The 57,671-nt window shown below is 49.7% G+C and carries 33 protein-coding genes (1 of these 33 running past the window's edge); 12 read left to right on the top strand and 21 right to left on the bottom strand.

Annotation, left to right across the window (positions count from 1 at the left end):
* The 5 genes from MJZ26_05865 to MJZ26_05845 all read right to left on the bottom strand — a co-directional run.
* Positions 1 to 6,481: the 5' portion of a hypothetical protein gene (locus tag MJZ26_05865; GenBank protein MCQ2105300.1), read on the bottom strand. Its footprint begins 1,979 nt before the window's first position; the window shows 6,481 of its 8,460 coding nt (coding positions 1-6,481); the start codon lies at positions 6,479 to 6,481; its stop codon lies beyond the left edge, outside the window.
* A 1-nt stretch (position 6,482) separates the two neighbouring features.
* The gene (locus MJZ26_05860) at positions 6,483 to 7,778 is read right to left on the bottom strand and encodes a prepilin-type N-terminal cleavage/methylation domain-containing protein (protein ID MCQ2105299.1); all 1,296 of its coding nucleotides are present in this window, start codon (positions 7,776 to 7,778) and stop codon (positions 6,483 to 6,485) included.
* Positions 7,775 to 8,242, bottom strand: coding sequence for a type II secretion system protein (locus MJZ26_05855; protein MCQ2105298.1), 468 nt, complete (start codon positions 8,240 to 8,242; stop codon positions 7,775 to 7,777). The genes MJZ26_05860 and MJZ26_05855 overlap by 4 nt, the downstream gene beginning before the upstream one ends.
* Positions 8,239 to 8,730 carry a hypothetical protein gene (locus MJZ26_05850; GenBank protein ID MCQ2105297.1) on the bottom strand — a complete coding sequence of 164 codons (492 nt, stop codon included), beginning with the start codon at positions 8,728 to 8,730 and terminating at the stop codon, positions 8,239 to 8,241. The genes MJZ26_05855 and MJZ26_05850 overlap by 4 nt, the downstream gene beginning before the upstream one ends.
* 1,104 nt (positions 8,731 to 9,834) lie before the next feature.
* Positions 9,835 to 12,027, bottom strand: a complete 2,193-nt coding sequence (locus tag MJZ26_05845) for an NADP-dependent isocitrate dehydrogenase (GenBank protein MCQ2105296.1) — start codon at positions 12,025 to 12,027, stop codon at positions 9,835 to 9,837.
* A 335-nt stretch (positions 12,028 to 12,362) separates the two neighbouring features.
* On the opposite strand from MJZ26_05845, the gene pelA reads away from it, so the two are divergent.
* The 3 genes from pelA to MJZ26_05830 all read left to right on the top strand — a co-directional run bounded on the left by pelA (position 12,363) and on the right by MJZ26_05830 (position 17,455).
* Positions 12,363 to 14,282 (top strand): pectate lyase, encoded by a 1,920-nt coding sequence (gene pelA, locus MJZ26_05840; protein ID MCQ2105295.1) that lies wholly within the window; start codon positions 12,363 to 12,365, stop codon positions 14,280 to 14,282.
* An 11-nt stretch (positions 14,283 to 14,293) separates the two neighbouring features.
* A complete protein-coding gene (locus MJZ26_05835; protein MCQ2105294.1) occupies positions 14,294 to 16,441 on the top strand; it encodes a pectinesterase family protein in 2,148 nt (715 codons plus the stop codon).
* Between the two features lie 147 nt (positions 16,442 to 16,588).
* Positions 16,589 to 17,455, top strand: a complete 867-nt coding sequence (locus MJZ26_05830; GenBank protein MCQ2105293.1) for a hypothetical protein — start codon at positions 16,589 to 16,591, stop codon at positions 17,453 to 17,455.
* Between the two features lie 106 nt (positions 17,456 to 17,561).
* Here MJZ26_05830 and MJZ26_05825 read toward each other — a convergent pair whose 3' ends face one another.
* The 11 genes from MJZ26_05825 to MJZ26_05775 form a co-directional block, all read right to left on the bottom strand.
* Positions 17,562 to 18,818 carry a hypothetical protein gene (locus MJZ26_05825; GenBank protein ID MCQ2105292.1) on the bottom strand — a complete coding sequence of 419 codons (1,257 nt, stop codon included), beginning with the start codon at positions 18,816 to 18,818 and terminating at the stop codon, positions 17,562 to 17,564.
* Positions 18,819 to 18,883: 65 nt separating this feature from the next.
* Positions 18,884 to 19,678: an ABC transporter ATP-binding protein gene (locus MJZ26_05820; protein MCQ2105291.1), complete on the bottom strand. Its 795-nt coding sequence runs from the start codon at positions 19,676 to 19,678 to the stop codon at positions 18,884 to 18,886.
* Positions 19,679 to 19,685: 7 nt separating this feature from the next.
* Positions 19,686 to 20,468, bottom strand: a complete 783-nt coding sequence (locus tag MJZ26_05815; GenBank protein ID MCQ2105290.1) for an ABC transporter permease — start codon at positions 20,466 to 20,468, stop codon at positions 19,686 to 19,688.
* Between the two features lie 13 nt (positions 20,469 to 20,481).
* Positions 20,482 to 21,894, bottom strand: coding sequence for a replicative DNA helicase (gene dnaB / locus MJZ26_05810; protein ID MCQ2105289.1), 1,413 nt, complete (start codon positions 21,892 to 21,894; stop codon positions 20,482 to 20,484).
* 83 nt (positions 21,895 to 21,977) lie between these two features.
* Positions 21,978 to 22,907 (bottom strand): hypothetical protein, encoded by a 930-nt coding sequence (locus tag MJZ26_05805; GenBank protein MCQ2105288.1) that lies wholly within the window; start codon positions 22,905 to 22,907, stop codon positions 21,978 to 21,980.
* A gap of 9 nt (positions 22,908 to 22,916) precedes the next feature.
* Positions 22,917 to 24,200, bottom strand: coding sequence for a bifunctional phosphopantothenoylcysteine decarboxylase/phosphopantothenate--cysteine ligase CoaBC (gene coaBC / locus MJZ26_05800; protein ID MCQ2105287.1), 1,284 nt, complete (start codon positions 24,198 to 24,200; stop codon positions 22,917 to 22,919).
* 19 nt (positions 24,201 to 24,219) lie between these two features.
* Positions 24,220 to 25,281 carry an acyltransferase family protein gene (locus tag MJZ26_05795; protein ID MCQ2105286.1) on the bottom strand — a complete coding sequence of 354 codons (1,062 nt, stop codon included), beginning with the start codon at positions 25,279 to 25,281 and terminating at the stop codon, positions 24,220 to 24,222.
* A gap of 209 nt (positions 25,282 to 25,490) precedes the next feature.
* Positions 25,491 to 27,239, bottom strand: a complete 1,749-nt coding sequence (rpsA, locus tag MJZ26_05790; protein ID MCQ2105285.1) for a 30S ribosomal protein S1 — start codon at positions 27,237 to 27,239, stop codon at positions 25,491 to 25,493.
* A gap of 37 nt (positions 27,240 to 27,276) precedes the next feature.
* Positions 27,277 to 27,945, bottom strand: a complete 669-nt coding sequence (gene cmk / locus MJZ26_05785) for a (d)CMP kinase (protein ID MCQ2105284.1) — start codon at positions 27,943 to 27,945, stop codon at positions 27,277 to 27,279.
* A gap of 68 nt (positions 27,946 to 28,013) precedes the next feature.
* Positions 28,014 to 28,445, bottom strand: coding sequence for a hypothetical protein (locus tag MJZ26_05780; GenBank protein MCQ2105283.1), 432 nt, complete (start codon positions 28,443 to 28,445; stop codon positions 28,014 to 28,016).
* Between the two features lie 119 nt (positions 28,446 to 28,564).
* Positions 28,565 to 29,176, bottom strand: coding sequence for a hypothetical protein (locus MJZ26_05775; GenBank protein ID MCQ2105282.1), 612 nt, complete (start codon positions 29,174 to 29,176; stop codon positions 28,565 to 28,567).
* A 162-nt stretch (positions 29,177 to 29,338) separates the two neighbouring features.
* Here MJZ26_05775 and MJZ26_05770 point away from each other — a divergent pair, with 162 nt between their 5' ends.
* From MJZ26_05770 to MJZ26_05760, 3 genes are all read left to right on the top strand, one after another.
* Positions 29,339 to 30,508, top strand: a complete 1,170-nt coding sequence (locus MJZ26_05770) for a TraB/GumN family protein (GenBank protein ID MCQ2105281.1) — start codon at positions 29,339 to 29,341, stop codon at positions 30,506 to 30,508.
* A 302-nt stretch (positions 30,509 to 30,810) separates the two neighbouring features.
* Positions 30,811 to 32,643: a pectate lyase gene (locus tag MJZ26_05765; protein ID MCQ2105280.1), complete on the top strand. Its 1,833-nt coding sequence runs from the start codon at positions 30,811 to 30,813 to the stop codon at positions 32,641 to 32,643.
* Positions 32,644 to 32,735: 92 nt separating this feature from the next.
* Positions 32,736 to 33,287: a pseudouridine synthase gene (locus tag MJZ26_05760; GenBank protein ID MCQ2105279.1), complete on the top strand. Its 552-nt coding sequence runs from the start codon at positions 32,736 to 32,738 to the stop codon at positions 33,285 to 33,287.
* A 170-nt stretch (positions 33,288 to 33,457) separates the two neighbouring features.
* Here the strand turns inward: MJZ26_05760 and MJZ26_05755 are convergent, their stop codons facing one another.
* Positions 33,458 to 35,095, bottom strand: coding sequence for a fumarate hydratase (locus MJZ26_05755; protein ID MCQ2105278.1), 1,638 nt, complete (start codon positions 35,093 to 35,095; stop codon positions 33,458 to 33,460).
* 412 nt (positions 35,096 to 35,507) lie between these two features.
* On the opposite strand from MJZ26_05755, the gene MJZ26_05750 reads away from it, so the two are divergent.
* On the top strand, positions 35,508 to 36,167 hold the full coding sequence (locus tag MJZ26_05750; GenBank protein ID MCQ2105277.1) for a hypothetical protein: 660 nt from the start codon (positions 35,508 to 35,510) through the stop codon (positions 36,165 to 36,167).
* Between the two features lie 338 nt (positions 36,168 to 36,505).
* On the opposite strand, the gene MJZ26_05745 is transcribed toward MJZ26_05750, so the two are convergent.
* Positions 36,506 to 37,663 carry a hypothetical protein gene (locus MJZ26_05745; GenBank protein MCQ2105276.1) on the bottom strand — a complete coding sequence of 386 codons (1,158 nt, stop codon included), beginning with the start codon at positions 37,661 to 37,663 and terminating at the stop codon, positions 36,506 to 36,508.
* A 160-nt stretch (positions 37,664 to 37,823) separates the two neighbouring features.
* On the opposite strand from MJZ26_05745, the gene MJZ26_05740 reads away from it, so the two are divergent.
* The 5 genes from MJZ26_05740 to MJZ26_05720 all read left to right on the top strand — a co-directional run bounded on the left by MJZ26_05740 (position 37,824) and on the right by MJZ26_05720 (position 54,646).
* Positions 37,824 to 44,489 carry a glycoside hydrolase family 9 protein gene (locus tag MJZ26_05740; protein ID MCQ2105275.1) on the top strand — a complete coding sequence of 2,222 codons (6,666 nt, stop codon included), beginning with the start codon at positions 37,824 to 37,826 and terminating at the stop codon, positions 44,487 to 44,489.
* A gap of 117 nt (positions 44,490 to 44,606) precedes the next feature.
* On the top strand, positions 44,607 to 50,462 hold the full coding sequence (locus MJZ26_05735; protein ID MCQ2105274.1) for a glycoside hydrolase family 9 protein: 5,856 nt from the start codon (positions 44,607 to 44,609) through the stop codon (positions 50,460 to 50,462).
* A gap of 100 nt (positions 50,463 to 50,562) precedes the next feature.
* Complete coding sequence (locus MJZ26_05730) at positions 50,563 to 52,806, top strand: ATP-binding protein (protein MCQ2105273.1); 2,244 nt, start codon at positions 50,563 to 50,565, stop codon at positions 52,804 to 52,806.
* Entirely contained in the window at positions 52,806 to 53,180 is a 375-nt protein-coding gene (locus tag MJZ26_05725) for a response regulator (GenBank protein MCQ2105272.1), read from the top strand. The genes MJZ26_05730 and MJZ26_05725 overlap by 1 nt, the downstream gene beginning before the upstream one ends.
* A complete protein-coding gene (locus tag MJZ26_05720) occupies positions 53,180 to 54,646 on the top strand; it encodes a sigma-54 dependent transcriptional regulator (GenBank protein MCQ2105271.1) in 1,467 nt (488 codons plus the stop codon). Before MJZ26_05725 ends, MJZ26_05720 begins: the two co-directional genes overlap by 1 nt.
* On the opposite strand, the gene MJZ26_05715 is transcribed toward MJZ26_05720, so the two are convergent.
* The 3 genes from MJZ26_05715 to MJZ26_05705 form a co-directional block, all read right to left on the bottom strand.
* Complete coding sequence (locus MJZ26_05715; protein ID MCQ2105270.1) at positions 54,643 to 55,590, bottom strand: class I SAM-dependent methyltransferase; 948 nt, start codon at positions 55,588 to 55,590, stop codon at positions 54,643 to 54,645. The genes MJZ26_05720 and MJZ26_05715 overlap by 4 nt on opposite strands.
* A gap of 1 nt (position 55,591) precedes the next feature.
* Positions 55,592 to 56,035: a transcriptional regulator NrdR gene (gene nrdR, locus MJZ26_05710; protein ID MCQ2105269.1), complete on the bottom strand. Its 444-nt coding sequence runs from the start codon at positions 56,033 to 56,035 to the stop codon at positions 55,592 to 55,594.
* Positions 56,036 to 56,136: 101 nt separating this feature from the next.
* The coding region (locus MJZ26_05705; GenBank protein MCQ2105268.1) for a transketolase at positions 56,137 to 57,671 on the bottom strand (1,535 nt) is incomplete at its 5' end.

Genomic DNA, 57,671 nt, shown 5'->3' with positions numbered 1-57,671 from the left:
CTACATGAACGAAGGCTGCTGTTCCAGTTTCCGAAATATCGCCGTTAAAGGACTCTGCACGAATATCCGTTTCACCAGCACCGGCTTCGTTTCGATTAACAAGCCTAAAGAAGATTTTCGACACGCGTTCAACATCGAAATCAGGGGTGACACCCTTATACCATTCAGAAGTCATGCTTCCCGTAGAGTATCTACGGAATACATTTTGTCCATTGGCATCCAGCCACCAGGCAAGACCTTCCTGGCAACAGTTGTAATGTTTCCCATCAACTTCCACATCACTGCAATGAGCCGGATCAAAAGACTGGTTTGGTCTACTAATGGAATAACATTCTGCGGGGATTCCATAAGCACCTGGTACGGTTCCGACAGTTATAGGCTGATAACCGCCATAACCATCATCCCCACCCACATACAGAGCTCTATTTTCTTCGGTTGCCTTACCGTAATTGGTTTCAATATTCATAACGGGGCTGTTATTCCCCAAATTATCTTGCAGCCAATACTGCACGGTATCCATATTCCAGCTTTGAATAAAATCAAAACTAAGATCTGCATCACGGAGGTTCAGGTAGGGAGTCCCAAGTTTACTTCTTAGCTTTAGATACAAGGTATCAACACCAGACTCGTTAGGCAAACCCTTTTGAGAAGGATCAGGATTATGCCAGGCACCTTCCACATTAAAGCCAAGTTTTAGAAGTTTCGGGAAATTCGTTCCAGCCAAATTAACATTTCTTTGCAGTCTCGGATAGTTATAAGTCACCCCGTCTAGTTCCTTGACCCCAAGAGTTGTTGTAGTGCTATAATAGGAGGCATCCTTTAAGTACCAGTTCTTGGCATATTCACAGCTACCTTCGCCACATGTAATGGTCATATTGAGGTCACTAATGTTTGTCGCAGTGCTGGCTTCATCAACTGATGTGTTTGGCGAAACACTCACAGACACCTTGTTATCCGCAAAAGCGTATGTTCTGTCAATGGAGGATATCCTTGATTCATTCAGATCGATATAATCAAAGTTATCGCTTTTTGACGCAACTTCTCTTTGAAGGAATATGTTGTATGTTTCCGTACAAGAATTTTCAATTGACGGATCATAGGTAGAGAAAGCATTGCAAGCTCCCGTGACATGTTCCTCTGTACGGGTTGCGCCATCAATGCCATCACGGACAACACGACAATTTGCAGAAACCGCAAGTTCACCATAAGAATAGTTACGGACTTCACTAAGGGTTCCATACCAGGGATTTCCATTCAAAGTAAACGAATAATCACAATCACACTCGGCACCATCGGGGCAGTAGTCATACACATAGTACACAGGCATTTTGGTCTTATTTACTGGGGCCACATTATTTTCAAATCCACAGTAGATCTGAGGACGCATATTCAACTTTGTATCGCAGTTACCGCCAGAACGCCATTCAATATTATAAACCTGCTCATAGGGATCATGCATAGAGAATCCAACATAAACTGCAGAATCCTGAGCGCCATTCACATTGTGCTTAAATTTGTACATGGGGGTTTCTTCTTCCTTGTATCCCAAGGATTTTTTAAACCCGAAGAGTTCGGGGTCGTTTAGGTTAAATGACGCCCTGGAATACACCATGTAAGAGCTGATACCAACGCCAGCAACATTGGAAATGTCTGAAGAATAAGCCAGAGTGACAAATGCCGTATCTTCATCTAAGTCAACCTTAAGTTCAAGGACTCGATCTTTCAATTCAGAGAATGGAATATTCGTAACAACAGGGGCTACTGCACAGTGCCCTAAATTGTCAGTACCACCATCAATGTTCCAAAAATCCTTAAAACCTTTTCCCGGATTTGAATTCGAGTAATCGTTGTATGGTTTTTTTCCTGTTTCACGGAATCGAGAGGCTAGGTTTACAGCAGACCCCCAACCGCGGCTATATTCACCGCTTGTCGGAGGATCGTAGGGACTATAGGCTGGGCATGTTTCATTTGTACAATAACATACGAGAATATGGCTACCACGGGTTTCGTTTGCGGAAACACCCTGGTTCTTATACTTTTCAATTTGGTCACCAGCAATTACTGTAGCGTGGTAGAAGGATGTGGCAGACGGGTTAGACCTAAATATAAATGTATTGCCACTACCCCAAGAATACGATGCTGTATTCGTCATAATCTTAAAAATTTTGCTATAGGTACCATTGTACCCAGCCGCAGCTTTGCGCATAACAACATCAGGAGTCGTTGTATTATGACCAGTTGTCATATATCCCTGGTCTCTGTTGACAAAAGGAGCCGTATTCCATTGGGAGCCTATATCTTGACCGATAATCGGTCCCGATTTCACATTCTGGGACATATGTACTCCCAAGACTCGCATCCAGGGAGAATAGGGATCGTCAGGGCGGTAATAGCCGCCCCTAACTCTAGGCATGTCTAATGGAGCAGGTCCCTTACATTCATCAATAATACAGTGTTTTGGATCCGTTTCCGGATCACAGTCTCTAATTGCCGGGTCGGAGGCGTTCTTTCCAACAGCACAAGCATAATGTTTGTTTGAAGCTTTTGGAGAAGGATATTCTCTTTCTCCGGGGTCCCAATAGCTCCAGTAATCCTTATTCTGATCTTCCTTATAAGCAGCAGTTTCATTCTCGGGAATATCCTTGTTCCCCGTAACAGAACAGATGGTAGGATAGAATCGAAATTTTGCATCGGGAACACCAGTTTCCTTATTACCCGTATACCGATAATTCTTTGTAGTCACACACTGGTCTATGCAATAAGCAGTTGACCCATCCAGCTGTGGACCTCTTGCATAATCGTGAACAGTAGCCTCTACGGCATTGAACGTTCCAGACCCATCTAAATTTTTTAAATAACCATTAATTGAACCTTTATCAACCCACCCGCCTTTACCATTCTTTAACCAAAGTTCTTCTCCACCTGCGTAAGCCACCGGGGTCACATCATAACTACAGTAACTGTGTAGATGCTTGAAATCTTCAGTAAAGCAATAACCTGTTCTCGTGAAATTTGCCCTGACCTTAGTATCTTCCTTCATGACTACCACAAGTTCTCTCTTGATTCCCTTATGGTAGTACCATTTAGTCTTGGTACAGGTAGCGTTACTGTTGCAATATACACTATAGTGGCTGAAGTTTGTGGAAGAAGCTAACAGATGGTAGGTACCGCCTGCATAAGTGGTAAATTTACATTGGCCAGCTCCTCCTGTACGGCAGACGCCAAGTTCCTTGCCATATTCATCGATAACAGCAACTTCATATTCCGTGTCATCTACATTGGTCCGACTTTCCTTATGCCAAGTATTCACTGTATCTGTAGTCACACGACCCTTAATGCCGCTAACATCAATGGTCAAGGTCAAGGGGCGAGCTTTAAGACTTGCGTAAACATAAGTCATAATTTTTCCGCCAGCAACTTGAGGATGATTCGTCTGAACAACTTCGCACAGATCCTCGTCATAACCAGCTGCAGTCATGTTGTCAACGGTCTCGCCAGCATTGCAAAGCCACGGGCCAATGGAGGGACTTTGGCGTTTCTTACAACCACCAGGATTACTTTCTATGGTGCGAGCACTCCATACCTCTTCTCCAATCATGCCTCCATCTATATCTTTACAATCAGGTATTTTATTCAAAGAATCCTTGACTTGAGCGTCCAAGGTCATATCCTGAGAAATTTCTTCTCTTTGCACATTAGGCTCAGGACCTGAGAAAATATAAAGCAAATTGCTAGGAGAACCTACAAAAACAAGGTCTTCTGCATTGTCGTCGACCATCTGGAACTGGACGAATCCCGTCACGTTTTCGCAGTCATTCATGGTCATGGTAAACAAATCAGGAATACTTGTAGCCTTGGGAACATTAAATTCATAGGTTGTGGTATAACCTTCTGCCCCCTTGGAGGACAAGTAGGAACTATTTGCGGAAATACCAATACCACTTCCTGTTGTATTGTACACAAGAACCTTTAGCTTTCCCTCATTTCCACTGTTAGCAATATTTACCGCAATTTGTTTCGTTTCGCCACCTTCAGAACATTCAAATTCATCTGAGGCAGAAGGGAAAGAAACCACGGTACTTGAAGATTCGTCAACGACCCAAACCCAGAAATAAGAAGATAACTGAACTCCGTCAACATATTCCTTATATAAGCAAGTATGCAAACCAGTTTTGGTAAAGGGGTCTGATTTTCCGATGGAGGCTCCAGCTTCCACTTTATTTCCTACATAGCAACTGACATCACCCGCGAAGGTTCCCTCATCCGAGGGATTTTTTGCACCGCCCAAGTACAATACGGAATACTGGTAAGATCCATTTTCGTAAAGTTTCTTGTCCTTGGCCAGGTAAATCAAGCGAGGCATTACGATTAAGGACGGATTCAGTTCGCTGTATTCAAAAGACTCCGTATTCGCATACTGAGATGCAAGATTTATTTTTACACGAGGGCCATAGGAAATCCACTGGTTGTCATAACCATCTGATGCTCCAGAGCTTTCTTCACCAGAGCCACTGCCAGGAGTAGATGAACCCGTTGACGGAGTACACACTTCACCATAAGCGCAGATGATACCAGCATCAATCATGTCCTGCATTAGTTCAGGGTCAAAATTGAGTTTTCCACCACCATCCATTTGACTGATTTTAGCGCAATTGCCATCACCTACTGCGGCATAGAACGATCCGTTCCAATCCTTTGATGTTGTTAACTTTTTGACACTCTTTTCCAAATAGAAGAAGTAGTTCCAAGGACCTGTGCTTCCCCCCTGCCAAATTTCAGAAGTACTACCTTCCTTCATATAGACAAATACATAGCTGTCATCCGTAGTTTCGGGCATATAAATATTGTAATTTACCTGAGTCTCAAAAAGGAAAATAAACTTTCCCTTTAGCTTGCCTTTGACACTTCCCAGTATTTTGGCAGCTCCGTCTTCGCTTCCCCCAGCAAAGCGGACAACCATATATTCATTATAAAGGTTAGCCCTGTTGCTGTCGGCGTCATTTAATTGATTTGTGTAGCAGGAACTCATTGCAGAAGCATCGAATTCAGTAGTGCTGGAATTTAGCACATTCTGGGTGCACTTCGCCTTATTTGCAAAAGATTTGAATTGATCATAACCAGCTGACAGCAAGTCGTCGATCTTATACTTGCTTCCATCGCATCCCCCAGCCTTTTTCTCCCATTTAGAATCACAGTATTCCTTGACAGATTCTGCACATTCAAACGGAGCCGTTGCAGGAATGGATTTGGTTACATTTCCATCGCTAGAGAATTTTGTCTGCCCAGAGACATTTCCTTCGTAATCATACAGTGTATATGTTGTTGGACAGTTACTAAGTCTATATTTTTGACGATCAGAATTTTTACATACATTTGCCGTGGCAACATATACGTCTTTACCAGGTCCTCCAAGATAGCGGCTGCCCGCTCTTTTATCAGCTTCATCACTCCAATCTTCAAAAGGCTGAAGGGCGTTCGTACCCGAAGGTATATACACGTTACCCACAGCCATAAACTTCTTGCTCGTGCTTGTTCCAAAATCAATTTTTCCTCTATTGGTTAAGCAAAGATTTCCGCCTACAACAAAATTGTGACTTTGCAAATTCAGTCCCATAGTTCCATTCAACGTCATGTTCTTGGCAATTGTATCAGACTTTGCACCTACACTATAAGAGCAACTGGAACCTCCAGGCCATGACCAACAAGATTTTTCAAAAACATCCCCTTCGAAATAGGCATTTCCCCTTGCTGAAATATCCATGTTAACAGACTTTCCACCCACATAGATATCATTGACAATAGAACCGTTCTGGGTATTCATGTCCCCGCCAATACAGGCTGTTTTCCCGATTTCAATTTTATTACCACTTAATGAGACATTTCCTGTAACAATGAAATCCTCATCAAGTTCGCCAGGGTTTCCGCTCCAGTTTCCATTGATTAACATGGCGGTTCCCTTATGTTCGCCCTGGAAAGTGGTGGAACCTCCAAAATAGGAGTAATTATATGGCACAGACGCCTTAGAAATCTTAACAGGGACTTTCACCTTATACAAACCGTTTACTCCAAGAATCGCCACTTGGGAATAAACTGAATTATGTCGTCCCTTGCCCACAGAGACAATCTTCAACTTTACATCCGATGCATTGCTTGCGTCAACATTCGTCAAGTATACAGAATACCCCTGCTGCATTTTTGATGTTAACGGAGTCAGCATAGAATCTAGGAGAATGGGTGTTTTTTCTCGTTCAAACTGTGTGACTAAAGCTGCAGTTTCTTGCCCATTATAGGCAAGCCAGGACCTTGCCGCATTTATACCAGCTTGAGACGCCTGATAAGCCTCATTCTGCTTGAGTTGAGAAGCGCTTGCCCGGTTCTGGGCCTGAATCCATTTAAAAACGGCCGTAGCAGCAATTGTTGCTACCAACATAAACAAAAGAACTGTGATAAGGGCAACGCCTTTATTTTTCTGCAATTTCATACTAACCTTCCGTTCCGTTGTTTGGTGTCAGAATGATATTTTCAACATGAGAAACTTCTTTATTCACAGACACATCCATTACTAGTTTAAATGCCTTCACTTCGTTTTTGTTTTCTGAAGACGAAGCTCCATAAGCCGCAGTCCCTACACTCTGGTTGAATACATACTCGGAAGCATTTCGTTTAAATATCGTTATATTTGAAATAGAAAAGTTTCCTTTGTAGACCTCTGGTGAGTACAACGCAATTGTTATGGCAAGGCAGGCGTTATCCACTCTTGTGGGCACACTAAACTCAGCATATCGAGCCGCTTCAGCTCCCGAAATAGACTGCGTAGGATAAGTCATAAAATCATTAATGCCAGGAATCAAAGTTCCTTCTGGAGTTCTAAATCCAATGCCAATATGATCTACTCCTGCTTGGAAATCACACATGTAATTTGGGGAACTCGTTCTGCAACTAGAGGAAATATTCATGGAAACGGCATACGTAGAGAACGCGTCAAAAGTAAATGTCTTACAGCTATTCCATGCATCAGTGCTCAACGTTGGACTACCGCCTTCAAGCAAATAAAGTTGAGAAGCAATTCTTGTCCCACTATTGCCATCGTTAGTCTGTAACCCTCTTACATCAACAGATGTCTCCTCCGCATTCGGAGTTAGAACGGGCATCAGATAGTAAGTTGAACTAGTACTAACCGTACGAGGCGCAAGGGTAAAACCAGTCCCCAGAGCAAACACATCTTCTCTTCCAGATTCTCCATCTTCTAGACGAACTCCAGGCCACAGTTTAAACGATCGTACCTTGTTCGACATCAAGACCGGATCCGAATCGCTAGAATGGCACTCTGCAGGATCCGCGCTAGACGGCCAAAGAGTCTTACAACCTCTATATAACCCCTTGTTTGGAACAAACATCCAACTTACTCGCTGTACATATTGTGCACTGCCAGACTCATCATAGACAATTTTGTTGAAGACAATCGTATCACGATCCTTACTCAAGGAAAATGATGATTTATCCGTTTCCGAAGCGGCGTCAATGTATGCGGCAGACTGAACGACGGCCCCATCCGTTTCAAAGGATGTCTTTGCCCCCATCTGATTCAAGTCCTCTCGAAGAATTCCAGCAACATCCTGAGCCTCAGCGTGTCCTTTCAGCATACCTTCGGTACGAATGCGGAATTTCGTGCTGTTAGAAAAAGCTTCGCCAGCAATTACAACAATAATGCCAATCAAGCCCATATAGACCAACAGTTCTATCAGGGTAAAACCGTTCTTTGAAGTTTTACTACTCATCGTAATACCCCCGATACATTTATGGACTGGGTAGTTCCCTTAAATTGCCAGGCTACGTTGACATCAATTTTCTTGGCAAATACATTGTCAATTGTTTCAAATTTTGATGACTCAGTACTGTGGAACAAATCGTCTCCACTCACTTTGACTGTAACATCATAATCCACTTTTATTGTGTAGGGCACCAAACCTGGCTGACCCTCCCATGACCTTGAACGCTGCAACTTTATTTCGTTGTCGTCACCAACACCCCTTAGGCTGCTAATTCCAATTGCTGAAAGCGAATCCATCACGTCCCTTGCAACATCAACGGCTCCGTCACGAGAACGAATTCGCAACAGAGCAAGACGATTGCTTTCCTGCAACTGCAAAAGCGCAGTAAGCAAGAACCCCAGGACAAGGGATGCAATCAGGATTTCTGTAATCCCAATACCACGTTTATTTCCAAACACCAGCTTGCTCATAGTTCACTCCAACCAATGCTGCTTTCATCTGCACCAAAGCCCCAAAACGAAACAACAGCACGTTCAGAGGGAGATTTAGCAACAGCCGCATACAAGTCTGTCGAACCGTACTGAATTAAATAGAATCCCTCTCCAGAGCACTCCGTAGAGGACGAGCACACTCCACGGAAGGGGCTATAACCGATGCGATGCTTAACAATAGCTTCTGCAGAATTCGAGGAAAGAACGGTAACTGCATTATTGGGAGATTTTCCTGATGAAACAAATTTCAAGGCAGCCTCTAAGGTAATCTTGTCTATAACGCCACCCTGCACATCGCATCCTGTACCAGCATCATCGGCTTTGTATGCAGCCAGTGTTTTTCCATCAACAATCTTTAAGCACATTGCCTTGTTTTGTTGTGTAGACAAAGCTCCAATGCTATTTATGAAAGCAGCTACGTTTCTTGCGGCATCCTTAGTTCTTGCGTTGATTACAGCTTGATTCAAGCCGGCATACCCCATAGACGACAAAACGCCTATGATGATCACAACCACTAGGACTTCAATAAGCGTATAACCTTTTTTGTACAGCCTTTTCAAGATTTCTCTCCACGCAACAAAGGGACCTCCGACATCGGAAGCCTTCACATTCATTGTCAATATAACTAAAACGGCATGCCGTCTTAGCCATACCTCACTCTATAATATATATATAAACGGGTCAAAACGTAAACGGCAGTTTACATTTCACAATCAACTACTGCACATTTGTTTATTTCAAATTTTAAAAACGGATTCCCATCTGGATAGACAGAGCGAAACCGGTGGTTCTTCATATACGAGCGTTGCCTTACAATACTAGCGGTGTGCAAGGGCACGCACAATAATCTGTCACCTGCATAATTTTGCGCATAATATTCAGTTTGGCGGTCCAAGTACATCAAATATCATTTTTAGACCGCCATTTTCACAGAAGTGTGGCGGTCCATTTGATTAAAAGCATTCTCTTGGACCGTCTTTTGGTTCGTTTTGCTATCTGAAATCCAAAAAAACGGTCTTAATCAAGGCAAAATGGCGGTCCAAATCTAAATTATAAGGATATTAGACCGCCTCTTTGCCAAATCGCTAAAAAAGCGGCGGTCCAAACCTCAATAAACAGTTATCATGACCGCCAGAAGGCTTTTACGGAACTACCGGCGTTGCCGGTAGTTTTCTGATATACAGAAAAGGCGCGGCCCGTAGACAGCGCCTTTTCTTTGAAGTTTCTAGACCTTAGTCTTCGAAGGTATACTTCTTGGACCTGAGGTTTTCATCGCTTGCGTCAGAGGTAATGACCTTGCCGTTAACGATAGCGTAGGGCAGCACGTAGTAACCTCCGCAGGAAACAGCCAGATTTCTGTAGAGTCCCTCCCCCGCGGCAATTACGTCGTCAAGGTGGCAGGAAACAACATGGCACCTTCCGTAACAAAGGTGAACATCAAGTAAGCTGAACCGCTTTGATTCAGAAAAAGACCTCGCGAGGTAACCCGCAAGGCCTTTTAAGATTTGATTTTCACCGGAGTTTCTCCGAACAAAGTTCGGATAAAACTGCAGCGCAGAAACAACCGCTACTTAAATAGCGTCAATGATCTTGTTGAATGCATCCACCGGGCGCATCCACTTCTTGAGGAGATCTGCCTTGGGGAAGTAGTAACCACCGATGTCTACCGGCTGGCCCTGAGCAGCGGTAAGGGCACCGACGATTTCCTTTTCACCAGCGGCAAGAGCTGCGGCAACGGGCTTGAACTTTGCAGCCAGTTCAGTGTCGGCAGTCTGTGCGGCAAGGGCTTCGGCCCAGTACATGGCCAGGTAGAAATGGGAACCGCGGTTATCCAGGTCGCCGATCTTGCGGGCCGGAGTACGGTTGTTTTCAAGAATGCGACCGTTGGCTTCGTCCAATGTATCTGCCAGAACCTTGGCCTTCTTGTTGCCGGTAGTAGAGGCAATCTGTTCAAAGGACGGCACCAGAGCGAAGTATTCGCCCAGGGAATCCCAGCGCAGGTAGTTTTCAGCGAGGAACTGCTGAACGTGCTTGGGAGCGGAGCCACCTGCACCTGTTTCGAACATGCCGCCACCTGCCATGAGAGGCACGATGGAGTACATCTTGGCGGAAGTACCCACTTCCAAGATCGGGAACAAGTCAGTGAGATAGTCACGCATCACGTTACCGGTAACGCTGATGGTATCGAGGCCAGCCTTGGCGCGGGTCAGGGATTCGGTAATGGCGGACTTGGGATCCATAATCTTGATGTCGAGACCGGTGAGGTCGTGATCCTTCAGGTAGAGTTCCACCTTCTTCTGGATTTCGCGGTCATGACCACGTTCAGGATCCAGCCAGAAAATAGCGGGAGTGTTAGAAACGCGGGCGCGGTTTACAGCCAGCTTGACCCAGTCCTTGATGGGAGCGTCCTTGGCCTGGCACATACGGAAGATGTCGCCAGATTCAACATCCTGGGAAAGAAGAACTTCGCCCTTGCTGTTCACGGCACGGATGACGCCCTTGCCCTTTGCAATGAAGGTCTTGTCGTGGGAGCCGTATTCTTCAGCACCCTGAGCCATAAGGCCAACGTTAGAGGTAGAACCCATGGTGGTGGGGTCGAACGCACCGTTCTTCTTATGGAAATCGATGGTAGCTTCGTAGATGCCAGCGTAGCTGCGGTCCGGAATGCAAGCCTTCACTTCCTGGAGCTTGCCTTCCTTGTTCCACATGCAGCCGGAGTTACGGATCATGGCCGGCATGGAGGCGTCGATAATCACGTCGCTGGGGACGTTCAGGTTGGTGATACCCTTGTCGGAATCCACCATGGCGATAGCCGGGCCGTTAGCCAGGGCAGCGTCGATGGCAGCCTTGACTTCAGCTCCCTTCGGGTTGCCTTCCAGGCGCTTGAGCAGGTCGCCCAGACCGTTATTTTCGTTAACGCCGATTTCCTTGAACAGGTCGGCATACTTGGTGAATACATCCTTGAAGAACACGCGGACAAAGGCACCGAACATGACGGGGTCGGAAACCTTCATCATGGTAGCCTTCAGGTGCACAGAGAAGAGTACGCCCTTTGCCTTGGCGTCAGCCATCTGTTCGGCGATGAACTTTTCGAGAGCAGCCATACGCATAACGGTTGCATCCAGGATTTCGCCAGCGAGAGTGGGCTTTGCAGCACGAAGTTCAGTGACGGAACCGTCGGCAGCAACAAATTCAATCTTGAAGGAGTCTGCTTCAGAAATTGTAATAGACTTTTCATTTCCGTAAAAGTCATCCGCAGTCATGTAAGAAACGTGGGTCTTGCTGTCGGCAGACCAGGCACCCATCTTGTGGGGATTCTTCTTGGCGTAGTTCTTAACAGCCTTGGGAGCGCGACGGTCAGAGTTACCCTGACGGAGCACCGGGTTCACAGCAGAGCCCTTCACCTTGTCGTACTTGGCGCGAATTTCCTTTTCTTCTTCAGTAGAAGGTTCATCGGGATATTCCGGAACATCGAAGCCGTTCTTCTGGAGTTCTGCAATGGCAGCCTTTAGCTGCGGGAGGGATGCCGAAATATTGGGAAGCTTGATGATATTGGCGCTTGCGTCCAATGCCAGCTTGCCCAAGAAACCAAGATCGTCTTCAGCCATGCCAAAAACAGCGAGAATTCGGCCTGCCAGGGAGATATTCTTGGTATCCACATCGATGTCGGCAGTCTTTGCGAAAGCCTTGACAATGGGAAGAAGGGATTGGGTTGCGAGGAACGGGGCCTCGTCGGTAATGGTGTAGTAGATCTTCGGATTCATAAAGCACCTATGTTAAAATTTCACTATCCAAAGTTAGCAAAAAGCGAGCCAATCTCAATTCCTATAATAAAAATGACATTCTCGTTATTACGATTTTCTTCAACCTACATAATTTGAAACACTTTTTACATTTTTCGCTACATATGGATAAATTGACAAGGGGAAATGCTGTTTTTATTGAAAAAATGGGGATTTTACAGTTTAGATTTAGATTGGGGAGACTGTTGTCTATAGACAACTTTTCCTTGGAGTGAAAGCGCCCTTTTAGACTTTTTTGCATAGATTATAATTTGGAAGAGTTTATAATGGTGTATGGTGAAAAAAGGATGTATGTTATGAAGATGAACAAGTTGCTGGCATTAGCAAGTCTCGCTACAGTTTCCGCAACGACTGCGTTTGGCGCTACTTACGAGCCGCCATCCACTGCGGTTTCAAAAATCAATAGTTACCGCGGTTATTCTGAACTAACGAAAGCCGCAGGCTCCATGGATTTGGACCAGTACGCCTACAACATGACCACCTGGCAGATCAGCAATGGCGGTTTTTATAAGGCTATGGCCAGCAAGTATGTGAATCCTTATACTAGTGGCAACAAGTCCGAATGGCGTTCTGCCAGCGGCGGCGACTTGGCCACCATCGATAATGATGCCACCGTGCAGGAAATGCGACTGTTGGCAGTGCGCTACAAGGAAACGACCAACAGCACCTATAAAACAGCATTCAAGAATAGCTTCAACAAGGCTGTAAATTTCCTTTTGACCATGCAGCGTTCCACGGGTGGCCTGCCCCAGGTTTGGCCTAAGCGAGGTAACTACAGCGATCATATTACGCTGAACGACAACGCCATGATTCGCGCCATGGTGACCATGATGGATATCGCCAACAAGACGTCACCCTTCGATAGCGACATTATCGACGACGCCACCCGCGCCAAAATGAGCGGTGCCATGGACAAGGCCATCAATTATCTGCTGAAGGCTCAGATCGTGAACAACGGCGTTCCCACCGTATGGTGCGCCCAGCACGACACCGCCAATTACGCACCCCGCCCGGCACGCGCCTACGAACTGGAAAGCAAGTCCGGCAGCGAATCCGCAGGCGTCGTCTGGTTCCTGATGAACTGGCCTAATCAGACTCCCGAAATTCAGCTGGCAGTCAAGAGTGCCATCAACTGGTACAAGAAAACCAAGGTTACCGGACTTTACTTTAACAAGAGCGCAGGAACATTCGACAAGAGAGATGGTAGCGTTCTGTGGTATCGTTTTTACGAAGTGAACAACGACAACTACTTCTTCTGCGACCGCGATGGAGCCAGCACCAAGACACAGGACTTTACCAAGATTTCCGAGGAACGTCGCACCGGTTACCAGTGGGCTGGCGAATACGGTACTGCTCTGATTAACACAGAAGCAGCCTACCTGGCCGCCATCGAAAAACTAGACGATGATTACGTTCCGCCTCCTCCCCCGCCGCCTCCTGTAGCCATGTGCGGAAGCGATAGCTGTTCCTTCGTCATTGACGGTGCAAATTCCGTGGACATCAAAGGCATAAAGGCTGAAACGACAAACACCGGATTTATCGGCGACGGATACGCCAACGTCGATAACGCCGTGGGAAGCTACGTAACTTATGGCGTTACTGCCACAGAAGCTGGCAAGTACACCCTTTACGTTCGCTACGCCAACGGCGGCAGCGCTGCACGAGGTTTCAGCATTTCTGCTGGCGAAAAAGTTCTGGTGGAATCTGCCAGCATGGACGCCACTGGTGGCTGGACCACCTGGAAAACCGCAGCGGTTGAAGTGGAACTTCCCAAGGGTTACAGCGAACTGACCTTCACCAGCCTCACCAAGGACGGCATGGCAAATATCGATGCTATCGGCTGGATGAGTTCTTCATTGAAAGCTGGTAAAATTGACTTGCCTCAGGAATCCGAAAGTAGTTCAAGCAAGGTTGACGAACCCTCTAGTTCAAATTCTTCCATAGAATCTTCTGAGTCCAGTGATCCTACCGCTATTTCTGTAGCAGTTTCCCAAACCATGAAAATTTCCGTCATCGGAAACACCTTATTCCTAGGATCAATTCCAGGTGGAGATTTCCAGATTGTCATCCACGACATCCAGGGCAACATGATCAAGAACTTCCTTTCAAGGGAAACCTCTGTCAACCTGAATCAACTGAATGCAGGACGTTACTTGATTACAGTAAGACAGGGAAACAGAATTCTTGCAAGAACTTCAGCTAGAATTTCCAAATAGGGGTGACGAAAATGAACAAGACTCGTTTACTGATTTCCGCCTTTCTTGCTGCAGGTTTTGTTACAGACGCCTTTGGCATTACCAAGAAAAAGTTTGACTTTGTAGTTGGCGTTGATGGTGACTTCAAGGCGGCAGTCGCTGCCGCCGCCGCGGCAAAGCCTACGGAAAACAACCGCTTTGTCATGTTCTTCCCTGATGGAGAATACGACATTACGAAACTTACCGGAGACACCCACGGCAAGAGCACTTTTTCCACCTCCTTCGTTTCCCTGATTGGACAGACCCGCGATAAGGCCATCATTGCCAACAAGACGGATACCGAAGGCATCAGCCTTACGGCAACGCTGTACTTCCCTAACAACAACGGGATGTACATGCAGGATCTGACCATTCAGAACAAGAGTTCCTACGCCACGTCTTCTGCGGCTCGCCAGGTGACCATCCAGCATAAGGGAGACAAGTACATCTTTAAGAACGTGCGTTTGCTCAGCGGGCAGGACACATACTACACCAACGGAACAGGCCGCGTTTACTGGGAAGGCGGCGAAATTCAGGGAACCGTGGACTTTATCTGTGGCGATGGCGACGTATGGTTTGAAGGCACCAACCTGGTCATGACCCGTAATGGAGGCTACATTACCGCAGCCAAGACTTCTACTAGCTGGGGCTACGTCTTTAACAATTCAAAGATCAACGTTTCTAACGGGAGCTACAACGGAACATTCTATTTAGGGCGTTCCTGGGGGCACGCAAAAACCGTATTCCTGAACACCACCATGTACGCCCAGCCCAAGGCAGAAGGCTGGGGCCCGGATATGAATTCCGGCCCGGATGTTTTCGGTGAATACAACAGTAAAAATGGCAATGGCGGCGCAATTGACGTCAGTAGGCGTAAGACCTCTTTTGATGGAGGCAAGGATGCCTCCACGGCGAAGTCCCTAAAGACGGTATGGAACGCAAGTGATGCCAGCAAGTATACCTTAGCCAACGTTCTTGGCGGTTCCGACAAGTGGGAACCGAACAAACTAACAGTTCAGATGGGCGCGCCCAAAATTTCTCAGGATGGAGCAGACATTGTCTGGGCAGACGATGAAAACGCATTGAACTGGGTTGTTTTTGTAAACGGCAAATACCACGCCAACGTTATCCAGAACAGCATTGATGTGGGTAATCTCGCCCCCGGTTCCAAAGTTACCGTACGTGCCGCCAATTCCATGGGTGGCCTAGGCGCCACTTCCAATGAAATTGCCGTCGTAGAAAGCAACGTTACATACTACAACGTGAAAATCAATAACGCTATGGGCGGTTCCATCGTAACCAGCTTGAGCGGCAACAAGGTGGCCGAAGGCAAGACAGTCTCCTTTACAGCCAAGGCTAACGACGGCTGGAAATTCTCGGGTTGGACAGGCGCCAGCGCCTCAGCCATAGACGCTTCTAACGCTACTGCAGAAATCAAGGCAACAGGCGACATCGAACTTACCGCCAACTTCACAGGAGCAGGCACAGGCGTATTCCAGGCAGAAGACGGCGCCATTGAAAACGCCGTCTACGAAAGTTCCAACGCAGGCTTTGCAGGATCCGGCTACGTCAACTTCGGCGCTGGCGCAGCCTCCTTCGTCAACATCCCGGTATACGTTGACGCCGCCGGCGAGTACACCATGGAAATGTTCTACGCCAACGGCAGCTCCGCAGCAAGATCCCTAGCGTTCAAGTGCCTCGGTAACGAAGCCGGCGAAGGAGCCGGCGACGCAACGGAAAAATCCTTCGACAAGACAGGCGCCTGGACCACCTATCCGTCAATGGAAGCAACAATCACGCTCCCCCGCGGCAAGAGCTACATCCAGTTCGCCACCGTAGGCGGTAACGACGGTCCCAACCTGGACCAGATCAAGCTCACCCCCCTGAATGTGGAAAAAATCGAGAATCCCGGAGATACTTCAGACGAGCCCATCATTACAGATCCTGAAAATCCAGGCGACAGCGTGACAACTATTCTAGCCCAAAAGAAACTTGCAACCTCTACCGGCATGAACGTGCAATTCTTTAACCTGCAGGGCAAGCTGATGTCTACTACGCAAGGCAAGCTTCCCGCTGGAATCTACCTAATGAAAGTTTCTGCCCCGGGATACAAGAAGCAAAGTGTCGTAAGGATCAAGTAATCCAAGGTTACATTCGCTATAACGTTTCCTAAGCGTCAACATCTTTTCAAGGTCGCGGGATAAATATCCTGCGACTTTTTGTATATTTCGTTTCGTATGTTAGGAATTGTCCAAAAGAAAGGTGACGACAACAATCTGTGCGGGCGCATGATTGCCTACGCTAGGATTTTACCCGCCCCCGAGGGAGATAGCAGTATCACCCCCTTTGAAGACATGATCAAGAACGGTCTCCTGACCCTGGAAGGCGACTTCCGCAGTTTTTCACCTAAGGTGCCTAGCCGCAAGGCCATGAACGACGCCGTCGACGACAAGTTGAACAACCTGCTAGAAACCATGCAGGAAGATGGTGTTGAACTTCCCGAGAATCTGGATGTGGACGCCATGCGCGAACGCCTTCATGAACTGTCCAACATGGAAGTCATTCCCATTCCAGCAAGAATCGGAAACTTCACTAACGAAGAAGACATCCTGAACGAGGACGCCGACATCTACTACATTGGCGAGTTCATTGGGGCAAACCAGGCTCACTACTGCCTAACGACTTTGCCCATCTATTACCAGGCCATGTACCGCGAACAGTCCAAGCGCAAGGAAATGGACGTTCTCAACGAAATGCTTTCCCAGTTCGAGGCCGGCGATTTCGTAGACAACGATGACTTGCAGAACGACAGCGAGCTATTCCCCGAAGGATTGACCTTGAACACCTTCATGGGCGATCTCGGAAACCTGCTTAACACTAGAGTGATCCCCTTCCTTCTGGCCTTGGAGTCCAACGCCGAATACAAGGTTCAAATCAAGCGATTCTACGACTTCATGAAGGGCTACCCCGCCCAGGAAGACGTTAAGCTTATCGACCTTTCCCTGCAGGAGCTCCGCGAAAAAAGGGATTCTGCAGATGCCCGCAAACTCCTGGAACTTGGCTGCAAAAAGATCAACGCCCTTTACAACGAAGATCCCCACCTCGCCCAGGAAATCGGACAGGAAATAGCCAAGTTCACCAACAGGAACAACTAAGCGATTTTCTTTAGAGAATATTTCTAACGATTCTCTTGACTTTAGAACAAAAAAGACCGACTCCTTCGAGCCGGTCTTTTTGAATCTTATTCGCAATGACTATGAACTAGTTCCAGCTAGCTTCGCAGGTAGCGGCGGCAGAAAGTTCAAGATCAAGGGTCGTATTACACCAACTAACGTCGATGCCTTCGAAATTCAAGTAATAACTACCAGTAAAGGTCTTACCCTTAGCAGTAGCAGTCAGAGGGCCGTTTGCGTTGCACGAAATACGACATGCAGTCAAGCTGCTTCCACCAGATACAACCACTGCATACGTGCCAGCAGCCTCAAACACAACCTTATCCTGACTTGCCTTGATTTCATATTCAGCACCTTCAGTAACCTTCACAGGTGCACAAGTCACGTCAATAACAGTGTTATCGCTATTACCCACCTTCAACTTGGGAGCATATGCCGGAGTTGCTGCAGTAAAAGTCTTCGAGAAAGAAGCTTCTCCTGCAGTACCATCCCAGTTATATGTCAGCGGTTCGGAGGCTGTTTTACAACCTGTTACTGTCCACACAGCACTGGGCTCTGAAGTAAAATCATGAGTTGGTGCAGCAGGAGCGCATTCACAACCGGTAATCGGGTCGCCGTTCACCTGCAGCGGAGTGCAAGTAATGGTTTCGACACTGGTACCGACAGCCACAGTCACCTTGGCGCCGTAAGAACCAGAGTTTGCGTAGGAAACCGGAGTAGAGTTAAGCTTACCAGTAGCAGCTTCGCTAGGAGTAGAAGCGCCTTCGAATTCCCATGTAAAGTTACCCTTCATCAACTGGGTAACAGACACGCCTGCCGGATTAGTGGCATTCAGCTTGAAAGCCCAACCGGTAGAACCACCCTTTTCAATGGTAGCGGTTGCAGGAGCACAAGAGCCCAGACCAGTAACAGTCTGTGACGGAGTGCCTTCGGAGCCACTGGAAGTCGGATCAACAATAATCGGGCCTACAGAAGAAGAAGACACGTTGTTGTTGATAACAATGGAGGAAGAAGACACCGGAACTACCGGAGTCTGGCCCTGGTTACCCGGACCCGGTTCTTCAGTAACGGAAGAAGAGCTGACGACATCACCACTCTTATCGGGGTCGGCAGCGTTAATGCGAGCTTCGCAACCAGCGGGGTCAACATCAATCTTGCATGCCTCGCGTGCAGAAGCAAAGGCTTCTTTCATGAAGGAACTTGCTGCTTCAGCATCATCCTTCGGATAAAGATTCATAATAACAGTATCGTCAAAAGTCGGCTCATTGATTTCGCCGCTACCACAGGCCCAGAAGGCGCCTGCCACGACAATACCAGAAAGTCCAGCTAAAATTTTCTTGTTCATAAAAAAACCTCTTTGGGTTAATTTAACTTATTCTCTTCAAAAAAGTTGCTTTTTTTTCCTTTTTACTAGTCCTGATGCCCCTCATCCACCGAAATCTTACGCTGTCCGGTGATAAACTGGTGCACATATGGGTTACTAGTGTTCTTAATTTCGTCTACCGTACCCACTTCAATGATACGTCCGTTGTAAAGCATAGCTATACGGTCGGCCACCTTGAAAGCACTTACCATGTCATGGGTCACCACTACGGAGGTTACCCCAAGCTTACTCTGCATATCCAGAATCAAATCGTTAATCACGTCGCTGGTAATGGGGTCAAGACCAGTTGTAGGTTCGTCGTAGAGCAAAATTTCGGGATTCAAGGCAATGGCTCGAGCAAGAGCAACGCGCTTACGCATACCGCCGGACAACTCAGAGGGCATCTTGGTTCTGAACTCCGGAACCAGGTTAATCATCTGGAGCTTTTCCGTCACTACATCCTGGATTGCCTTTTCGGACATTTCGGGATGATGTTCACGCAGGGCAAAGGCAATGTTCTCGCCAGTGTTCATTGAGTCGAACAGGGCGCCCATCTGGAACAGCATACCCATTTTACGACGGATGGTATGGGTGTCGAAAAACTTCGGGGTACTGATGGTAACGCCGTCCACAGTCACTTCACCACCATCCGGCTGCAAAAGCCCAATCATGTGCTTAAGAATAACGGACTTGCCGCCACCGGACTTACCGATAATCACCATGGTTTCGCCACGGCGGATATCCAGATTCACATCGCAAAGGACGTTCTGGGGACCAAAGGACTTCTTAAGCCCCTTGAGGCGGATGGCAATATCATTCGGGTCGATCTTTACGTTTGGCATAGCTTACCTAGAAGAATAGAACTGCGTCTACCACAAAGTCAGAAATCAAAATCATCAAGCAACTGGAAACCACCACGCTCATGGTAGCAACACCAACGCCCTTAGCGCCAGCCTTTGCATTAATGCCATGGTAATATCCCAACAAGAAAATCAATGTACCAAAAACAAAGGACTTGAGCACGCCAGACCAAAGATCCATGGGATCAAACAGGTACTGCATGCCAGTTACATAGGTATACGTCGTAATGTCCAGGCCAAGAACGCAGACGATCCAGCCCCCGATAATAGCCAGGGCATTGGAAATAATGGTCAAGCAAGGAATCATGGTAATGAAGGCGACAAAGCGGGGCAACGCTAGATAACGATAGGGTTCCAGGCCCAACACCGTATAGGCGGCCAGCTCTTCCTTTTCCTTCATGGACCCAAGTTCTGCTGCAATGGCACTGCCAACTCGACCGGACAGCACGATAGCCGTAAGCAGGGGGCCAAGTTCAATCAGCACCATCTTACATGCAGCGGTACCAACAAACTTGTCTGCAACCAGGTTATGGAATTCGAACTCGGCGCAAACCGTAGCCACCATGCCGGTAAAAATGGATGTCACAAAGAGCAGGGGCAGAGATGACACGCCGATAGAAATCATCTGCTTAACAATAAGGTCCGGATTCTTGTGGATATAGCGCAGCTGCTTAAGGGTGCTCAGCAAAATGCAAACCACTTCGCCAATGTTGGAAATACCGGTGACAATGATTTCACCGATCCAAGCAAATGGGCGTAAGAAGAAAGACATAACTTAAAACTCCTTAAAAGTCTGCAAAATCCGCGGGGCCCATATCAGCACCACCGTCGTAGGCATAGGCTTCACCTTCCCCACCCTCACCCTCCGGTGCTGCGTCATAGAAGGTTGTGTATTCCGGAATGAAGGTCATGGAAATGTCCTTCACAGAACCATTACGATGCTTTGCAACAATCAGTTCAGCAGAGTTACGGTCTTCATCCCTGTGGGTCTGCACGAACTTACGTTCTACAAACCACACCATGTCGGCGTCCTGTTCGATAGAACCAGATTCACGAAGGTCGGAAAGCTGCGGGCGCTCACGGCCCTTTTCTTCCACCTTACGGGAAAGCTGAGCCAGGGCAATAACAGGAATCTGCATTTCCTTGGCCAGAATCTTAAGACCACGGGAAATCGCACCGATGGCCACGGCTCGGTTTTCTTCCTTACCGGTTTTCATCAACTGCAGGTAGTCAATAATCAAAAGGTCCAGCTTTCCCTTACGCTTAAGCTGGCGAGCCTTGCTCATCAGTTCCATAATGCCAAGGTCGGCATTGTCATCTACGTATAACGGAGCCTGGCTAATGGGGGTTACGGCAGCAATGATTCGTTTCTTTTCCTCGGAATTCAGGCGACCATTGCGAAGCCTACTCTGGTCGATCTGGGCCTGGGAACTCAGCAGACGCTGAGCCAACTGGACACCATCCATTTCCAAGCTAAAGAAGGCCACATTCTGGTTAAAGTTGATAGCCGCATTGGCAGCAATGGTCAAGGCGAAAGAAGTCTTACCCACACCAGGACGAGCAGCCAAAATAATCAGGTCGGACTTTTGCAAGCCGTTGGTCAGTTCATCCAATTCCGTAATGCCGGTACGGATACCGGTAATGCCATCCTTGCGGTTATTCAAACGCTCCAACAAGGGATTCACAAACTGGTTGATTGGCTTGAGGGAGTCGCGAACCTGGTCATCGGCAATGGCGAAAATATCCCTTTCTGCATCTTGCAGGACTTCGTCGGGAGCCGCAGCAGAATCCATCGCATTCTTGATGATGGACGAAGACATCTTGATCAGCTTTCGAAGCGATGCCTTTTTGCGAAGTAGCTCGATATGCCAACTGGTATTCGCAGACGACGCCACGGATTCCATCAACTCGAACAAGTATTCTCGTCCTCCCACCAGGGTCAACTTGCCCATGGACTCCAGTTCGGAGGCAAGGGTTACCAAGTCAATGGGAGTTACCGACCTATTTAGGTTACAAAGGGCGGTCCACACCAGCTGGTGTTTCTCCAAATAGAAGAAGGATTCATCCTTGATGACCATGATGGCTTCGCCCATGACCTCAGGATCTCGCAAAATGCTGCCAAGCAAGCAACGCTCGGCATCAAGGTCCATAGGGACCTGACGACCTTCATACGTATTCTGATTATCGAAATCTGCCATATATAAATATCCGAGGGAAATATAATTTATGAAAAAGACCCCGTTTTCACAGGGTCTCCCATATTCGCTATTCTAGGGCGTTTTTACTGTTTGACCGTAAAATAAGTGCTACGAGGAATGTGCACCTTCCAGGTAAGCCACTTCATCTGTTTGTCATTGACCATGGCGTAGGGATCTATGAGAGAGCAGGTCTTGATGCCGCCCACTTCCAAATCCGTACCGGCAAGATCGTCAAAATTCTTCGCCCTGCCAAAGAGATTCTGGAACAGCGGTACGCCAAAGGTCACCATGACTTCGGGAGAAATCAAAGAAAGTTCCTTGGTCAGCATCTTCTTGAGGGCAGTAGCCATCAACGGAGCTATCGGACGATCCGTGGACTTGAAGAAATAGGTAACGCCCATTTGGTCCTGAGTATAGCCCAGGTTTGCAAACAAACGAACAAGCATTTCGCCAACAGGACTGCTAAAGAATGCTTCGGGATTTTCGCCCGGCTTTACTGCAGGCAAAAGCAGCAAGAGACGGGGCTTGGCTGGACCGAGGTACTTCGCCAGGGAGGCTTCCTTAGCATAGATTGTTTCAGACTTGACGGTGTCAAAGAAGACATCCAGAGAATCGGCAGACATGTAGGCAGCATTGCTTACAGCCCTTGCCATAGGCTGCAGGACCTGAGAAGGCTCTGCTGCAGGAGCCGACATAGTTGGCGGTGCAGACGGAGAACCGAACAGATCCTCGAAAACAATATCCTGCGGATTTGCAGACTGCGGAGCCGCAGACGGCGCCGGCATAGGAGGAGGCGGATTCAAGGAGGCGCCCACGGAAGAACTGGCCGCCGGACGGGGCGGAATAACACGAGGTGCCGGACGAGGAATCGCGGGGGCGGACATGGCTGCAGGAGCCGCAGCACGCTTTACCGGAGGAGACCAGGGCTCATCAAGATACAGTTCGGCATCGCCCAAGTCAATCTGGCCTTCCAGATAGTTTCGAAGTTCACTAAAGTTGTATTCGTCGGACATCAGGAACCTCTACTTAGAGCAAAAGCGAACGATGGTTTCTGCCAGAGAAATCTTGCTGCCCATCTCCATAGGGGCGATGGGCTTACCGTGTTCTACCAAGGTGTAACGGACATTGTCAAAGCCAAAACCGCTGTCACTTGCCACGGGAGCATTCAACAGAAGGGCGTCGGCGCCGGACTTCTGGAACTTTTCTGCAGCATGTTCTTCGAAATGGTCTGTTTCCAAGGCAAACCCAATAATGATCTGGTTCGCCAGGCGAGCCTGCTGATTTACGTCTTGATTTTCTCGGGCCATGCGTCGAGCTGCGGAACAATCCCTCAAGATGTTTGGATTGGGCACAAGCTCGATTGTCAGTTGACTGCGGCTGTCCTTGATTTTTTCGCCGGCAGGATTTGCCGGGCGGTAATCAGCGACCGCAGCACAGTGCACAAGGACATCGACATCGGGCTGACGTTCCAAAACGGCATCGTGCATCTGGCAAGCGCTGCGCACCTTCGTCACCTTGACTCCACCGGGGAACTTGGCCTCCATAGGGCCAGCCACAACTTCTACGTCGTAACCGTTGGCAAGGAATACCGCAGACAGGGCTACAGCGGTCTTTCCGCTGCTGCAGTTGGAAATATAGCGGACCGGATCGATAGCCTCTTCAGTACGGCCTGCAGTGATGAGGACGCGGCGACCGTTCTTTTCGATTGTATCCTCGGGCAAAGAATGCGATTCAACTCGGGAACCTTTAACCTTTAAGCTTTCCGCTTTACACTCTTCAAGATATTCAACAATCTGCGCAGGTTCCAAAAGCCTTCCCTGCCCCACTTCGCCACAAGCCAAGAAACCCGCAGGAGATTCCAGCACATGGGTCATTTCAAAACCGCGGAGCATTTCAAGATTACGCTTTACCGCAGGAGAATTATACATGGCCACATTCATGGCAGGCGCCACAAAGCGCGGGCAATCGCAGCTCATAAAGCAAAGACTTACCGGATCGTCGGCGATTCCGAAGGCGAACTTGCCTATCACATTGGCTGTGGCAGGCACCACCAGGTACAAATCGGCCCATCGGGGAAAATCGATATGCTGAAAGGGTCTAGCCTCGGGAGCACCGTTCTTCAGGTACACCGGGCACTTGCTCAAGGAAGCAAAAGTCAGAGGCGCCACAAACTGGGTAGCGGCCTCGGTCATGCAAACACGAACCTCGGCGCCCTTCTTTTGCAGCAATCGCAAAAGTTCGCAGGACTTGTAGGCGGCAATACCGCCAGACACACCAAGGAGAATCTTTTTGCCTTTCAGGTTCATATTATCCAAGATAGAAAAACTACTTGCGGTCAAGTAATCCAATCACCTTACTGGACAGCATATTCAGAATCCAGGAAACAGCAACAATGACTCCCACGGTAACAATCAGGAGAACAAGCGTAACCAAGGAGGAATAGTGCCACTGCATCTTTTCAAAAATCTTAACAAATCCAATCTGGCTCCAGGAAATAACCACATGCTGAACCAGGAAGACGCAATAGGAAAGAACAGCCAACTTTGCCACAACCCATTCCACTGCAGAGAACTTCAACAGCCAAGGAGAACAGTAAAACACCACCACAAACCAGGCCAGTGCCGCCACCGTCCCTAGGCAATCTTCATTCAGGATTCCGGGGACGTCAACGAAGGTCAGCGCCAGCAGCAACGCCAGGGCACCGAGCGCCAAGCGCCAATTTCTAAGAGCGTCAAGACGATCAAAGATGACAAAGCCAAGACAGAACTTGAACACCCAGGTAACGGGAGAAATACAAATCAGAGAAAGGCTTTCGCCAAGCAGGAGGAACTGAAGGCCATACAGAACAACCAACGCAAGCATCAAGACCACGGGAGCCTTTTGGTAAATTCTTGCCAACAGCGGAAACAGCAGGTAAAGAACAACAATGGCGCCAACAAACCACTCGCCACAGAAGAAGTAGGTTTCGTAACCCAGGCGCTGGGCGATTCCATCAAAGCCGAACACCGTAAGCAATAGCTTCGCAGGATTTCCCGCATAGAAAGGCGAACCATCCGAAACGAAATGGCGGGCCATGCTAAGGACAATGTAGAGATTGAAAATCCAGAAAGGCGGATAAATGGACCTGGCCCGTTTCAAGTAAAAAACCTTCAAGGATACAGAGCCTGTTCCATCAAAAAATTTCCCGTACTTCTTATAAAGCAACCCACCAGAAAGAACAAGGAAGATTGTTACCGCAATATTTCCAAAGTCATAATTGGGGGTTGTACAGAACAGATTGAAAAAAGGAATTTCCCTGGCACCATAATCACAGCCAAAGTGGTATGTCACCACAAACAGCATGGCCACAACACGGAGTACATCCAGTTCCTTGATTCTCTTTTCCATATGTGGAAAAATAAAAAAAGAAACCCCGTGGCGTTAACCACGGGATTCCTTTTTTAGCATTGAGTAATCAGCCATGAGCAGTCAGTTTTAGCCAGCCGCTCACGGCTCACACCTCATAGCTCACTACAATGGCACGACTTCGTCGTGCGTCATTCTTCGGCTCGGTCATACCCAAGCTAGCTTGGGTGCGACGTTCGCCTTACGAACGACTATGCTTCTTCCTTCTTGGCCTTCTTAGCCTTGGGAGCTGCGTCACCAATGGTGGTGCCGTTTTCGCCCGGCTTGTGAGAGTCCATCCAAGCCTTCAGCTCAGCGGATTCACGGTTCTTGAAGTAGTCAACCACAGAGAGGTAGATCTTACGGTTGTTCTGATCGATTTCGGTAACAACGGCCGGAACTTCGTCACCAACCTTGAATGCATCGGCAGGAACCTTGATGTATTCAGCAGTGAGCTTGGAAACGGGGATGAAACCTTCGATGCCTTCACCGAGTTCGACGACAACGCCGCGGTCGAGCATACGAACGATCTGGCCCTTCACTTCAGCATCAACCGGGTAGGTGGAATCGATGGAATCCCACGGATCTTCGGAGAGGTGCTTCATGGAGAGGGAAATGCGACGCTTTTCCTTATCGACAGCGAGAACGACGCATTCAACCTTGTCACCCTTCTTGACCATTTCGTTCGGATGGGTGATCTTCTTGGTCCAGGACATGTCGGAAACGTGGATGAGGCCATCAACACCTTCCTTGATTTCGACGAATGCGCCGAAGGAAGCAATGTTGCGGATTTCACCAACAACGCGTGCGCCCGGGGGAAGTTCGGTTTCGATGGAATCCCACGGATCAGATTCGAGCTGCTTCATGCCGAGAGAGATGCGTTCAGCTTCTTCTTCGACCTTGAGAACGACAGCTTCAACTTCCTGACCAACGGTGAGGATCTTGGACGGATGCTTAACGTGCTGAGTCCAGGACATTTCGGAAACGTGGATGAGGCCTTCAACGCCGGAATCCAGTTCGATGAATGCACCGTAATCAGTGATGGAAACAACCTTACCCTTAACGATTGCGCCTTCCGGATAACGTTCAGCGATATCCTTCCAGGGATGCGGCTTAAGCTGCTTCATGCCGAGAGAGATACGTTCCTTCTTGTCGTTGAAGTCGAGCACCATGACTTCCACTTCCTGGCCGAGCTGGACCATTTCGGTGGGGTGGTTGATGCGCTTGTAGCTCATGTCGGTGATGTGGAGGAGGCCATCTACGCCGCCGAGGTCAATGAATGCACCGAAGTCGGTGATGTTCTTGACGATACCCTTGCGAACCTGGTTCTTTTCGAGGGTTTCGAGAACGTCGCCACGCTGCTTGTTGCGTTCTTCTTCGAGAACAACACGGCGAGAAACGACGATGTTACGACGAGCCTTGTTAACCTTGATAACCTTGAGGTCAAAGTCCTGACCGATGAGGGCGTTGATGTCCGGGATCTGACGGAGGTCGATCTGGGAACCCGGCAAGAAGGCATCGATACCGAAGAGGTCGACAACTACGCCGCCCTTGATGCGCTTGGTGAGGGTACCGCGGACAACTTCGTTGTTTTCGAATGCAGCATGGATGCGATCCCATACGCGAACGAAGTCAGCCTTCTGCTTGCTGAGGATGAGACGGCCGTCTTCATCTTCCAGCTTTTCAACAAAAACTTCGATTTCGGAACCGAGGTCCAGGGAATCAGAGTCCTTGAATTCTGCGCGATCGATCACGCCTTCGGACTTGTAGTTAACGTCAACGAGAACTTCCTGTTCGTTGACCTGGCTGATCTTACCGACAACCAGCTTGCCCTGTTCGAGGCAGTCCATGCCAGCATATACGTCAGCGTTAGCCTTGCGGAAGTCTGCGCCGCATTCTGCTTCTGCAGCGAGGATTTCGTCGAGGTCTGCCTGGGAACCGAATTTGAGATTATTTGCCATATTAGTTTGTTTTTGGTTGTGGATCAAAAAATTCAAGCTACGCCACTACACCTACGTAGTCGAGAATCTTCTGAACCTGTTGTTCAATTGAGGTTTGTGTAGTGTCAATTTCAATAGCATCATCGGCCTTCTTGAGAGGGGCCGTAGCTCTGGAGGAGTCCAGACGGTCACGTTCGGTCAGGTTCTCCAGAACCTCCTCGTAGGTAACCTTTTCGCCACGTTCAAGGAGTTCCTTGAGGCGACGTTCGGCGCGGACCTTCACGTCCGTAACGAGGAAAAACTTGTACTTGGCGTTGGGGAAAACCACGGTACCGATGTCACGGCCATCCAGAATGCAACTGGAAACAGCACCGATTTCGCGCTGTTTCTCGGTCATGGCCTTACGGACAGACGGCAGGGCGCAGTAGATGCTCACGTTAGAAGAAACGCGCATACCGCGAATGTCGGATTCGTAGGAAACGCCGTCGATGAGAATGTGGTTTTCAGAGTCAAAGCTAAGCTTTAGATTCTTGAGCAATTCGTCCATGGCAGGACCTTCTTCTGCAGGGATTCCCTTTTCGAGAGCCGCAAAGGTCACTGCGCGGTACATAGAACCTGTATCCAGGTAGGTAATGCCCAGTTTCTTGGCAATAATCTTTGCCGTGGTGCTCTTACCGGTGCCGCTACCGCCGTCCAGGGCGATCACAAAATTTTCAGAATTACTCATAAGTGGGGACAAATGTAGTAATTACGAATGAAGGGTGAAGTGTGAAGGATGAAAAATGAAGGGTGAAATTAATACGGAAGGTCGTATGAGTAAACCGTGGCCGTATTGTCCCAAGTGTTCCAGAAAATCAATTCGGACCCGTCCTTGTACAAAGTGACTTCCCCATCGTTCTCGTAGAACTGGTAGAAGCCTCCACCATAATCGTCACGCCCCTCGTCGTACTCGGACTCGAAGTAGTAGTAGCTGGAGCCATCCAGACGAAGGGTCGCCATGCCATCGGAATCGATTCGCAGACTGGCATAATAGGACGGACTGACCGCGGCAGCCCGACTGCAGTCATAGGTTCCAAAACGATCGTAGCGGCACTCCTCTACGTAATAGTAACGAAAAGACCTGCTAAAACGAGCACCATCGGCGGCAGGGTTTGGCCCCATGTCGCCGCAAGCGCACAGAAGCAGACTCCCAAGGAGCACAGCAATGTCAAGGATTCGAGAGTTCATCTATAAACGCTAAAATAGAAAAATGCTTCTTCGCTATTCAAGATAGCCGGTCAACCCGACCCCATGGCAACAAAAAAAGCGGGTCAAGGACCCGCTTCTTAAATTACACAACCCTGCGATTACGGATTTTCGTAGTCGCCGCTGTAGAGTTCTTCTTCAGCCTGCTGGGTGTTTTCATCCTGGTATTCTTCGGCGGCGCGAAGTTCACCAGTGCTGCCGTACTTACGCTTTTCTTCTTCGGTCAGCTTGTTGGAGTAAACGATTTCTTCCTGTTCCTGGTTAGCAGCGTTTGCTTCTTCCTGCATAACACGCTGGCCTTCTTCGAGACGGCGCTTGATACGTTCATCTTCCATCTGCTTCAGGTTGGTACCGACCTTGGCCTGTTCTGCAGACATGACGCTACGACCGTTAGCTTCGTCCATAGCTTCCTTGATACCGACCAGACGGCCCCTACCGTCAACTTCGAGGCCAGCCTTACGGAGAGTCGAGAGGGGCAGACGACGTGCTGCCAGCATATATTCTTCCTTGAACTCATAACCATCGGAAGTGGCGATTGCGTTAGCTTCGTCCGGAGTCACGTACTCCAGAGCTTCCTGCCAGCGAGACCCCTGCACGCAAGAAGTGAAAGCCACCAAGGCATTATCCAATGCCTCGGGATCGTCGGAACGGGTACCACCACAACCAGTAAGGGCCATAGCAGCGAGAGAAAGACACACCAAAAGCTTTTTCATAGGAACTTGACCTCCGAAAAAATTCTAAATCCCGCCTAAATATAAACATTTTTAGCCCAAAATGGCCACTAACCGCGAATTTTTTACGTAACATGCTGTCCTAAACTGAGTTACAAGCATTATTTTCAACAAAATACAAGGACTTTTACTACATTACGCCCTATGAGCGAAAACGCAGATATTTACAGAATAAACAACGGCGATCGAGAAATCATCCTTATTGGCACCGCACATATTTCCCAGGCATCCAAGGACCTGGTTCGCGAAACCATCGAAAAAGAATCGCCGGACACAGTCTGCGTAGAGCTGGACCAGGGCCGACTAAAGTCCATCAAGGACCCCGACAGCTGGAAAAAGACCGACCTTCGCCAAGTTATCAAGAACAAGCAGCTGGGAACCCTTATCGCCAATCTGGTTCTGGGCTCCTACCAAAAGCGTATGGGCTCCCAGACCGGAGTCAAGCCCGGTTCCGAGTTGAAGGAAGCCGTAGACGTCGCCGAAGCCGCCGGGCACGAACTGGTGCTGGCAGACCGCGACATCAAGATCACTTTGCGCCGCACCTGGGCATGCACTCCCTGGTACCGCAAGTTGAACCTTCTGGGCGGACTTTTCGCAAGCATTTTCGACAAGACCGAGGTCAGCGAAGAAGAACTGGCCAAGATCAAGGAACAGGACGCCTTAAACGGCATGATGCAGGAGTTCGGCAAGACTTTCCCCGAAGTCAAGCAGGTCCTTATCGACGAACGCGACCAGTATCTGGCAAGCAAGATCAAGAACGCCCCTGGCAAGAAGATCATCGCCGTCATTGGCGCCGGCCACATGCGCGGTATCGCAAGCATTATCGAAGACAACAAGGAGCTCCCTTCTGAAGAGAGCATCTGCGTAATTCCCAAGAGCGCACCCATTTGGAAGATTATCGGCTGGGCCATTCCCATCGCCATCATTGCAAGTATCATCGCCGTAGGCATCCACGCCGGCGCCGAAAAGGCCGGCGAACTCAGCCTTCAGTGGGCCATGCTTACTGGCGGCGGCGCCATGCTGGGCACAATCATCGCAGGCGGTCACCCGCTGACAATCCTAGTGGCTCTTGTAACCGCCCCCTTCACAGGACTTACACCGCTTATCGGCGTCGGTTTCTTTACCGCCCTAACCCAGGTCTACATGCGCCCGCCCCGCGTATCTGAAATGGAAACCTTAAGCGACGACATCTGGCAGGTAAAGCGCTGGTGGAAGAACCGTGTTACCCGCGTGATTCTTTGCTTCCTTTGCCCAGGCATCCCCGCCATCATCGGAAAGATTCTCGCCATTTTTAATATTTACCAGGCTTTGTAACAACAAATTCTTTTTGACAAACTTTGGAAAATCCCCGCGCAAGGCGGCAGATTTTGGAAAATCCCCGCCGCGCGCGGGGATTTTTCTTTTTGAGAACAATTTGATTAATTTTGAGAACAATTCCCCTCAATTCAAAACGTTTGTTTCAATATATTTTACATTTTTACTTGTATTTATGTTGACTTTTTAAATTTTTCAATGTAAATTATGTATAGAATTTTGAGAACATCATAACAAGCGACGCAAAATTCATCTGCGCAATCTCAAAATTCATTGGTGTAAAACAAAAGGGATTTTTGGGTATGAATTCTAAACTTATCGCAGCCGTCGCATTCGGCCTCGCCACCGCCGCCATGGCAGTCACCTCTCCGGACTTTCCAATGACCGGTTTCGCCACCCAGAACGGCGGCACCACCGGTGGCAAGGGATACAGCGAAGTTACCGTGAGTAACGCCGCCGACTTGGCAAAGTACGCCTCCGCAGGCAACAAGATTATCTACGTAAAGCCGGGCACCTACGCCGGCCCCATCAACGTGGGCAGCAACGTCACCATCTATGGTTACCAGGGCGCGGTCATTACTCAGCCCACTACCGGCAGCGCCATGAAGCTTTCCGGTTCCAAGAACGTCATTATCCGCAACCTGAAATTCCAAGGCATCGGCGCCCATGATGACGATGACGAAGACTGCCTCCAGGTGAATCACGAATCCAAGAATGTGTGGATCGACCACGTAGATATTTATGACGGCCACGACGGCAACTTGGACATTACCAACGCATCCGACTACGTTACCATCTCCTGGACCAAGTTCAGCTACACCAGCAAGAGCACTGGCCATCAGTTTTCCAACCTCATTGGCAACAGCAAGACAAAGACTTCTGACCGCGGCCACCTCAACGTCACTTTCCATCACACCTGGTGGGCAGACGGCGTTGTGGAACGCATGCCCCGCGTACGCTTCGGCAAGGTCCATGTGGCAAACAACCTTTTTGACAGCAAGAACACCAGCTACTGCGTCCGTGCGGCCATCGAAGCAGACATCCGCATCGAAAACAATGTTTTCCTGAACGTGCAGAAGGCTCTCGACCTGTACACTAGCGACGGCGCCATTACCGCCGCCCAGATGATCAACAACTACGAAGAAAACGTGAAAAAGAAGGAAGCCGGCACGGGCACAGCCTTCAAGCCTAGCTACTCAATGAGCCTTACCGACGTCAGCACCCAGGCAAAGGCCTACGCCCTTCGCGATTCCATTAAACTTTATGCAGGCGCCACTTTGCCCGATCCCGGTTCCAACGGCACCGTTACCCCGGCAAGTTCCTCTAGCCAGGTAACTCCGGCATCATCCAGCAGCGTGAAGCCGGCAAGTTCTAGTTCCGCCAAATCCAGCAGCAGCGTTGCAAGTTCCAGCAGTTCCGTCGCAGCAGGCTCCGCAAGCCTCACCAAGCACGGCGCCGGCAGCTCCAATCAGACAGTTGCTGCAGGCAGCGCCATCGACGAACTCTACTTTACCATTGCAGGCGCCACCGGCGCAACAATCAGCGGTCTGCCCGCAGGCGTCACAGGCACCCTGAAGGGTTCCGACTTCTACATTTCCGGCACCGTTTCTGCAACGGCCGAAGCCAAGGCTTACAAGTGGACTCTCACCACCACGGGCGGCAGTAGCAACACAAGCAAGAGCGGAACCTTCACCGTCACTGCAGCGGGCAGCACTCCCGCCGTTTCCTCCAGCAGCGTCGAACCGGTTTCCTCCAGTAGCGAGAATAAGCCTGCAAGCAGTTCCTCCAATGTCACAGAATCCAGCAGCTCTTCCAGCATTCCTTCCATTTCCAGCAGCAGCGAAACCAGCGAACCGTCTTCTTCCAGCGTAGCAGATATCGCTGATTCCGAAGACAACGACGAAAGCCAAGCCATCGCAGGATTCGCCGGGTCCAACCAGTTCAAAGTAACCACAAACGGTCGTGAGCTTCACATCAACGGGGCCTCCTTTAAGACAATCAGCATCATGGACATGCAAGGGCGCCTGATTACCAGCGGTTTTGTACACAGCAACGATTTTAAAACGATTCTCCCCCGCTCTGGTAGCTACATCGTGAGAATCGGCAAGAAAACCCAAATGGTAGGCATTCGATAATAGAACCAAAACCGAAAACCAAAGGACCTGTTCTGCAACTGCAGAGCAGGTCTTTTTGCGAAAATAGTTTCTATTTTTCAAGTAAAGTTCCTATGTCCACAGTCATCTTATTCAACAAGCCTTTTGGCGTCTTAAGCCAGTTTACGCCGGAGTCGGGTCACCCTGCTCTGGATACGTTCGGCTTTCCGCCGGGGGTGTACGCCGCGGGCCGTCTGGACCACGACAGCGAAGGCGCCTTGCTGCTTACAGACAACGGCAAACTCATCAAGAAACTGCTGGACCCAAAGTTCGAGCACCCGCGAACATACCTGGCGCAGGTTGACGGACAAATTACCGAAGAAGCTGTTCGAAAGCTCTGCAAAGGCGTGGACATCAAGGGGTATCACACAAAGCCCTGCCGCGCGCGAATCGTACCCACCCCCGATTGGATCTGGGACCGCAATCCGCCAGTCCGTTTCCGCGCAAACATTCCCACCAGCTGGGTGGAACTGACTTTGATCGAAGGCAAGAATCGCCAGGTCCGTCACATGACAGCCGCCGTGGGCTTCCCTACCCTTCGCCTCGTCCGCGTAAAAATAGGCAACATTCCTCTTGGCAATTTGCAGCCCGGCGAATGGCGGGTTGTAACCGAGAAAGTGATTTAGCAATCTTTTTTACGTAAAACACCCCGCCGGCGCAGATGCGAACCGACGGGGTTAATTTTTTGATTGTCATGTTCGGCTATGACCGAGCATCCAGCAGTACTGCCAGATCCTTCGACTTCGTGCCTGCGGCACTCCGCTCAGGATGACACCGCGCTTTCGCGCGTCATCAATTACAGCAAGCCCTTAAAGAAATCATTACCCTTATCGTCGACCAAGATAAAGGCGGGGAAATTCTTGATAGTGATCTTGCGAATTGCTTCCATGCCCAGTTCCGGGAAGGCCACGATGTCGTTGGACAGGATGTTCTGTTCAGCGAGGATTGCAGCCGGACCGCCGATGGAGCCCAGGTAGAAGCCGCCAAACTTCTGGCAAGCGTCGGTAACGTCCTGAGAACGGTTACCCTTAGCCACCATGATCATGGAGGCACCCTTGCTCTGGAAGCGCATCACGTAGGGGTCCATACGGCCAGCAGTGGTAGGACCGAAGGAACCGGTGGGCATGCCTTCCGGAGTCTTGGCCGGGCCGGCGTAGTAGATCGGATGGTTGGAAACAACTTCCAGAACCTTCTTTTCTACATCGGTCAGTTCCTGGCCAGCTTCCTGCTTGTCGAAGATTTCAGCAATCTTTGCGTGAGCCATATCGCGAGCCACGATCATGGTACCCTTCAAGTTCAGGCGGGTTGCAACCGGATACTTGGTCAGGTCTGCGCAGACATCCTTCATGGGGCGGTCCAGATCGATTTCCACAGGATCAGCGATCTTCACAGCTTCGCCCTTGGGCAGGTACTGTTCCGGATTGTGTTCCATCTTTTCGAGCCAGAGGCCGTTTTCGTCGATCTTAGCCTTGATGTTACGGTCAGCGGAGCAAGAAACGCCGATGGAAACCGGGCAGCTTGCAGCGTGACGCGGGCAGCGGATCACGCGAACGTCGTGAACCAGGTACTTACCGCCGAACTGTGCGCCGATGCCAGTCTTCTGGCAGATGTGGAGAACCTTTTCTTCCATTTCCACGTCGCGGAACATACGGCCGCCTTCGGAACCGGTAGTCGGAAGGTCATCGTAGTAACCGCAGCTAGCAAGCTTAACGGTGTGGGTGTTCATTTCAGCAGAAGTACCGCCGATGACGATAGCCAGGTGGTACGGCGGGCAAGCAGCAGTACCCAAGGTCTTCACCTTTTCGGAGATGAACTTTTCAAGGTTCTTCGGGGTGAGGAGGGCCTTGGTCATGGGCCAGTAGTAAGTCTTGTTGGCAGAGCCACCGCCCTTGGCAACGAAGAGGAACTTCATGTCGGCACCTTCTTCGGCGTGGATGTCAATCTGAGCCGGGAGGTTGCAGGCGGTGTTCTTTTCTTCGTACATGGTCAGAGGAGCGATCTGGCTGTAGCGGAGGTTCTTGGTGGTGTAAGCGTTGAAGATACCTTCGGAAATTGCCTCGAAGTCATCGCAGCCAGTCCAGACCTGCTGGCCCTTGTGGGCAACGCAGATGGCGGTACCGGTGTCCTGGCAGAACGGGAGCACGCCCTTGGCGGCAACGCATGCGTTCTTCAGGAGGGTAAGAGCCACGAACTTGTCGTTGTCGGAAGCTTCGGGATCCTGGAGGATCTTAGCCACCTTGGCGGTATGAGCCGGGCGAAGGCGGAAGCTGACTTCTTCGAAAGCGGCCTGGGCGATCTTGGTGAGGGCACTCTTCTCAACCTTCAGGATCTTCTTGCCTTCGAATTCGGCGACGGAAACGCCTTCCTTGCCGAGATTGACATATTCAGTGGTATCACCGGTGTGCTGCACGGTGGCTTCGTACTTGAATTCCATATGAGCCTCTTGAAATCGGCAATTATAAATTACGAGTTATGAATCACAAGATCTAACCAGGCGGCATAGCCGCGATTATTCTTCTCATAATTCATACTTTATAATTCGTAATTACCCGTAGGGTTAAAGTTACATGGGCAAAATTACATAAAAATATAGGGAAAAAGGGGAGCGCCCTCCCCTGGCTGCAGCCGTTTTTAACGGAGCCTCCATCCGAACCAACACGTCCAGACGGCTTCCCCTGGTCGCCGGAGGCACCTAAACGTCTTCCGCCACCCCTCCAAATGCCAAATAAGCCGACAAAACACACATTTTCCCGGATTTTTTGCAACTTTTTCTAATTTTTGTTAACAAATCACCAAAAGAAGAATTATTTTTTGGCAGTTAAAGTTTTAAATCAAAGAGGAATACTATGAAGATGAAGAATCTCATGCTGGCAACTATGCTTGCCTCCGCAATGACTTTCGCAGCAGAAGCAGCCGCTCCCGCAGCTGCACCTGCCGCAGCTCCCGCACCTGCCGCCGCACCGGCTGCTGAAGCTCCCAAGGCTGAAGCTGCTGCTCCGGCTCCTGCCGCTGCTCCGGCTGAAGCTGCCGCTCCCGCAGCCGCCGAAGCTCCGAAGGCTGAAGCCGCACCGGCTGCCGAAGCCGCTCCCGCTGCAGAAGCTGCACCGGTCGCTGAAGCACCCGCTGCCGTAGCTGCTGATTCCGCTGCCGCTCCTGCCGAAGCCGCACCGGCCGCTGAAGCCGCTGCTGCTCCTGCCGACTCCGCCGCCGCTCCTGCTGAAGCAGCAGCCGCCGAAGCCGCTCCCGCCGACACTGCCAAGGCAGAAGTTCTGGAAGCCAAGGCTGAAGATGCACCGGTAGACAGCGCTGCTCTCGCAAAGGCTGAAGAAGAAAAGAAGGCAGCCGAAGCTCAGGCTAAGGCAGAAGCCGAAGAACGCGCCAAGATGGAAAACGAATCCATGGGCGCAGCAAAGACCTCCGTCATGGAAAACCCGTGGGAATTCCTGATCGTGTCTGCAGCATTCGTTGCTTCCGTGCTCCTGATTATCTTCACCGGCAAGGACTAATAAAGAGACAAAGGAGGGCTAACGCCCCCCTTGAAATCGCCCCTGCAAAAGAGCCCGCACAGCGGGCTTTTTTGCTTTTTCAGGACCGCTCGTGTAAATCGTTCGGTTGAAGAAGCCTCCAGTAACACTCGCTCTCAAACAAAGCCCCGCTTCAAAGCGGGGTTTTGTTTTTTAGGACCGTTCGTGTAATTCTTCGGAGAATTTCCCTCCAGTAACATTCGCTTTCATAAGAAAGGACTCTGGCCAAAGGCAGGAGTCTTTTTCGTAAAAAAAAAGAAGACCCGGTTCCAATGGAACCGGGCCCTCTAAACAACATTGCGCTACTTCGGCTTCAACGACTACTGAGCGTTTACCACACAAACCAACTGAGCCGTCGAAGAAACGGAGTACTTCTTGCCAGCAGCGCATCCTGCGGGAGAGAAGTAAGCGAAGTTAGTCAATTCCTCATCGTCCCAGGTTACGGTTGTACTCATGTAGTCACCGCTATTTCTGGGTTTGCAGCCAACGGTGCATCCGGACTTGGCGCCAGCAGGAATCTGGATTGTCAACGGAGTACTTGCCGGAATCATAGCATCTTCTTCAACGTTGACCAAGCCATCCTTGTATTCGAAATCGGAGCTATTGATGTTGCCAAGACCAAGAACCATATCCACAGACTCTGGATCCAAAACGGTAACACCCTGACAAGTGTAAGTCTGCGTGGTCTTGTCGTCATTGGTAACGGCAACCACAACAGAAACGCTCTTCTTATGCATTTCTGAAGTTGCAAGCATCGTGGCGGAAGTACTTGCGCCGCTAACTTCACCATCGGCAGAAGTCCAGGCGTAACCGGTAATGGCAGCCTCGGATTCAGCATCTACAGTCCAAGTAATGGTTTCTCCAGCCTTGGCAGTTTCTTTGTCTGCCTTACAGGAATTGACGACAACGGGAATTCCCTGAACCTGAAGAGGTTCACAAGCCACTTCGGTTCCATCAACGTTCAGAACAGCAGTGTAAGTGCCCGGTTCCTCGTAGGTCACGTTGACGGAATTCATTCCGTTGCCCTTGAGGGTCTTGCCCGTTTCAATGAAGTTCCAGACATAGGGTGCCATAATTGCATCAAATACGTCGCCGGATTCGCGGAAGAATTCCCATGTGGCCATGCCACCCTTTTCAATAATGGGATTCTTGGGACCACAGGCGCCATTGACAATCATGGAAGGCTCGTTGAGCTGTTCCTCGGACGTGACCGTCTCCACCTTCTTGGAAGAAGATGATGCCGGCTTGACCACCGTAGAGGAAGAACTGACCTGTGCAATTTCACCAGGTTCCGAACTGGATCCAGGAGTCACGGGAGCGTTTTCTACAGAGGAAGAACTTTCCAGAGGAACCACATAATCAGAAGGATTATCTTCGGCACTGGTCGAGTCGCCACAAGCGCTAAGACCGAAAGCAAGTCCGGCTACGCCAACACAGGCAACACCCAGTCCTTTAATCCCGAATCTATTTTTGCTCATACGAGCAGCAATTGTATTTTTTCCAAACACTTTCATGGAACGGAATATATAAAAAAAAGCCCATTTAGTCTGCACTTTTTTGCTTACCAAGTAAACCGGCTTTAATAAAATGACTATTTTCTGAATCGTGTGTATGGGATTATCTAAAAAAGGAGGCTTTGTGCCGTTTTTTGCTGTACCTTTTTTGTTTTTAGCAACTGCCTTGTTCGCTGTTGAACAGGAGCAGCCCACTCCTTATGACCTGATTAGGCCTATTTGGCCCATGACCTGGGACACCGCAGCCACCGATGACGGCGGTACCGTAGAAAGCTTCAGCAGCTTCATTCCCAACAAAAAGAAGCATAACGTTCTTCCCAAAATCAAGCAGCCGGCGGACTTCGCCCCAAACGGCATCATCCCTGATACCCTGAACCAGGCTTTCCGTGATGCTCAGAACCTGCGCATCGGCCGAATTCGTATCAACCAGGCCGGCTACCTGCCCGAGGATACCGAAAAGCAGTTCTACTACGTATCTGCCGGAAAGTGCGAAGAAACCTATACCGTCGTGGACCTTAACGGCAACGAAGTCGCTGGCCCTGGCAAGTTTACCTCCACTGGCAAGGGAACCACCTCCTCCTGGACAATCATCGCAGGCACCGATGCAGCCCAGAATGACAAGGAACGCTACAAGGCCTCCACTACAGGCCCCGAAGGTACTATTTGCGTAGGTAAACTGGCCGACATTGGTGGACTCGCTCCCGATACCCGATACCGTGTAAAGGTTCTAAAGCAGTACTCCTCTACCTTTATTATTAGTGACAAGGTCTACTCCATGGTGCGCGACGCCACCTTGAAGTTCTACGGCATCAACCGAAGCGGAAACTCCGAATCATGGTTCCATAAGCCCAGCCACGTTAAAGATGGTGCTGGTTCCTTTGTAACCGGAACAGATGCTGTTGCAGGCTTTACCAGCCAGGAGGGCGCATTGCAGGGCGGTTGGTACGACTGCGGTGACCATCTTAAGGAATCCCAGACTCAGGCCTACGCCTTTATGGTCCTTGCGGTTATGGCAGCAAGTAACCCGGACCGTGACGAAGACCATTACGCCTACAACATGGGCGAAACCGTAAATACAGACGGTGTTCCCGACATTCTTCGTGAAGCAAAGCACGGTGCAGACTTCTTCATGAGAGCCTACCGTTTTGCAGATGGAATCATCGACAACATGGCTGTTTCCGTAGGTAACTTTGGTGCAGACCATGGTTGGTGGGGCCGTCCGGAAAATCAGGACGCACTTCCCACAACCTTGACCGGTCGCGGCGGCCCTCACGAACGCGATATCCGTCTTGGCGAACTCGGTTCCAATATTTCCGGCCAGATTGCCGCAGGTCTTGCTATCCTGAGTAAGGACTACGCCACCTACGACAAGGCTTTTGCTGATAGCTGCTTGATCGTAGCAGAGAAGATGTACGACTTCGCCAAGAACCTGAAACTCAAGGAAAAGAGCCTTGGACCGGGAACATACGATGGCGGCAAGCCCTATAAGTACAATACTATCGCTGACGGCTGGTCCAGCCCCGCATACAACGGCAACAACGAATCCCATGATGACCTAGCCATTGCAGCAATCGCCCTCCATTACGCCACTTATGAAAAGACCGGCAAGATGGACTACCTGAACGACGCCGTAGAAGACAAGACTATTGGCGTTCAGCAGGAAAGCACTACAGGCTTCTTTAACGGCGGTTGGATGGCATGGAACCGTGACGGCATGCGCAAGTCCAGCAAGAACACCAGCTGGGCAAACGCCTACACCTACACTTTGTACGGTTTCTACAAGATGCTTCTGAAGGATACCGAAACCGGCATGAAGTTCGGTATCGACGACAAGACCCGTCTGAAGTATGCTGAAAACGTAGCCTTGACCCTGGCAACCAACGTCAGCTATCTGAGCAAGACCGGCGCCAACAGCATTACCATTCCGACCCTGAACGGTCCGACCCCCCTGTCTTTCGGTGACCTGTGGTACGACATGCAGACCGACCAGACCTGGATTTACAACCGTTACCAGGCCGGTAACATCTTTGAAGTTCTCGCCTACTCCGACGTAACCAAGGACCTGGAAGGCAAGTCCCTTCCCCAGAAGGGTGTCCAGCAGTGGCACTCTGCAGAAATGAAGCAGCTCGGCATCAACCAGTTGAACTACATGCTAGGCGTAAACCCCTGGGATGTATCCTTCCTGCTGGGTGTGGGCGACAAAAACGATGCTCATCCCCATCACCGTGCAAGTAACCCCGAAGGCAAGAACATGCCTGGTGCAGGCTACAAGTACAACCCGCCTACTGGCGCCCTGTTCGGTGGCGTAACCCCCGATGAATTCAACGTATGGAAGCCCAGTTCCCTCAGCTGGGAAGACTACCACCTTTCCGAAACCTGTATCGACGCAACCGCCATGTTCGTGGCTTCCAGCGCCGTGGCAGTCCGCGAAGAAGACCGAAGCCGCGCTCCCGAAAAAGTAGACGTAGAAATCCGTTATGTGGGTTACGATTCCGCCATCGTCAAGATTACCCAGGACCTCCGTGGCCCGGCCATGATCCTTTACAGCACTAGCGAAACCGGCCCCTTCAATATTCCCGCCAAGGACACCGTAAATGGCGTTAGCCACGAAATCCACCTGACCGGCCTCGAAAACGGAACCACCTACTACTTCAAGGTTATTGCAATCAACATCCGCAGCGAAGCCTACACAACCAGATGGCTTGTGGATAGCACCAATACTCCGTACTCCTTTACCACTCTCGTAAGCCCCCCGGGCGATGCAGATATCCAGAACGTGAAGGTCTGTAACCTGAGTGCCGACTCCGCTGAAATCATGTGGTACACCCCCAACGGACAGTACGAATCCAAGGTCTACTGGGATACCACACTGGTTTCCTACGACCAGATGACCTGCCCCGTTTCTGCAACAGGTTCTTGCGACATTGTCGGCAACGCAGATGTATCTGGAATCCCCACCAGCTTCCACTATGTTAAGATTGGTAAGCTGCAGGAAAAGACCACCTATTATTATTGCGTAGAAAGTAACGGTTCTGTCCGCTGTAAGGACGACAAAGGCCAGCCCCTTAAGTTTACCACACCGGTCACCCGCTACAACTTCGACGTCAGCGTTTATCAGTACGAATTCGGCGGAATGGACTTCCTGAACCTGAACATCGTGAACAACGAAGACAGACAATTCGACAACCTGGAACTTCGCTTCTACGTGACAGCCCGCCCCGATGAAATTGAAGCTGTTCCTGGCGTAAACAACCAGCCTGGCTCTTGCCCCTTGCTGGTAGACTCCGATATTTGCCAGGCTTATGACGAAGCAGGCTTTAACAAGCCCTGCGTCAACGGCAATGGCGAAAACGTCGACGACTCCCTCCGTTACTACCTGCGTCACGCTGTTCCTGTAAAACTGGAAGACACGTACAATGCAGGCACCGGCGAATACGACTGGTACATTCCTATTCCTCTTGGCGGAACCATGATCAAGTCCTCCTCCCGTATGCGTGTGGACATTGGTTTCTCCAGCGGTATCTATCAGAACAACATGTGCGAAACCCTCCGTACTCCGGGCAAGAAGCGTTTCCAGACAGAAGGCCTTTCCAAGGACTGGAGCTGGGCCGCACATACCCGCGAAAAGGATGGAGCCGACTACGATGGCGTTCCTGGCTGGGATAAGGACCAGGGCGATATGGAACAGGCTCCCAAGAACCCGTACATCGTAATCTATCGTAAGGGAGAATTCATTTCTGGTTTCAGTCCCTCTTACCAGGAAATGATTACCAAGCGAGCCAACTACGAAATCACCGCCGCATTTGACGCTCCGTTCAATGTATCCAACGGATCCTACGTTGAAATTGACTCTTCCATCAGCACCATGCATCTGAGAGGCAACGCCTTCATTACCGAAAGCGGCTATGTTACCGCAATCTGGGTAAACGGTGTGGCCTTGACCGATGACCAGCTAAAGTCCGCAGCAATCTACGACGAGGCAACCGGCCGCTACACCTTGGACATTCCGGCCAAGATGAAGATCGGCACCAACAAGGTTGACGTGACCATCTTTGCAGGCCCCAACCCCGAATGCTCTGAATGCCAGGAAAACGGTGGTTGCGCCTTCGTTAACCGCACCTACTTCGTCCAGTTCAGCAAGGGCGACCGCACAGCTAGCGCACTGCAGCTTCTGAACAAGGATGGAAGTTCCGTTACCTCCCCTGCAGCAACCGACGGTTCCCTGCAGTTTACCATCCAGCTGAAGGACAAGGACAACCGCGGCAACAGCACCGTAAGTGCCTGGGTATTCAACTCTCGTACAGGTGATTCTGTTGAAGTGACCTTGAAGCGAACCAATGAAGAACTGGGTTACTTCTCCAGCGATCTCATCACGGCCATCGCCAAGGACGGAAAGCTTCCCAACTTGTCATTCTTCGGTGGCGACACCATCATGGTGAAGTATGTTGACGCAGAAGATGAAGAAGACAGAGACTCCGTCTGGTTCTACGCAAAGCCCACCAAGCCGATTCCGCAAACAGCAATCATCGCAAACGATGAATGCACCTCCACCGGAACCACCTTGGACATCGTATTCAGCGGAAGCCTGTTTAACGGTTCCTCCATTGTTCTGGACAGCGTCAAGATCGATCTGGATTCCGCATCCCTCGCTGGCGCGACTTCTGTAACCTTGGTTCCTGAAACAGTGGTAACCGGAGCAGAGGTCAAGTTCAACGTTCCTGATTCCATAGTGACTTCCGCAAATCCCAAGGGCACTGTAACCATTTATGTTCGCGAAAATGGTGTAGCCAGCACTTCTACGGTTTCCGTTACTGACGGAATCCTTCCGAAGCTGAGTTCCTTCGCCATTCTTGAAAACGAAAATCATGCAATGCCTCAGGACACGTTGAAGATTGTCTTCTCCGAACCGGTCAACCTTGCCTCCAAGGATGTCTGGCCCTTCACCATCTACGATGGCACTGCAGAAATTCCGCAAACTTCCATCAAGGTCGTTTCTGCAACCACCAACGACAACGGCAAGAGCTGGCAGTACGTCATTGAAGGTAATAACGAAGGAGCATTCATCAAGCAGGACTTCCTGGCAGAAGTTATGTCCAACTTCAAGATTTACGACATGACTTCCAATCCGCTCTCATCCAAGTGCGGGCCGGTGAAGGTCATTGAAATGGTCCGACCGGTTCCCGTGCAGTACGCAAGAATGTCCGACTTTACCGGTGACGGTCAGCCCGACGAAGTCTATGTGGAATTCATCCGTAAGCTCCGCCCCAAAGACACTCCCGACACCATTGATGTTTACTGGGGCAACCCCACTGTGCTGAAGTCTTTCGCAATGCCGGAAGGCGGTTGGAATCTCGAAAGTATCGCCTTCGACACCTTGCAGGTCGTACAGACCGCCCTGGATTCTGCAAACGGTACTTGGATCAAGGGTCAGGCCGTTACACGTTGTGAAACCAAGATCGAGAACGTTTGCGAAATAAAGCGCGACACAATTCCCTATACAGACGAAGAAACCGGTCTGGTGATGGATTCCATTAAGGAAACACAGTCTTGCTACGACAAGGAAGTTGTAGACAAGACGAACTGCACCACCAGACAGGACTCCACATTCATCCCGAAGGTGGATACAGTCGGCGTTACAGACTCTATCGTCTATCACGACGTAATCCGAATCGCCATTCCTGAAGGCGTCTTCAAGAACAAGACCAGCGGCAACGAAGGTAAAGATAAGCTTGGTTCCTACGGTCTCGTCCAGGCTCGACAGGGCCCCATTGACGGAGGCTTCAGCGATAGTAAGTATCCGCTCCGCGACGACTGCCCGCCGGTTATCGTAAGTGCTTCTTGGCAGGGCTTCGAAATGGGCAACGACAAGCAGCTTGACTACCTGACCGTGGTTATGTCTGAACCGCTAGATTCCATGGCTACGCACCCCTACCAGTTGGAACGTCGCCGCGAAGGTGTCCAGGGAACTTACTACAGCACTCTGGCAAACCCCGAGCTGAAGGTCAACCACGCTCCGTTAAGTTCTACAACATTCAGATTCAGCTATGACCACGAAGCCCTGGAAGCATTCTGGCTGTCCGACTCCGTACGACTGGTTCCTGATGCCGCCTCCAGCTTCTATCTGGACGAAGCAGGCCTCTATCCTGGCGCAGAAACTCCTTGGGTTCCTGTAACAGGCAAGATCAAGAAGGTTAAGTTCAAGATCGAGGCATTGGATCCGCTCACTACGGTAAACCGCGAAAATGCCTACGGTGGCGACCTCCTTGCCCCCGATGAACAGTTCCGTCTGAGTCTCCAGAACAAGAACGACGAAACCCAGGTCATCGCTGCAGGTGCAAGCCGTCTGGTCGATGTAGCCAAGGCTCCTATCGCCAATTACCTGTATGCAGGTCCTGTGTTCAAGATCGACATTACCTTGCCGGATGTTCTGGAAAAGACTGAACTGGGTGAAGACAAGCGTCACTACTTCATTACCATGGAGCTAGACCTGTTCACCAACCTCGGTACCTACGTGAACAACACCAGCTACAAGTTTGACCTTGACAGAGTTAAGGAATACATCTCCGGAAGCAGCACCTTGACTCTGTACCTGGAATGGACCGCTCCGCAAGATTACCCTGTCAGCGCAGACGGAAAGAAGATTGGTACAGGGCCCTACATCGCCAAGTTCAACATGAAGGCTAGGGGCGTGTACGCTGCAGAAAAGTCCGACAAGGGTGACGACACTCGCGACATCAAGGGCAATGACACCTTTACCCGAACCTTCGGCTTCAGGAGGAACAAACGCTAGATGCGTCATCGTTAGACATTTAGCTCGCAAAAGAATGTGGTCCTAAGGTTCACATTCTTTTGTGTTTTTTGATGGATGGGATTTGAGTTCATTTTTTACAAGAAAAGCGTGATGAAAATGATCAAGACAATTTTCCTTTTAGGTCTTTCATTGGTTGCAACAATCTCTGCCGCGACCATATATGACTTACCAAACATTGACCGAACCTGCCACGACTGCGATAGACGTTACCTTGACTCTATTAACGTCTATGCCCGTAGAAATATCCGCGTAAACCAGGTCGGTTTCCGTCCTCAAGACCAGAAATATGCCTACGTGGCAGACATACCAGCAGGAACCGCATTTTCTGTCATTGATGTAAGCACAGGAAAAGAAGCTTACAGTGGCACCACGGAAGCCCTCATGGAAAACGTCACAAAGCCAAATGTTTGGGTCAACGGCGTTTTCAAATCCATCGGAACCAAGCTGTATATGTTTGGCGATTCCACCGCCTCCACCAAAACAGAAAATTTGACAAAAGCCACATTCTCGTCCCTCACATCTCAAGGCGAGTACTACGTAAAAATTGGAGCTGATACATCCGCCCACTTTAATATTGATCCAGGAGTATTTAACGCCATTTTCGAAACCGCCCTGAAGTTCCTCGGCGCGCAAAGATGCGGTAATACGAACTCTTGGTTTCATGCCGCATGCCATTTGCAGGACGGTTCCGAGGTAGGCCACGACTTGACAGGCGGATGGCATGACTGCGGAGACCACTTTAAGGTTTCCGAAACCATGACCTACACGGCCTATGGACTTATTACCACATACTTGGTTCATCCCGATAGAGCCGAGGACCGTTTCGGCAATTCCTACAATGACACCGTATTCACCGACGGTATTCCGGACATTTTGTACGAAGCCAAGATTGGTGCAGACTTTTTCTTCAAACTTTATAAAGCCTCCAAGGCCGACGGTCTAATTGAAAAGCACGACATGTACCACTCTGTTGGCATAGGCTCAGAAGACCATCAATTCTGGGACAAGCCCGAAAAACAAGATGCCCAGCCCTTCAGCAAAGGAGGACCGGATCGTCACGTAGCAAAAGGCGTTGGAACCTCTTCTGGTATGATCGCCGCAGTTCTCGCTTATTTTTCTGTAGGTTGGGAACCCTACGATCCTGTTTACGCAGATTCCTTGCGCAATGCCGCAATAGACATCTATGCCAATGTTGTCAAATACAATACAAAAAGTATTTCTAAAGGAACTCAGTATGTTAGAACAGATGAACTGAAAGGATTCTACCCAGGAGGATCTTCCGAAGCGAACTGGATGGACGATGCCGCGGCAGGCGCCCTGGCTCTTTGGTACGCAACCAAGGACACAATCTATCAGTACGATCTGTATAAGAATGAAGACATCAACGAAAATTCCACAAACTACATGTACAACAATGAGCCAGACGACGCTGGTCCATATTTCAAGGGCGGTATTCTTGGACACCTCAGTGGATTCTCACCCGGTGGCTGGATGCTGGACTTCGAGAATGTTCACTCACTAGTTCTCTACTCCTTTGCCCGTCTAATCCTAGAAGACAAGGAGACCGCAGCAAAGTATAACGTAGGCGAACTTGAACGTGATACTTTATTCCAAAGAACTGTGAATCTTTTGCGCCGCTTGACCGATGACGGAACCCAGGGGGACCTCTTAGTCCATAAGAACCGTTTCGGCAACGTGACTGCAGTTCGTCCCTATAATCTGGTATGGACTTCCAGCGACTGGGGATTCAACCGATATAACATGGGAGCCATCAACCAGTTCTTCATGCTCTCTGAATTGACTCAGGGAGAAGAAAAACAGGCATACCTCAACATCGCATTGGACAACATCTACTACAACCTTGGCGCCAACCCCTGGGACGTTTCCTTCATTATGGGCGTTGGAGACAAAAACCTGAATCACCCTCATAACCGAGCATCCAATCCCGATGGTTACAACGCCGGTGGCGTTCCCTATCAATACCGTTGCCCCCTGGGCGCACTTATGGGCGGAGCATCTCCCGAAAAGACGCTTAAGGACGACTGGGAGGACTATACCGTTACAGAAACCTGTGCGGACTTCACCACAACCCTTTTCATGCCCATGCTGATTTTCTCCAACTCCCTGCCCGTAGACAAGGAAGGACCGATATTCAGTAACATTGCAGGAACACCTATTAGTGATACTGAAGCCATTATAAGCTGGGATGCCAACGAAGTGGCTCTTGTAACAGTTTTCTATAACACAACGCCCGATGTTGCAGGCGCAAAATCGGTCCAGCAGGGAACAGCAAGTAAAGGCGGCTCCTTGACAATTGACGGTCTTGTCACAGGAGAAACATACTACTTCTTCCTGGAAGGCATGGACACCAAACGTAACCTGTCTACCGACGACAACCATGGCATGTGGTATAAATTCACAATGAACCCGGCCTCCACAACAATCAGCGGAGTTACTATCTGCCAGGTGGACCATCGCAGCGCCAAGATTTACTGGTGGAGCGACAAACGCATGAACGGCATTGTCAACTATGGCACATCGACTTCAAATCTAAATGAAGCTCAGGCAGCAGAAGGCGGAGCCGTGCTGTTCCACGAAGCGACTTTGACCAATCTCAAGGCAGGAACTACCTACTACTTCTCCGTTTCTTCCGGATCCACTACCGACGAAAATGGCGGGAAATACTACACATTCCAGACAGAAAGCGAAGCGAGCTACGCTGACATCGATATTTTTGTGAAACCCAGTTCTTACCAGAGTGACGCAGAGTGCTCCAACTGGGAAGATTGCCACCAGTTGATGTTCTATCTGGTTAACAACGACACTATGCCTTTCCATGACTTTGAAGTTCGCGTTTACCTCGGAGACAACCCCAACTTCGCCACAGTGCCCTGGAGCAATTCTATAATGAACCAGAACTGGGGTGGCGATGGTCTGATGACCAACATTAAAAGTTACAGCTTTGGCAGTCCCACTCTAGAAGGTGACCAATACTATCTCCCCATCAACATCAAGGACACCCTCCAAGTTTCCGGACAGATGGTTGTTACAGCCTTGTTTGAAAAGGGAAAAGGTTCTTTCAAGGACTTCAAGAACAGCTGGTCCATGGCACCTCATATGGCTGCCACAGACCCTGAAAAATTCAACGGAATCCCTCTGGAAAAAGGCCCCGTTTACCGCGGTTCTGAAACGGAGCAGTTGGAAGACCCCGATAAAGATGGAATCGGCGACATAGCAATAACTAGAGACCCCTACATCACGGTCTACTACCATGGCAAGCACATCTACGGCTATGGTCCAACTTATACTCCAGAAAACGGTCCTTTGACAATCAAGACTGTTGACTTGAACTTTACCAGCCCCTTTGTCACGCCCCACTATTCTGTAGAAAAAGTCGATTCAGCAACGACTTATGCAGGCTCAAGCAAGGTCTCTCCCACAGGCATCTTGGATGAATTCGAAATGAACGGGATGTCAATGTTTGCTGTCACAAACTACGTTCCCAGCAATCGAAAAGATTCCCTTGAATTCAAGTACAGTACTATTTCCAGCTACGGCAACAACTATACAGAATGGGTCAGCTGGCATAACCGTGCAGCCAATCTCAACGGCAGCTATGACTGTGCCTGCGCCGTTGTTCGCAGCAATGTGGAAATCGACTCTATCACCATCCCGCCTGAACAGAGATACCTGGAATTTTTAACCGACACAATCCTTACCTACACAGGAAAGATCGCAGAAGTTAGGGTTCGCCTACTGGACAGCAATAAGGTTCCCTTGGCTGAGGATATAAGTATATTGGTTTCCTCCGCAACGGGTTTTGCCACCTTCTACACATCCAGTGAAGCCACCCACCCTGTGGAACGAATTGACCTCATCAAGGGCGAGGCTGTATTCTATCTCAAGTCAGACACACCTACAGAAACCATTCTAAAGGCAATGGGCAATACAACCGCAACAGTTGCCTATACCCCGGCAACCGCGGTATTGATTATCAAGGAAATTCCGCCTTGGCCCATTATTGATGACGCCAAGATGATCGATAGTGATTGTGACAACATTCCTGACGCAATCCATATAACCTTGACCAACGAATACCAGCCAGGTCAATCCTTCACATCAGTTTCCTTTGAATACGAAGGAAAAGTCTACGAGACAACAAAGGTTAACAGTCTGGAAGGCAGAGATCTTGTTGTTGGCATCAACATTCCTGGAGCAACAATCAACACAAGCCCCTACGGAAAGATTACACTAAATTCCACAACTGAAAGTGGAATCCAGTCTCATGACTACTTCTACAAGGACGGAATGGCACCTATTCTGTTGTCTATTTCCGTATTGGAACTTCTGGACACAGCAACTACCGACCGAGTCTATATGCAATTCAGTGAACCAGTAGCAGTTCCCAGCGCAGAATGGCCTTTAAGTCTTTTTGCAAGCGACAAGACAACACCTGGCGCGACCCCCACAGTAATTTCGTCTCAGATTTACAACGACTCTCTCAACATTTGGGAATTTGAAATTGCTTTTGCAGCGGACGGTTCTTCCATCGTAACAGAAGGAATGTTCGCCAGGTTGCTGAGCAGCGCCGGCATCAAGGACAAGAACGGAAACGGAATCTCCAGTTGCGAGCCTCCCCTGCTGCCCATTACCCTCAAGCTGATCCCTGTTCCTATGATTTATGCAGCCATTTCTGACGCCAATGAAGATGGCCTTGCAGAACACGTAGACATAGAATTCGAACGTGAAGTTGACGAACGTCATGTTCCTAACAACGTCTCCGTCATATTTGGTAGAACAGAGCCCGAAACCCTGTGGGTAGCAGGAACTGATCTTTCCTTCAGCGCCTCTAGAACCGAAGCAACTCTTGATTTCATGCAGCCTTTTAAGCTTGGCAACACCAGTGGCACATACAGCGGATCCTCCCGTGGCATGGCTATTGAAAATGCAGGTCTTGTCGTGCAGCATCTAGGTGAGGGAGCGTCCTATGAATCCAGCGACGTCCTTGGTGAAGACAAGGCCGGCCCTGTATTTGTTGTAGCCTCCATCAACAACACCTCTGGAGACATGGGAATACTCAAGGTTGAAATCAGTGAACCTGTCAACGTGGTAGATTCCAGCCGAATCTATTATCGTCAAAAAATGGACAATGTCGACACAATCATCTACATGCATGATGTCTACAAGATGAGCTTTATGGCAGGAAAGTCCACCCTGGCCGTCACATTTGATGCAACAAGCGACCTGGCTCCTTCCGAAGGTGGTTTTGTCAGAATGCAACCTAAGGAATTCAGTGCCCTTGTGGACCAGAGTGGCAATATGCCCGCGATTAACAACCCCTGGATTCCTATCGGAAGCAGCGGCGATGTAAAGGTCAAGTTCAAGGTCAAGCTGGTCAACGAAGATAAGGTCGGCACATCCGGAGGTCCTAACAGGTCTCAGGTTGCCAGCAGCGAAAACGTTAGACTCTACATACAGAATCCCAATACCAAGAAGCTGGACCTGGTCATTGGCGGTCAAGTTGTAGCACAGGGCATTGATTCCACCATGATGAACGGAACTATTTGGAGGATTGAACTAAACGTTCCCCGTGGTGGCGCGTCCAGCGAAGACGCCGCTTGGGAAAGTCTCAAGTTTAAGTACAACATTCCCATTTACTCCAACTTGGGAAGCTACGTAAACCGTTCTGCAGGATCCTTCATTGTCACCCCGCAGCAGTACCTGTCTTCTGCAAGCAAGGTAGTCTTCTTTGTAGAATGGGCAAATATGGATGGAACCGGACTCCAGGCGGAAAACGGCAGGGCCATAGCCACTGGAGCCTACGTCTACAAGGCCCAACTCGAAGCAAAGTTTACACCTAACTTGAACAAGGATATTGAAACGGCAAAACGATTCTCATCCGCAACATCCTACGACAAAACAGAAGTATTTGGAGTAAGACGAATAAAATAACATGTCTGAAAGCCTGTATTCAAATTCCCCCTATCTGTTGATACTATCAATCCTCGGATTGATAGTCGCTTGCATTTTCCCGCTTATGCTGGAAAGCAAGATGACCATTCAAAAAACGCCCAGTAGTTTAAAAAAACTCGTTGCGATAAACATCGTATGGAATCTTTGCAGCATCATCGGCATTTTATTTTTTAATGGGACAACCGAATACGGGACAAGTAATTTCTATTTCCGTCAATTGCTTTTTGCAATCCAGGCTTTTGTGTGGATCCAGGTTGGATTTGTCGCTTACCAAATCGGGGAACTAATCGTATTCAAAAAGCGAGACAAGATCAGGACTCTGTCCATCGCCCTTGGCTCCTTTTGCATCATTGCGTTTTCAGTTATTCTCTGCGTAGACCCAACCCTAATCACCAACATTGAAATACTTAACCATCATCCCTTTGCCGATCATCCGATATTCGGAACATTTGCAATCATCTACGCCCTATTTGTATTACCAGTCCTAGTCTCCGCCATCTATTTCTTGCTAAGAAATGCATTACATGCCATAGACCAGTCCTTGTCCCAGACAGAGAACTACATGGCAGGCACCTACGGATTTTTCGTCATTACCGCATTCGCCTTTGATATAGTCATTCCCATTGCCTCCGGTTTCAAGGCCTGGACCGGTTCATTCCATTTCCTTATTTGGCATCAGCTGATGACGGTCATGCTGACCATTATCTGTGGGCAATACTACACTTCCTCCACCTACAAGAATAGAAGCGCCCTTTGGTTCTTGAGAAAGCTTAACAGCAAGATGGAAGACGGCATTTTCTACTTCGATAATGACGGAAAGATTGAATACGCAAACCAGGGTGCCGTAAAGCTTTTAGGTTACAGTTCCGCCGAATCCATTCTAGGCAAGTCCATTCGTACAATATTCCCACCAAACCTGGATATTTTCAGAGAACTAGTCTACAACGACATTCCCGTCGATATTAATGGAGAAACTCACACCTTGAAAATCCACTTTTTCAAGGCTCGCCAGACCCTAACGACGGTGATGAACATTGCCTACTTCTCGGATATTTCCAAGACCCAGCTACTGCAACAAAACATCAAGACCTTGAACGAGCAATACGTGGAATATACCCACGATCTCGTTCGGTACCAAAACCGTTTGGAACGAGAAGCCAATTTCAAAGTTGAAAGAGAAAATCTACTGAACACCTTGATCAACAATCTTCCGTTCCGCGTCTGGTACAAGAACGAGCTTGGCGTCTATCAAAAACAAAATCAGCAAGATCTAGTTTTCCAGGGTTCCCTGGAAGGTTCCAAGGACGAGCCAGACCGAGTCAACGCATTGGAAAAGAACGCCCGAGAAAACGGCGAAGGTGGAGCATACACATCCTACATCGATCGAAACGGCATTGAAATTTCCAACGATGACGCAATCAAGCTTGCTAAAAATGGTGAGCCCGTCCAGATTTTCGAGAACATGTACATTCCCATTATCCAGGAACGTCCGCCTTATAAGACGCTATGCATCATGATCGACGTAACTGAGCAGCGTCGACTGGAACAGGAACGAAACATGCTCCGCGAGCAAAAGTTCATCCACTCCCGATTGGAAGAACTGGGAACCATGTGCGGAGCCTTCGCCCACGACTACAACAACATCCTTGGTTCTCAAATCGGGTTCTGCCAGCTTGCACAGGAAATGCTTCCCCAGGACAACCCGGCCTACATGTTCATCTCAGAAGCTTTGAAGGCAGCCCTTCGCGGCAAGACATCCTTGGAAGAACTTTTGAATGCAATTCGCGGCAACGCTCGCTCTGCGACCCCCGCAATCGTTTTCAGCCCTTACATGATTATCGAAGATGTGGTTAAAAAGATTGGCCTGACCATTCCGCCAAACATTACAATCCACAGCGAAGGTCTTGACCAAAGTTTGAAAATCCGCGGTATCGTAGCCTCCTTGGATCGCATCATCAGCAACCTAGCCAACAACGCTATTTTCGCAATGAAGGAAAATGGCGGACACCTGACCTTCGCCCTGCAAAAATGCGTCTTGGAAAGCCAGCTTGTAACGCCATACGCACCGCCAATTCCTGCAGGCGAATACGCCAAGATTGACATCATCGATACGGGTACCGGAATGGACTCTGGCACCCTGGAACGAATCTTTGCACCGTTCTTTACCACAAAAGCCCCTGGAGAAGGCCTTGGATTGGGCCTTTCCTCGGCACTTAGACTGCTAAATGACGGAAAAGCCTACTTTACTGTGCAGACTACAGTGGGCGAAGGCACTGCATTTAATCTATATTGGCCATTAGAAACAGAAACGAAGGAGGACTAATGTCCACAATCTTGATTATTGACGATGACGAACAGTTCAACCTGATGTTGAAATCCGCCCTCGAAATCAAGGGCTACACAGTGGAAACTGCAAGCAACGGTAAGGACGCCAAGGCCCTTTACCAGAATAAGCAGTACGATGTCATCATTACAGACATCATCATGCCGGATGTAGACGGATTCGAAGTCATCCTGGACCTTCGCCGCCAGAAGATGAGCGACCGAACCATCGCCGTAAGTGGTGGCGGACGTACTGCAGCCGAGGACTACCTGATTACTGCCCAGCACTTCGATGTTGCAGCAACCTTCAACAAGCCCGTTGACCTTCAGGCACTTCGTGCCAAGGTCGAAGAGATCATCAAGAGCCACGCTTAATGAATATCCTGATCGCAGATTCTGATCAGAAGTTCCTTAACGATATTCAGCGAACCTGGTCTGTACCAGATTCAAACTTGCTGACTTGTTCCGACGAAGTCAGTCTGATGCCGATTGTCAAGAACGACCCGATAGACCTTGCGTTTATCGAGGTTCCCTTCTTGATGCAAGACAACATGGACATGGTGAGCTACCTGAAGGAGCGCCATCCCGGCATCGAAATTTTTGTGCTCTGCGACGACCGCAACTGGCAGGGCGCAGCAAGCGCCATTACCCGAGGCGCCAACAGCTTCTTGAAAAAGCCTGTAACCATTTCCCTGTTGGAAACTACAGCGCAAAAAATCCAGGCCCAACTCCACAACAGGTCCAACAACCAGTTGATGGAATCCCAGGTGCTGGACAGCCTTTTGGGAAACACTCCCGAAATGCGAAAGATTCTTAAGACGGTTTACAAGATTGCGCCTACTAACAGTACCGTGCTGATTACAGGCGAATCCGGTTCCGGCAAGGAATTCCTGGCCAACGTAGTTCACCGCTACAGCAAACGAGCCAACGAGCCCTTTGTTGCAGTGAACTGTGGAGCCATTCCCGAGAACCTGGTGGAAAGCGAACTTTTCGGTAGCCGCAAGGGTGCCTACACAGGATCCACTACCGATAAGAAAGGCCTTTTTGAATCTGCAAACGGAGGAACATTGTTCTTGGATGAAGTTGGCGAACTTTCTGCCGCTACCCAAGTCAAGCTGCTTCGTTTCTTGCAGAGCCACGAAATCCGTCGTGTCGGCGAAACCGAAGCCCGCTACCTGGACGTCCGTGTTATTGCAGCAACCAACAGAAACCTTCAGGAACGAATGCTCAGCGGAAACTTCCGCGAAGACTTGTACTACCGTCTGAATACATTCCACCTGCAGCTTCCTCCCCTGCGTGAACGCAAGCCGGCGTTGCCCAACTTGATCAAGTACTTCATCCTAAAGAACAAGGAATCCCAGGGAAAGGAAATCCTGGACCTGGAGCCGGCAGCTCTTTACGCATTGACCAAGTATCACTATCCTGGCAACATCCGTGAACTGGAAAACATTCTGGAACACGCCATCGTTCTTGCCGAAAACGGAATCATCCGTCTTGAGGACCTCCCGGAAAACGTGCAGGAATGCGCCAAGGAAAAGACCATGGCCATTCCCCACATGAGCAGCCAGAGTTCAAATGAACCTGAAGCGGTTCCCCAGGACATGACTCGCGGCATCAGCTACGAAAGCAAGAAACCTGCAACCATAGCCCAGGCAGAACCGGCGGAGGATGCAGAAATCTTGACCTTGGAGGAGCTGGAACGCAGGCACATCTTAAGCGCCTTGTCCATGTTCAAGGGAAACAGAACCGAGGTCTGCAAAAAGCTCGGGATCAGTCGAGCCACCCTTTGGCGCAAGCTGAAGGAACTGAAAATCGAAATGGATGGGGATTCGGAAGGCTAGACTTCCACCAAAGTTGCCACCAGGCAAGAATCCTTGGTAGAGCCGCTTCCCACAAAATCAATATCCTGCCCGCGCTTCCAGACAGTGCGGGCATTCTTGTGTACAGAGGACACTGCGGCAAGGACGTCGCGGGCAAATCCATTCAGGTTAAACTCGCTGTAGTTGGAGCTAACCATAAAGAAACCGTTGGAATTCAAGACCGATGCGCATTCGGCAACCAAGGGCATCAAGTGTTCTCGGACGTTGAAGTTGAAACCCTTGAAGCGGGCAAAGCTTGGAGGATCCAACACAATGCCATCGAACTTCAAACCCTTCTTCTTGGCCCAAGCCACATACTCCACCGCGTTGCCTCGGAAGAATTCGCCAGGACGCAAGTCCAGACCGTTCAGGGCATAGTTTTCGCGGCCCTTGTCCAGAATCTTACCGCTGATGTCCGCATTTGTAGCAAGAGTAGCTCCGCCAAGACGGGCATGAACAGAGAAGGAACAGGTGTAGCTGAAAAGGTTCAAGAAACGACGGCCGCCACACTGCGGGCCAATCTCCAGACGGACAGACCGCATATCCAGGAAAAGCCCCGGATTGACGGTATCTAGCAAGTCAACATTGAACTTGGCAGGACCTTCACGGACAACGCCAATGGAATCCGCACTGGAGCCAAACACAACTTCCATAGGGGGATTCTCAAGGGATCTTCCAGAACGGGACAAACGTTCCTTCACTACAAGGCACTTGGGATCAAACAGTTCTCCTACTGCAGAAGATATCGCATCTTTCTTGGAGAGAAGTTCCGGGCCGAAATACTGAATCTGGAAACGATCGCCAAATCTATCCAGAGTAAGCCCGGGGAAACCATCGGCAGCGCCATTCACCACACGATACGCATCGGTCACTTCAAAAAGTGAACAGCGTTTTTCGTTAGCTTCCGTTAAGAGCTTCTTGAACACACTACTTGTCCAAGGTCTTGATCTGGTCTACGAATTCGTCCACTTCCTTGAATTCACGATAAATAGAGGCGAATCGGACATAGGACACAAGATCCAGTTTCTTAAGTTCCTGCATGACCAGATTACCGATCTGTTCATAGGTTACTTCGAAGTTCTCCGTCACAGTCAGGGCATTTTCAACATTGATTGCCAACTGTTCCATGTCGGATACAGAAACCGGACGTTTCTTGCAGGAGTTGATAACACCGCGCAAAAGCTTTTCGCGTTGGAACGGCTCATGCTCCCCGTTGCGCTTGATAACGGTCAAGGGCTGAAGTTCCACGTACTCGCGGGTTGAAAAACGACGACCGCACTCCACGCACTCGCGACGGCGCCTGATGTAGGAACCGATAGCGCGGCTATCGACTACCTTGTCGTTATCTTTCTTGCAAAACGGGCAAATCATGATTTTCAAAAAAAATATGAAGTACGAATTATGAATTATGAGATTTTTTCGCGCCGTAGGCGCCTTACTTACTCTTGTAATTCATAACTCATAATTCGTAATTAGCCATTAGCCTTCTTGAAGTCTTCGACGTTTGCCTTGTATTCAGCCAGGTAAGCCTTGGCTTCTGCAACCACGGCTTCCGGAGTGTAGCCGAATTCCTTTTCAAGGACGCCAGCCGGAGCGGAAGCACCGAAGCGTTCCAGACCGGAAACCTTACCGAAGCCACCCACAACCTGGGCGAACAAGAGCGGGAGGCCACTGGACTTTGCAAACACCGGAGTCCAAGGAGTGATAATGGAATCGCGGTATTCCTTGCTCTGGCTCTGGAAGAGGGCCGGGCTGATCATGGAGACCACGCGGACCTTGAGGCCTTCGGCGCGGAGAACTTCAGCAGCGTCGTGAGTCAAGAGAACGTCGGAACCGTTGGAGACGAAAGTGAGATCCGGACGAGCGGAACCGCAGTTGTCGCTTACAATGTAGGCACCCTTACGGCACTTGGCTGCTTCAGCCTTGCGGTCACCAGGGAGAGTCTTCACGTTCTGACGGGTAAGGATCAAGGTAGTGGGGCTATCGTTATTTTCGAAAGCCATTTCCCATGCGACGGTAGTTTCGAAGGCGTCAGCCGGACGGAGCACCAGCATTTCGGACTTGCCCTTGTTGGCGCCGTGAGTCTTCTTAAGACCTTCCAGAAGTCGAATCTGAGTTTCGTGTTCGATAGGTTCGTGAGTCGGGCCGTCTTCGCCAACGCGGAAGCTGTCGTGGGTGTACATGAACTTAACAGGCAGACCCATGAGGGCTGCCATACGGAGCACCGGCTTCATGAAGTCGCTGAACACGAAGAAGGTAGCACAAATCGGGTAGAGACCGCCGTGGAGAGCGATACCGCAGCAGATAGCACCCATAGTCAGTTCGGCAACGCCAACCTGGACGAAGCCGCCCTTGAAGTCGTTAGCGCGGAAGATGCCAGTCTTGTTGAGGAAGGCCTGGGTGTTGTCGGAGTTGGAAAGGTCAGCAGAGGAGCAGATGCAGTTCTTTACATTTTCTGCCAGGTGACCGAGAACGGTGCCGGAAGTCACGCGGGTTGCAACCCCTTCCTTCAGTTCCAGACCGGAAAGGTCGATCTTCGGAGCGTTGCCAGAGAGCCAATCCTTGAGGGTAGCAGCCTTTTCAGGATTTGCTGCGTCCCAGGCAGCCTTGGCCTTCTTCCAGGCTTCAACTTCCTTGCGGAGTTCGGCCTTGCGAGCTTCGAAAGCTTCTGCAACTTCCGGGAAAATCTTGAAGGGATCAGCCGGATCGCCACCGAGATTCTTGACGGTTGCGTCGGTAGAAGCGCCTGCTGCGTTCAGCGGCTGACCGTGAGTGGAGACAGCGCCTTCGAAGGACTTGCCGTCTTCGGCGATGGCGCCCTTAGCCATGGTGGTATGACCGATGACGATGGTAGGCTTTTCAGTTTCTGCCCATGCAGCCTTGAAGGCTTCACGGAGAGAGGCGATGTCAGAACCGTCAGCCACGTCGATAACACGGAAGCCCCATGCTTCATACTGCTTCTTGAAGTCGTGGCTCATCACGTCTTCGCAACGGCAGGACAGCTGGA

Origin of the sequence: Fibrobacter sp., assembly GCA_024398965.1 — a bacterium.
Lineage (GTDB): Bacteria > Fibrobacterota > Fibrobacteria > Fibrobacterales > Fibrobacteraceae > Fibrobacter.
The sequence above is the reverse complement of the archived record's forward strand: the minus strand, read 5'-3'. Positions and strand labels throughout refer to the sequence as shown.

Bases quoted from the DNA above. Each gene is read 5' to 3' on its own strand.
- MJZ26_05860 (MCQ2105299.1), bottom strand. From the start codon at position 7,778: ATGAGTAGTAAAACTTCAAAGAACGGTTTTACCCTGATAGAACTGTTG.
- MJZ26_05855 (MCQ2105298.1), bottom strand. From the start codon at position 8,242: ATGAGCAAGCTGGTGTTTGGAAATAAACGTGGTATTGGGATTACAGAA.
- MJZ26_05845 (MCQ2105296.1), bottom strand. From the start codon at position 12,027: ATGAATCCGAAGATCTACTACACCATTACCGACGAGGCCCCGTTCCTC.
- pelA (MCQ2105295.1), top strand. From the start codon at position 12,363: ATGAAGATGAACAAGTTGCTGGCATTAGCAAGTCTCGCTACAGTTTCC.
- MJZ26_05835 (MCQ2105294.1), top strand. From the start codon at position 14,294: ATGAACAAGACTCGTTTACTGATTTCCGCCTTTCTTGCTGCAGGTTTT.
- MJZ26_05830 (MCQ2105293.1), top strand. From the start codon at position 16,589: ATGATTGCCTACGCTAGGATTTTACCCGCCCCCGAGGGAGATAGCAGT.
- MJZ26_05825 (MCQ2105292.1), bottom strand. From the start codon at position 18,818: ATGAACAAGAAAATTTTAGCTGGACTTTCTGGTATTGTCGTGGCAGGC.
- MJZ26_05820 (MCQ2105291.1), bottom strand. From the start codon at position 19,678: ATGCCAAACGTAAAGATCGACCCGAATGATATTGCCATCCGCCTCAAG.
- MJZ26_05815 (MCQ2105290.1), bottom strand. From the start codon at position 20,468: ATGTCTTTCTTCTTACGCCCATTTGCTTGGATCGGTGAAATCATTGTC.
- dnaB (MCQ2105289.1), bottom strand. From the start codon at position 21,894: ATGGCAGATTTCGATAATCAGAATACGTATGAAGGTCGTCAGGTCCCT.
- MJZ26_05805 (MCQ2105288.1), bottom strand. From the start codon at position 22,907: ATGTCCGACGAATACAACTTTAGTGAACTTCGAAACTATCTGGAAGGC.
- coaBC (MCQ2105287.1), bottom strand. From the start codon at position 24,200: ATGAACCTGAAAGGCAAAAAGATTCTCCTTGGTGTGTCTGGCGGTATT.
- MJZ26_05795 (MCQ2105286.1), bottom strand. From the start codon at position 25,281: ATGGAAAAGAGAATCAAGGAACTGGATGTACTCCGTGTTGTGGCCATG.
- rpsA (MCQ2105285.1), bottom strand. From the start codon at position 27,239: ATGGCAAATAATCTCAAATTCGGTTCCCAGGCAGACCTCGACGAAATC.
- cmk (MCQ2105284.1), bottom strand. From the start codon at position 27,945: ATGAGTAATTCTGAAAATTTTGTGATCGCCCTGGACGGCGGTAGCGGC.
- MJZ26_05780 (MCQ2105283.1), bottom strand. From the start codon at position 28,445: ATGAACTCTCGAATCCTTGACATTGCTGTGCTCCTTGGGAGTCTGCTT.
- MJZ26_05775 (MCQ2105282.1), bottom strand. From the start codon at position 29,176: ATGAAAAAGCTTTTGGTGTGTCTTTCTCTCGCTGCTATGGCCCTTACT.
- MJZ26_05770 (MCQ2105281.1), top strand. From the start codon at position 29,339: ATGAGCGAAAACGCAGATATTTACAGAATAAACAACGGCGATCGAGAA.
- MJZ26_05765 (MCQ2105280.1), top strand. From the start codon at position 30,811: ATGAATTCTAAACTTATCGCAGCCGTCGCATTCGGCCTCGCCACCGCC.
- MJZ26_05760 (MCQ2105279.1), top strand. From the start codon at position 32,736: ATGTCCACAGTCATCTTATTCAACAAGCCTTTTGGCGTCTTAAGCCAG.
- MJZ26_05755 (MCQ2105278.1), bottom strand. From the start codon at position 35,095: ATGGAATTCAAGTACGAAGCCACCGTGCAGCACACCGGTGATACCACT.
- MJZ26_05750 (MCQ2105277.1), top strand. From the start codon at position 35,508: ATGAAGATGAAGAATCTCATGCTGGCAACTATGCTTGCCTCCGCAATG.
- MJZ26_05745 (MCQ2105276.1), bottom strand. From the start codon at position 37,663: ATGAGCAAAAATAGATTCGGGATTAAAGGACTGGGTGTTGCCTGTGTT.
- MJZ26_05735 (MCQ2105274.1), top strand. From the start codon at position 44,607: ATGATCAAGACAATTTTCCTTTTAGGTCTTTCATTGGTTGCAACAATC.
- MJZ26_05730 (MCQ2105273.1), top strand. From the start codon at position 50,563: ATGACCATTCAAAAAACGCCCAGTAGTTTAAAAAAACTCGTTGCGATA.
- MJZ26_05725 (MCQ2105272.1), top strand. From the start codon at position 52,806: ATGTCCACAATCTTGATTATTGACGATGACGAACAGTTCAACCTGATG.
- MJZ26_05720 (MCQ2105271.1), top strand. From the start codon at position 53,180: ATGAATATCCTGATCGCAGATTCTGATCAGAAGTTCCTTAACGATATT.
- nrdR (MCQ2105269.1), bottom strand. From the start codon at position 56,035: ATGATTTGCCCGTTTTGCAAGAAAGATAACGACAAGGTAGTCGATAGC.